49 protein-coding genes, 3 tRNA genes and 4 pseudogenes (1 of these 56 only partly in view) are annotated in these 56,880 nt (G+C 69.3%); 31 read left to right on the forward strand and 25 right to left on the reverse strand.

The window, feature by feature from the left end; genetic code table 11:
- Positions 1 to 134: 134 nt before the first annotated feature.
- Positions 135 to 676: pseudogene (locus G3I71_RS26305) on the reverse strand (transposase family protein); the annotation flags it as partial.
- 159 nt (positions 677 to 835) lie between these two features.
- Positions 836 to 1,774 (reverse strand): alpha/beta fold hydrolase, encoded by a 939-nt coding sequence (locus G3I71_RS26310; RefSeq protein ID WP_239149363.1) that lies wholly within the window; start codon positions 1,772 to 1,774, stop codon positions 836 to 838.
- 84 nt (positions 1,775 to 1,858) lie between these two features.
- On the opposite strand from G3I71_RS26310, the gene G3I71_RS26315 reads away from it, so the two are divergent.
- A complete protein-coding gene (locus G3I71_RS26315) occupies positions 1,859 to 2,470 on the forward strand; it encodes a TetR/AcrR family transcriptional regulator (protein WP_203731451.1) in 612 nt (203 codons plus the stop codon).
- A gap of 48 nt (positions 2,471 to 2,518) precedes the next feature.
- On the opposite strand, the gene G3I71_RS26320 is transcribed toward G3I71_RS26315, so the two are convergent.
- Positions 2,519 to 3,028, reverse strand: coding sequence for a CGNR zinc finger domain-containing protein (locus G3I71_RS26320; RefSeq protein WP_164317972.1), 510 nt, complete (start codon positions 3,026 to 3,028; stop codon positions 2,519 to 2,521).
- Positions 3,029 to 3,138: 110 nt separating this feature from the next.
- On the opposite strand from G3I71_RS26320, the gene G3I71_RS26325 reads away from it, so the two are divergent.
- The 4 genes from G3I71_RS26325 (at position 3,139) to G3I71_RS26340 (ending at position 5,603) form a co-directional block, all read left to right on the forward strand.
- Positions 3,139 to 4,017 (forward strand): alpha/beta fold hydrolase, encoded by an 879-nt coding sequence (locus tag G3I71_RS26325; protein ID WP_164317974.1) that lies wholly within the window; start codon positions 3,139 to 3,141, stop codon positions 4,015 to 4,017.
- Between the two features lie 188 nt (positions 4,018 to 4,205).
- Entirely contained in the window at positions 4,206 to 4,526 is a 321-nt protein-coding gene (locus G3I71_RS26330) for a hypothetical protein (RefSeq protein WP_164317976.1), read from the forward strand.
- A 39-nt stretch (positions 4,527 to 4,565) separates the two neighbouring features.
- Positions 4,566 to 4,913 carry an ankyrin repeat domain-containing protein gene (locus G3I71_RS26335; protein WP_343243081.1) on the forward strand — a complete coding sequence of 116 codons (348 nt, stop codon included), beginning with the start codon at positions 4,566 to 4,568 and terminating at the stop codon, positions 4,911 to 4,913.
- A gap of 174 nt (positions 4,914 to 5,087) precedes the next feature.
- On the forward strand, positions 5,088 to 5,603 hold the full coding sequence (locus tag G3I71_RS26340) for a hypothetical protein (RefSeq protein ID WP_239149364.1): 516 nt from the start codon (positions 5,088 to 5,090) through the stop codon (positions 5,601 to 5,603).
- Here the strand turns inward: G3I71_RS26340 and G3I71_RS26345 are convergent.
- Complete coding sequence (locus G3I71_RS26345; RefSeq protein WP_164317980.1) at positions 5,600 to 5,788, reverse strand: DUF397 domain-containing protein; 189 nt, start codon at positions 5,786 to 5,788, stop codon at positions 5,600 to 5,602. The genes G3I71_RS26340 and G3I71_RS26345 overlap by 4 nt on opposite strands.
- A 3-nt stretch (positions 5,789 to 5,791) precedes the next feature.
- Positions 5,792 to 6,685, reverse strand: coding sequence for a helix-turn-helix transcriptional regulator (locus tag G3I71_RS26350; protein WP_164317982.1), 894 nt, complete (start codon positions 6,683 to 6,685; stop codon positions 5,792 to 5,794).
- Positions 6,686 to 6,876: 191 nt separating this feature from the next.
- Here G3I71_RS26350 and G3I71_RS26355 point away from each other — a divergent pair, with 191 nt between their 5' ends.
- From G3I71_RS26355 to G3I71_RS26365, 3 genes are all read left to right on the forward strand, one after another.
- On the forward strand, positions 6,877 to 7,398 hold the full coding sequence (locus G3I71_RS26355) for an ATP-binding protein (protein WP_239149365.1): 522 nt from the start codon (positions 6,877 to 6,879) through the stop codon (positions 7,396 to 7,398).
- Positions 7,395 to 7,721: an antibiotic biosynthesis monooxygenase gene (locus G3I71_RS26360; RefSeq protein WP_164317984.1), complete on the forward strand. Its 327-nt coding sequence runs from the start codon at positions 7,395 to 7,397 to the stop codon at positions 7,719 to 7,721. Before G3I71_RS26355 ends, G3I71_RS26360 begins: the two co-directional genes overlap by 4 nt.
- Positions 7,722 to 7,969: 248 nt before the next feature.
- The gene (locus G3I71_RS26365) at positions 7,970 to 8,578 is read left to right on the forward strand and encodes an NAD(P)-dependent oxidoreductase (RefSeq protein ID WP_164317986.1); all 609 of its coding nucleotides are present in this window, start codon (positions 7,970 to 7,972) and stop codon (positions 8,576 to 8,578) included.
- A gap of 16 nt (positions 8,579 to 8,594) precedes the next feature.
- Here G3I71_RS26365 and G3I71_RS26370 read toward each other — a convergent pair whose 3' ends face one another.
- Positions 8,595 to 9,494, reverse strand: coding sequence for a LysR family transcriptional regulator (locus G3I71_RS26370; protein ID WP_164317988.1), 900 nt, complete (start codon positions 9,492 to 9,494; stop codon positions 8,595 to 8,597).
- A 55-nt stretch (positions 9,495 to 9,549) separates the two neighbouring features.
- On the opposite strand from G3I71_RS26370, the gene G3I71_RS26375 reads away from it, so the two are divergent.
- Both G3I71_RS26375 and G3I71_RS26380 read left to right on the forward strand, forming a co-directional pair.
- Positions 9,550 to 10,329, forward strand: a complete 780-nt coding sequence (locus G3I71_RS26375; RefSeq protein ID WP_164317990.1) for an inositol monophosphatase — start codon at positions 9,550 to 9,552, stop codon at positions 10,327 to 10,329.
- Positions 10,330 to 10,498: 169 nt separating this feature from the next.
- Complete coding sequence (locus G3I71_RS26380; RefSeq protein WP_239149366.1) at positions 10,499 to 11,026, forward strand: hypothetical protein; 528 nt, start codon at positions 10,499 to 10,501, stop codon at positions 11,024 to 11,026.
- A gap of 224 nt (positions 11,027 to 11,250) precedes the next feature.
- Here the strand turns inward: G3I71_RS26380 and G3I71_RS26385 are convergent, their stop codons facing one another.
- Both G3I71_RS26385 and G3I71_RS26390 read right to left on the reverse strand, forming a co-directional pair.
- Entirely contained in the window at positions 11,251 to 12,054 is an 804-nt protein-coding gene (locus G3I71_RS26385; RefSeq protein ID WP_164317992.1) for an SAM-dependent methyltransferase, read from the reverse strand.
- A gap of 165 nt (positions 12,055 to 12,219) precedes the next feature.
- A pseudogene (locus tag G3I71_RS26390) lies at positions 12,220 to 13,843 on the reverse strand (M4 family metallopeptidase).
- Between the two features lie 229 nt (positions 13,844 to 14,072).
- Here G3I71_RS26390 and G3I71_RS26395 point away from each other — a divergent pair.
- The 8 genes from G3I71_RS26395 (at position 14,073) to G3I71_RS26430 (ending at position 22,166) form a co-directional block, all read left to right on the forward strand.
- The gene (locus G3I71_RS26395; protein WP_164317994.1) at positions 14,073 to 14,486 is read left to right on the forward strand and encodes a gamma-glutamylcyclotransferase family protein; all 414 of its coding nucleotides are present in this window, start codon (positions 14,073 to 14,075) and stop codon (positions 14,484 to 14,486) included.
- Positions 14,487 to 14,691: 205 nt separating this feature from the next.
- Positions 14,692 to 15,618, forward strand: coding sequence for an SCO3242 family prenyltransferase (locus tag G3I71_RS26400; RefSeq protein ID WP_164317996.1), 927 nt, complete (start codon positions 14,692 to 14,694; stop codon positions 15,616 to 15,618).
- 94 nt (positions 15,619 to 15,712) lie between these two features.
- On the forward strand, positions 15,713 to 16,561 hold the full coding sequence (locus tag G3I71_RS26405) for a sugar phosphate isomerase/epimerase (protein WP_164317998.1): 849 nt from the start codon (positions 15,713 to 15,715) through the stop codon (positions 16,559 to 16,561).
- 147 nt (positions 16,562 to 16,708) lie between these two features.
- A complete protein-coding gene (locus G3I71_RS26410) occupies positions 16,709 to 17,344 on the forward strand; it encodes an EboA domain-containing protein (RefSeq protein WP_164318000.1) in 636 nt (211 codons plus the stop codon).
- Between the two features lie 2 nt (positions 17,345 to 17,346).
- Positions 17,347 to 18,213, forward strand: a complete 867-nt coding sequence (locus G3I71_RS26415) for a TatD family hydrolase (protein ID WP_164318002.1) — start codon at positions 17,347 to 17,349, stop codon at positions 18,211 to 18,213.
- Between the two features lie 7 nt (positions 18,214 to 18,220).
- On the forward strand, positions 18,221 to 19,387 hold the full coding sequence (gene eboE / locus G3I71_RS26420) for a metabolite traffic protein EboE (protein WP_164318004.1): 1,167 nt from the start codon (positions 18,221 to 18,223) through the stop codon (positions 19,385 to 19,387).
- Positions 19,388 to 19,407: 20 nt separating this feature from the next.
- A complete protein-coding gene (locus G3I71_RS26425) occupies positions 19,408 to 20,820 on the forward strand; it encodes an alkaline phosphatase family protein (protein WP_164318006.1) in 1,413 nt (470 codons plus the stop codon).
- Positions 20,821 to 20,975: 155 nt separating this feature from the next.
- Positions 20,976 to 22,166, forward strand: coding sequence for a cytochrome P450 (locus G3I71_RS26430; RefSeq protein WP_164318008.1), 1,191 nt, complete (start codon positions 20,976 to 20,978; stop codon positions 22,164 to 22,166).
- A 27-nt stretch (positions 22,167 to 22,193) separates the two neighbouring features.
- Here the strand turns inward: G3I71_RS26430 and G3I71_RS26435 are convergent, their stop codons facing one another.
- Positions 22,194 to 24,344: a molybdopterin oxidoreductase family protein gene (locus G3I71_RS26435; protein WP_164318009.1), complete on the reverse strand. Its 2,151-nt coding sequence runs from the start codon at positions 24,342 to 24,344 to the stop codon at positions 22,194 to 22,196.
- Between the two features lie 99 nt (positions 24,345 to 24,443).
- Positions 24,444 to 25,058 (reverse strand): vancomycin high temperature exclusion protein, encoded by a 615-nt coding sequence (locus tag G3I71_RS26440; RefSeq protein ID WP_164318220.1) that lies wholly within the window; start codon positions 25,056 to 25,058, stop codon positions 24,444 to 24,446.
- Positions 25,059 to 25,414: 356 nt separating this feature from the next.
- On the opposite strand from G3I71_RS26440, the gene G3I71_RS26445 reads away from it, so the two are divergent.
- From G3I71_RS26445 to dnaG, 4 genes are all read left to right on the forward strand, one after another.
- Entirely contained in the window at positions 25,415 to 26,323 is a 909-nt protein-coding gene (locus tag G3I71_RS26445) for a sirohydrochlorin chelatase (protein ID WP_164318011.1), read from the forward strand.
- Positions 26,324 to 26,471: 148 nt separating this feature from the next.
- Positions 26,472 to 27,866, forward strand: a complete 1,395-nt coding sequence (locus tag G3I71_RS26450; protein ID WP_164318013.1) for a deoxyguanosinetriphosphate triphosphohydrolase — start codon at positions 26,472 to 26,474, stop codon at positions 27,864 to 27,866.
- A gap of 207 nt (positions 27,867 to 28,073) precedes the next feature.
- On the forward strand, positions 28,074 to 29,339 hold the full coding sequence (locus G3I71_RS26455) for an FAD-dependent oxidoreductase (RefSeq protein WP_164318015.1): 1,266 nt from the start codon (positions 28,074 to 28,076) through the stop codon (positions 29,337 to 29,339).
- A 58-nt stretch (positions 29,340 to 29,397) separates the two neighbouring features.
- A complete protein-coding gene (gene dnaG / locus G3I71_RS26460) occupies positions 29,398 to 31,311 on the forward strand; it encodes a DNA primase (protein WP_164318017.1) in 1,914 nt (637 codons plus the stop codon).
- A gap of 25 nt (positions 31,312 to 31,336) precedes the next feature.
- Here the strand turns inward: dnaG and G3I71_RS26465 are convergent, their stop codons facing one another.
- Together G3I71_RS26465 and G3I71_RS26470 are read right to left on the reverse strand one after the other, a co-directional pair.
- Complete coding sequence (locus tag G3I71_RS26465; protein ID WP_164318019.1) at positions 31,337 to 32,323, reverse strand: nucleotidyl transferase AbiEii/AbiGii toxin family protein; 987 nt, start codon at positions 32,321 to 32,323, stop codon at positions 31,337 to 31,339.
- Entirely contained in the window at positions 32,320 to 32,952 is a 633-nt protein-coding gene (locus G3I71_RS26470) for a hypothetical protein (protein ID WP_164318021.1), read from the reverse strand. The genes G3I71_RS26465 and G3I71_RS26470 overlap by 4 nt, the downstream gene beginning before the upstream one ends.
- A 165-nt stretch (positions 32,953 to 33,117) precedes the next feature.
- Here G3I71_RS26470 and G3I71_RS26475 point away from each other — a divergent pair, with 165 nt between their 5' ends.
- Positions 33,118 to 34,515 (forward strand): RNA polymerase sigma factor, encoded by a 1,398-nt coding sequence (locus G3I71_RS26475; protein WP_164318023.1) that lies wholly within the window; start codon positions 33,118 to 33,120, stop codon positions 34,513 to 34,515.
- A 76-nt stretch (positions 34,516 to 34,591) separates the two neighbouring features.
- On the opposite strand, the gene G3I71_RS26480 is transcribed toward G3I71_RS26475, so the two are convergent.
- The 4 genes from G3I71_RS26480 to G3I71_RS26495 all read right to left on the reverse strand — a co-directional run bounded on the left by G3I71_RS26480 (position 34,592) and on the right by G3I71_RS26495 (position 40,315).
- Positions 34,592 to 36,526 carry an ABC transporter ATP-binding protein gene (locus tag G3I71_RS26480; protein WP_164318024.1) on the reverse strand — a complete coding sequence of 645 codons (1,935 nt, stop codon included), beginning with the start codon at positions 36,524 to 36,526 and terminating at the stop codon, positions 34,592 to 34,594.
- Positions 36,526 to 38,259 carry an ABC transporter ATP-binding protein gene (locus tag G3I71_RS26485; protein WP_164318026.1) on the reverse strand — a complete coding sequence of 578 codons (1,734 nt, stop codon included), beginning with the start codon at positions 38,257 to 38,259 and terminating at the stop codon, positions 36,526 to 36,528. Before G3I71_RS26485 ends, G3I71_RS26480 begins: the two co-directional genes overlap by 1 nt.
- 160 nt (positions 38,260 to 38,419) lie before the next feature.
- A complete protein-coding gene (locus G3I71_RS26490) occupies positions 38,420 to 39,880 on the reverse strand; it encodes an FGGY family carbohydrate kinase (protein WP_164318028.1) in 1,461 nt (486 codons plus the stop codon).
- A 129-nt stretch (positions 39,881 to 40,009) separates the two neighbouring features.
- Positions 40,010 to 40,315 (reverse strand): YtxH domain-containing protein, encoded by a 306-nt coding sequence (locus G3I71_RS26495; RefSeq protein WP_164318029.1) that lies wholly within the window; start codon positions 40,313 to 40,315, stop codon positions 40,010 to 40,012.
- 232 nt (positions 40,316 to 40,547) lie between these two features.
- Here G3I71_RS26495 and G3I71_RS26500 point away from each other — a divergent pair.
- The 3 genes from G3I71_RS26500 (at position 40,548) to G3I71_RS26510 (ending at position 40,940) form a co-directional block, all read left to right on the forward strand.
- Positions 40,548 to 40,620, forward strand: a tRNA-Asn gene (locus G3I71_RS26500).
- A gap of 6 nt (positions 40,621 to 40,626) precedes the next feature.
- Positions 40,627 to 40,699 (forward strand) — tRNA-Asn (locus G3I71_RS26505).
- Positions 40,700 to 40,866: 167 nt separating this feature from the next.
- A tRNA-Ile gene (locus G3I71_RS26510) sits at positions 40,867 to 40,940 on the forward strand.
- Between the two features lie 365 nt (positions 40,941 to 41,305).
- On the opposite strand, the gene G3I71_RS26515 is transcribed toward G3I71_RS26510, so the two are convergent.
- The gene (locus tag G3I71_RS26515) at positions 41,306 to 42,097 is read right to left on the reverse strand and encodes a hypothetical protein (RefSeq protein ID WP_164318031.1); all 792 of its coding nucleotides are present in this window, start codon (positions 42,095 to 42,097) and stop codon (positions 41,306 to 41,308) included.
- Positions 42,098 to 42,806: 709 nt separating this feature from the next.
- On the opposite strand from G3I71_RS26515, the gene G3I71_RS26520 reads away from it, so the two are divergent.
- A complete protein-coding gene (locus G3I71_RS26520; RefSeq protein ID WP_164318033.1) occupies positions 42,807 to 43,226 on the forward strand; it encodes a hypothetical protein in 420 nt (139 codons plus the stop codon).
- Between the two features lie 346 nt (positions 43,227 to 43,572).
- On the opposite strand, the pseudogene G3I71_RS26525 reads toward G3I71_RS26520, so the two are convergent.
- A pseudogene (locus tag G3I71_RS26525) lies at positions 43,573 to 43,698 on the reverse strand (transcriptional regulator); the annotation flags it as partial.
- Here G3I71_RS26525 and G3I71_RS26530 point away from each other — a divergent pair.
- Positions 43,688 to 43,966: pseudogene (locus G3I71_RS26530) on the forward strand (XdhC family protein); the annotation flags it as partial. The pseudogenes G3I71_RS26525 and G3I71_RS26530 sit on opposite strands and share 11 nt — an antisense overlap.
- Positions 43,967 to 44,149: 183 nt before the next feature.
- Here G3I71_RS26530 and G3I71_RS26535 read toward each other — a convergent pair.
- The 3 genes from G3I71_RS26535 to G3I71_RS26545 form a co-directional block, all read right to left on the reverse strand.
- Positions 44,150 to 46,096 carry an alpha-L-fucosidase gene (locus G3I71_RS26535; protein ID WP_164318035.1) on the reverse strand — a complete coding sequence of 649 codons (1,947 nt, stop codon included), beginning with the start codon at positions 46,094 to 46,096 and terminating at the stop codon, positions 44,150 to 44,152.
- Between the two features lie 528 nt (positions 46,097 to 46,624).
- Positions 46,625 to 47,194, reverse strand: a complete 570-nt coding sequence (locus G3I71_RS26540; RefSeq protein ID WP_343243082.1) for a TIM-barrel domain-containing protein — start codon at positions 47,192 to 47,194, stop codon at positions 46,625 to 46,627.
- Positions 47,131 to 47,970, reverse strand: coding sequence for a LysR family transcriptional regulator (locus G3I71_RS26545; RefSeq protein WP_164318039.1), 840 nt, complete (start codon positions 47,968 to 47,970; stop codon positions 47,131 to 47,133). Before G3I71_RS26545 ends, G3I71_RS26540 begins: the two co-directional genes overlap by 64 nt.
- 93 nt (positions 47,971 to 48,063) lie before the next feature.
- Here G3I71_RS26545 and G3I71_RS26550 point away from each other — a divergent pair, with 93 nt between their 5' ends.
- Entirely contained in the window at positions 48,064 to 48,807 is a 744-nt protein-coding gene (locus tag G3I71_RS26550) for an SDR family oxidoreductase (RefSeq protein ID WP_164318041.1), read from the forward strand.
- A 434-nt stretch (positions 48,808 to 49,241) separates the two neighbouring features.
- Here the strand turns inward: G3I71_RS26550 and G3I71_RS26555 are convergent, their stop codons facing one another.
- Entirely contained in the window at positions 49,242 to 49,682 is a 441-nt protein-coding gene (locus tag G3I71_RS26555; RefSeq protein ID WP_164318043.1) for a Tat pathway signal protein, read from the reverse strand.
- Between the two features lie 409 nt (positions 49,683 to 50,091).
- Between G3I71_RS26555 and G3I71_RS26560 the strand changes: the two genes are divergently transcribed.
- Positions 50,092 to 53,691 (forward strand): BTAD domain-containing putative transcriptional regulator, encoded by a 3,600-nt coding sequence (locus tag G3I71_RS26560; RefSeq protein WP_343243083.1) that lies wholly within the window; start codon positions 50,092 to 50,094, stop codon positions 53,689 to 53,691.
- 283 nt (positions 53,692 to 53,974) lie between these two features.
- Here G3I71_RS26560 and G3I71_RS26565 read toward each other — a convergent pair whose 3' ends face one another.
- Both G3I71_RS26565 and G3I71_RS26570 read right to left on the reverse strand, forming a co-directional pair.
- Complete coding sequence (locus G3I71_RS26565) at positions 53,975 to 54,472, reverse strand: peptidylprolyl isomerase (protein WP_164318048.1); 498 nt, start codon at positions 54,470 to 54,472, stop codon at positions 53,975 to 53,977.
- A gap of 239 nt (positions 54,473 to 54,711) precedes the next feature.
- Complete coding sequence (locus tag G3I71_RS26570) at positions 54,712 to 54,876, reverse strand: hypothetical protein (RefSeq protein WP_164318050.1); 165 nt, start codon at positions 54,874 to 54,876, stop codon at positions 54,712 to 54,714.
- 890 nt (positions 54,877 to 55,766) lie between these two features.
- Between G3I71_RS26570 and G3I71_RS26575 the strand changes: the two genes are divergently transcribed.
- Positions 55,767 to 56,108: a MerR family transcriptional regulator gene (locus tag G3I71_RS26575; RefSeq protein ID WP_164318052.1), complete on the forward strand. Its 342-nt coding sequence runs from the start codon at positions 55,767 to 55,769 to the stop codon at positions 56,106 to 56,108.
- 171 nt (positions 56,109 to 56,279) lie between these two features.
- Here the strand turns inward: G3I71_RS26575 and G3I71_RS26580 are convergent, their stop codons facing one another.
- Positions 56,280 to 56,880: the 3' portion of an SDR family oxidoreductase gene (locus G3I71_RS26580; RefSeq protein WP_164318054.1), read on the reverse strand. The gene runs 200 nt beyond the window's last position; only the last 601 of its 801 coding nucleotides appear in the window; the start codon falls outside the window, past its right edge — the gene reads right to left on this strand; the stop codon is at positions 56,280 to 56,282.

Here is a 56,880-nt window from a genome sequence, read left to right on the forward strand (position 1 = left end):
CCCGCCAGAGAGGCGAAGAAGTCATCGAACCAGCCCGCCCACACCTGCACCGCCCGCTCCGTACTCACGGACAGGTCAACGCATCACACGGCTACCAGACACGGACACGAGTCACGGCTGTAGTACCAGCAGTTGATGCCGGCCTCGGCGAGAGCGTCGATGATGCCGTGTTCACGTGCGGCCCTGACGTCATGGACGGCACCGGCCAGGGCTGGTGAAGCCCACAGGAGACGGCCCTTCGGGTCGGCTATGACCTGCACGTTCATGCCGTGTTTCTTGTGTTTGCCCGAGTAGAAGGGCCGGTCGGCGGCGCTCTCCCCCAGCCTTCGGCCGGGAGGTGTCCCCAGTCGATCGGCAGAAGTGTCCCGTCCAGGATCAGGTACGCCTTGATCGACGCGGCCCGTACTGCCTCGGCGAGCGCGGGGGCGAGGGCGGTCAGGAGCTCGACGGCCTCGGTGACGTAGCGGTAGACGGTGGTGGTGCCGATCCCGAAACCGGCCGCCAGCTGGGCATAGGGCTGGCCGTTGCGGAGGTGGGCGAGGGTGAGCAGTGCCTGGCGGCCCGCGCTCAGGTGACGCCATCGGGTGCCGAGAGCCCGCTGGCGTTCCCGCAGGCGGGTGGCAAGGAAGCGGAGGGCAGAGCTGGACACGTCGACGCCGGACAGAAAGACAAGCATGCGAAGCCCCTGGTGGAGACGATTCTCTTGGTCGAAAACCCATCTACCAGGGGCTTCACCCGTCTGTCAGGCCAACTGCCCAGCCGACGCACGAGGTTGGAAAAGGCTCAGTGACTCCAGCGCCGGCGAGGTGCCGTAGACCTGCACCTGGGCGCTCGGTCAGCCGTGCGGCACGCCTGCTGTCGGTTTGCCACCTAGGAAGTCCTCCAGGATCTCGGTAAACCGCGCCGGCTGCTCCTCGGCCACGTAATGGCCGCAGTCGTCGAGGACCACCCCGGTGACATCGTCGGCCGCCAGGCGCATCGTCTCGGCGACCATCGCGCCGCTGTACCGCGCGCCGCCGATGGCGAGCACCGGCAGCGTCAGCCGGGTCTTCTTGCGCTGCTCGTTCTGCGCGATCGTCTCGTCCAGCGCCCGGTAGTACGCGAAGCTCGCCCGCAGCCCGCGAGGATCCGCGACGATCGCATCGACGTAGACGTCGACGGCGTACGCGGGGATCGCGTCCGGGGTGGCTGCCTTCTTGGCGAACTGGTAGCCGAAGGAGAGCTGCTCCCGCCCCCGGACCAGCTCCTCGTTGAGGTCGGTGAGCCGGTTGAAGCCGAAGTGCCAGAGCCGCTGGTTGACCGCGGCCGGGCTGAAGACCGACGGAGTCGGCGTGAGACCGGGGATGATCGCGTCGACGACGGCGAGCCGGCCCACCCGCTCGGGGTGATCGGCAGCGAGGGCGTATCCGGTCCACATGCCGATGTCGTGGCCGACCACGTCGAACCGGTCGTGCCCGAGCGCGGCCATCAGGGCGACCAGATCGGCGGCCAGCGTACCGGCGTCGTAACCGTCGTCGGGCTTGTCGGAGAGCCCGGCCCCGCGCGAGTCGACGGCGACGACGGTGTGCTCGCGGGCGAGCGCGGGCATCACGTCCCGCCAGGCGTACCAGGTCTGGGGCCACCCGCCGACCAGCAGCAGCGGCGGGCCGTCCCCGCCGGTGACCGCGTGCAGCCGCAGCCCGTTCAGCTCCACGAGCCGGCTGGTGAAGACGTCGGTGAACCCGTCGGGCAGCCGCAGCGAACTCAAGCTTGTCGTGCCGTCGGCCGTACTCATCTTGGAACGATCGGTGCAACTTGTCATGCTGGCGACCCTACACATCTTGAAACGATCGGTGCAAGATGTGTAGGCTGACGAACTATGGCGGGCCGCAAGCAATTCGACGTGGACGAGGCGCTACGACGCGCGATGCACGTGTTCTGGCGCTGGGGCTACTCGGAGGCCTCGATCGACCGCCTGACCGAGGGCACGGGCCTGGGCCGGAGCTCGCTCTACGGCACCTTCGGCGACAAGAGTGCCCTCTTCCGGAAAAGCCTCCAACGGTACGCGCAGACCTACCACCCGCTGTACGACCAGGCATTGTCCGGCCCCCACCCGAGCCCGAGCGCCGTTGTGGCCGCATACCTGCAGGTCACCCTGAACCGCATCGCCGACCCGACGGTCCCGGACGGCTGCCTGCTCGCGGTGTCGGCAACGCAGTTCCCGGCCCTCGACGCGGAGGGCCGGGTGATGGTCCGCGCCATGATCGACGGTTTGCGGGCGATGCTGGAGCAGGCGTTGCTGGCGGCGGGGGCCGATGATCAGGAGGCGGCAGAGCTGGCGTTGTGCACGCTGGCAACGAACAAATCCCTGGCGGTGCTGAGCCGCGCCGGCTTCTCGAACGAAGACCTGGCAACCGTCGCCGCAGCCGCCGCCCGTATCCCCGGGAGATCACATCCAATCCCCGGGAGCCCGGCACGTCCGTTCGCCTGACATCTCCGGGCGCGTACCAGCCTGTGTGAGCGCCGACTCATCGGCGCTCTACTCGGGCCGTGAGGTCTCCTCCCGGGTCCGGGCCTGGTGCCGGCGGGCTTTGAGCCGGTTCCCGCAGGTCTTCATCGAGCACCACCGTGCGGTGTTGGCGCGGCTGCGATCCAGAAGGAAGAGGCGGCAGTCAGGGTTCTCGCACGGCCGCAGTCGGCTGGGCATGCGCTCTTTGACGTCCGCCCACGCGAGCACGAGTTCGACGGCGAGCCTGCGCTCCGGTGGCACCTCCAAGTGCCACTCGATGCCCGACGCGCTGGGCTGCGGGACTTTGCGAACGCCCGCGAGGATTCGGCTCAGACGGGGTTCCGCCGCCGTGCCCGCCTCCACCGCCTGGAGCGCGTCCCGGGCGGTGCGCAGCCACCCGCGCTCCTCGTCGCCGCCGAGACCCCCGTGCTCCCGCGCCCACCTGTCCACCTCGTGGTCGTCACGCCACAGGTCCTGACGTCGGCCATCCGCTACAGGGGTGCTGTTGAGCGCCTGCATCAGGGCTTGGTCGTTCAGCACGAACCTCACCTCCCATCTAACTCCATCAAGTCGTTTGACAGGTTACTCCAGAGGCGGTCTACTGAACGACGACGAGATGTAACCATCAAAAGAGGTTGAAGGGGTTAGTTATGGTTGAGGTCCGCCACCAATACGCGACTGTGCGGGGACACCGCGTCTTCTACCGCGAGGCAGGATCCCGCGAGGCTCCCACGCTCGTGCTCCTGCACGGATTCCCCTCCAGCTCGCGCATGTTCCGTCACCTCATTCCGGCGCTGGCCGATCGATTCCACGTCATCGCCCCCGACCACCTGGGCTTCGGCAACTCCGACGTCCCGCCCGTGGACGCGTTCACCTACACCTTCGACTCCCTGACCGACGTCACCGAAGCCCTCCTGGCCCAGCTCGATGTCACCCGCTACGCCGTGTACGTCCAGGACTACGGCGCACCCATCGGCTGGCGGCTGGCCCTGCGCACGCCGGACGCGGTCACCGCGGTGATCACGCAGAACGGCAACGCCTACGAGGACGGCTTCGTACCGGATTTCTGGAAGCACGTATGGGCGTACTGCGAGAATCCGGGCCCCCAGACCGAACCTGCCGCCCGCGCTGCCCTCTCCCTCGACGCCATCCGCTGGCAGTACCTGAACGGCGTGGACCGGCCCGAGCTGGTCGACCCCGACACCTGGGCCGCTGACCACCGTGAGGTCAACCGGCTGGGCCTCGACCTCGTGCAGCTCGCGCTGTTCCGCGACTACGCCAGCAATCCACCGCTCTACCCTCAGGTGCACGCCTACTTCCGGGAAACCCAGGTTCCTCTCCTCGCGGTCTGGGGCGCAGGCGACGAGATCTTCGGCCCGGACGGAGCACGCGCCTTCGCAAGGGACCTGCCGGACGCGGAGATCCACCTGGTTCCCGGAGGCGGACACTTCCTGCTCGAAAGCCACCTGGACACTGTGGCCGGGTACATTCGCGGGTTCCTGACGACCGTCACCGAATCGCTGGCGTGAAGCCCGTGAAGAGTTCCCGGGGCGGGTGATGGGCTCTTGACGGCCACGGCCACGGCCACGGCCACGGCCACGGCCACGGCCACGGCCCAATCTGGGCTGTCCGCCCGCGTTGTAGATCCCAGGGGCGCCGCCATAAGGTCACCTGCATGTCTTTGCGTCTTCGTATGCGTCAAGCACTTCCAGAAGCGATGCGCGCCCGTGACAAGGTCGCGGTGAGCGCTCTGCGGGCAACACTCGGTGCACTGGACAACGCGGAGGCGGTGCCCGTGGGCGAAGCCGAACTCCGCGGGGTGGCCCTTGAGTTGTCGCCGGTCGGCGCCGGCACCACCGAAGCGGCGCGGCGCGAGCTGAGCGAGCGCGACGCGGAGGATGTCGTACGCGCGGAGGTCGCCGAACGGCTGGACGTCGCGGCGCAGTTGACCGCACCCGCGCACGCCGACCGGGCCGCACAACTCCGCGCGGAGGCCGCTGTCCTGCTTCGCTTCCTCGACGGTCCCGGCACCGCGTAGAAGACAGCGTGTCTCATTCGGGCGGGCATGAAGTGGGGTGTGGCGTCAGTGGAATTGAAGTCATGGACGCCGTCGCATCAGGCGGTTGAGTCCAGCGACCACGAAGAGCTGGCCGCGCTTCTTGACACCGGCGCCGACCCGAACGAAGCCTGCTTCGGACTGACGCTGCTAGCGCACGCCATCGAACTCGAAGGGGATTCGGCGCGACAGTCCGGAGGCCGACTGGATGCGGCGCTCACTGCGATTGTCCTTGCCTACGGTGCTGATCCGACGTTGGTCTCGCGCAACGGGCAGTCGCCGATGGAAATCGCGAAGGAATACGACCACGCGTCGGCACAGCGCCTGTTGAGGGTTTTCCTGGGGCGAGGCGCTGCGGGTGAGGCGTGAGCGGCTTGCTCACCGGCGGTCGTCCGTCTTCGGCACGCAGGACACTCAGGCCCTCTGGCTACAGGGCCACAACGAGCCCACAACGGGTCGGCGGCGGAGCCACAGCTCGACGCGGATCGTCCCTACCATCCGGTGCACAGGGGTACGAATAGCGACCCCGGGTCAGGGGGCGCTGTGCAGCCGACAGTTTCGTGGCCATTGGTCCAGCGCGCCGTCGGCGCTTTCGCGGCCTGTGCCGCCCTGGCCGCAACTTCGGGGTGCACGGTCCCCATTGACGCCGTCACCGGCATCTCGGTGACCGAGGACGGTCATCTGGTCGGCGTCATGATGGTCTGCGGACATCACATCGACGGCGCGACTCTGTACGTGGCCGGCGCTGACGCCGACAAGGATGTGACGGTCGGTTCATGGACCGCCGCCCGGTCGCTCAAGTCCGGTCTCGCGACTTGGACCCTTGATGCGCCCGCCGCCGACTGGACTGCGACCACATCTCTCAAATCGCTCACCCCGAAGGCCACTTACAAGCTCTACGGCTGGACCGAGGGCAACTCGTGGTCGGCGAGCAGCGTCTCCTTCACCCTGACCGACCGTGACCGGCTCACGCCGGGAATGGTCCGCTACGAGGGCGCCGAATCCACGGTCACCGTCCCGGCGGCGGAGTTCAAGACCAGGGCTTGTGAAGACGGTTAACGCAGACGGTCGTCTGTGACGGCGGTTCGGAACGTCTCCCAGGTGCTGGGGTGGACGTGGAGGGGCTGACTTGTCGGGGTCTTTGAGTCGCGTATCGCGATGGTAGTGGGGATGTTGGTGGCTATCTCGACGCACTCGTCCTTGTCGTCGCTGTAGCTGGACTTGCGGAACTGGAAATCGGGCACGGCTCAGAGATCCTTGCTGAGGTTGTGGATGAACGAGAGGGATTCTCGTTCATCCAGGGAGCGGGAGGCGATCAACTCGAACAACTCGTCGTACGCCGCCGCTCCTTCCCCGCCTTCGACCCACGTCTGTTTGAACGCGGCTTCGGAGTAGACGACGTCCATGGCTCCGGGCTCGGCGAACGAGATGATGTTGAACGAACCGTTCAGCCCCTGGTGCGTGCCGTTGCTGAAGGGAAACACCCGGAGGGTGATGCTCGGCAGGTCGGCGATCTTCGTCAGGTGTTCGAGTTGCCCGCGCGCCGTCTCAACGTCCCCGGGAAGGTTCCTCAACACGGATTCGTAGAGCACCGTACGTAGGGCGAGTGGCGGATCGTCGGTGAGCCGCTCCTGCCGCGCGAGTCGCGCCGAGATGAACTCCTCGTCGGGGTCTCGGCGGTGGGCCACTGTCGCAGTGTCGGCGGGGGAACTCCTCAACGCCCGTACGTATGCGGGAGTTTGCAGCAGGCCGGGGATGAAGGCAGGCTGCCATGCCCTGATGGCCGTTGCCGCGTTCTCCAGCGCGACGTACTCCTGCATCGTGCCGAGCATCGCGTAGTCGTCCCACCAGCCGCTTGCCTTGCGTCGCTCGCGGTCGATCCTCGCCAGCTCCAGCAGCCCTCCAACGGTCCCCGGGTCGTGTACGCCGTACAGCTCACACAGGGCCCGGATGTCCGGGTCGCGCACAGGTACCCAGCCGCCCTCCAGCTTCGCGACCTTCGCCGTCGAAGCGGAGAGCGCCTTCGCGGCCTGCGGCTGGGTGAGGCCGGCGGCCGTACGAAGCTTGAGGAGTTCGGCTCCAAGTCTGCGTCCCAGAACGCTGGTTGTGCTGTTCCCCTGCCGCGCCTGACTTGCTGTCACCTGCTGCTCCTTCGGTGCTGTGCGCGGTCAGTCTGCTGCGTGTGGGGGCGGGGTGGCAAACACGATCGGTGGATATCTTCCGGGTAGAGGTTGAATGGAGTGATGCCATCCAGCTACCTTCCGTTGTGAGCCGATCGCAGAGCGGCACCAGTTGGTGTGGTGCAGCTCGCCCCTGCCCGGAGGTGACCGACATGGCTGAAGCCGCCGTCCTTGAGTACGACCGCCTCGACTGCACCCCTTTCCCGAAGAGCGTCACCCTCGCCCGCCATCGCGCCCACCGTCTCCTCGCCGACTGGGGTCACCCCGAACTCGCCTCCGACACCGCCCTGTTGGTCTCCGAGCTCGGCGGCAACGCCGTACTGCACGGGTGTCTCCGGGACCGTCTCTTCCGAGTCGAGCTCGCACTCACGGAGCACGCCGTGCGTGTCAGCGTCTCCGACCCCCGGGGCGAGTTACTGCCGCGTGCGCGCGAAGCTGCCCCCGATGAGATGTTCGGGCGGGGACTGCTGATCGTCGACGCCGTCTCCGCCCGCTGGGGCGTGACCGAGCTGACCGTCGGCAAGCTCGTCTGGTGTGAGCTGGACGTCTTACGCGGCGCGGATCAGGCGACGAACCAGCAGGATTCGCACCCTCTGCCTGCCGCCACCCCTGTATCCGCGACCGCCCCCGCGCGTAACCGTGAGCGCCGCCCTGCGGCAGGATGGGCCTCATGAGCATCGTAAAGATCAACGTACTCACCGTTCCTGAAGAGCAGCGCGAGGTGCTGGAGAAGCGGTTCGCGTCGCGGGCCGGTGCTGTCGAGGGGTCGGACGGGTTCGAGTGGTTCGAGCTGCTGCGACCGGTCGAGGGCACCGACAGTTACCTGGTGTACACGCGGTGGCGCAGCGAAGAGGACTTCCAGGCCTGGATGTCGGGCCCGGCGCAGGCGGCGCACCGCCCCGCGTCCACCGGCGGGGAGCAGCCCAAGCCGGCCTCCTCCGCGTCGACGCTCTGGTCCTTCGAAGTGGTCCAGCAGGCAGCCCCCAAGCAGGGCTGAGCCCGCCGTTACGGCAATGACAGGGCCCACGCGTGGCTCCGCGCTCAGGTGCGCGACTCTTTCGCCGCCTTTCTCGGGCGTCGGTCCACGACTGGCGCCCGACGCGGCCGAAGCGATGTGGCCGACGTCGGAACAGCGGCGCGGTGGCGGACGCGCATGGCGACCGCTCAATCGATTGCGTTTGGGTAACTCATCAAGTCAGTTACTTGCACTTGATGTTAAGTGATGGACTCCCTAGCGTTCTCGGCATGAACCTCACCGTCCTCGCGGCCTCCGGCCGGACCGGAATCGCTCTCACCCGACAGGCGCTGCGACGTGGCCACACCGTGACCGCCATCGCGCGTGATCCCGAGCGGATCGCCCTGCCCGACTCCCCGAACCTGCGGAAGGTGGCGGGCGACGTGAACGACGCGGCCGGTATCGCCGCCGTCGTGGACGGGGATTCCGTGGTCCTGTCCGCGCTCGGCACGGACCGGGCCGGGATTCTCCTGACCGGCGCCCGGGCCGTGGTCGCCGCCGGTCCACGGCGCGTCATCTGGCTCGGCGCCTACGGCACGGGCAAGTCGGCCGAAGTGGCGGGGGAGGGGGTGGGCGTGCTCGCCAAGGTGCTGGGCGACCGGCTCGCGGACAAGGTCGAAGCCGACGACACCGTTCTCGCGGCCGGGGGCACGGTCTTCCATGCCGGGATGCTCGCTGACGGGCCGGAAAGCCCCCGTCGGCGCACGGTCGGCCTGGAGGCCGCGCCTCCCTTCGATCTCGGTGCGAAGGTCAGCCGGGAAACCGTCGCCGCGGCGATGCTCGACGAAGCCGAGGCGCCTGGCTTTCCCGGTGCCGTGGCCCTGCCGTTGGCGGAGTAGGGGAGCAGGGGAGTGGTCAGCTCGCGGTGATCTCCTCGAACGACGCCCGGACCTGCTCGCGGAGCCAGGCGTGGGCGGGGTCGGAATCGTAGCGCTGGTGCCAGTTGCAGTTGATCGTCGCCGCCGGGGACTCGATCGGCAGTGGCAGGGCGAGGAGCCCGAACGCCTTGATGAGCGGGCGGCCGAGGATCGCCGTGCAGGTGACCAGTGCGTCGCCGCGGGCGGCGATCTGCAGGGCGGTGGACACCGTTGCCACCGCCGCGACCACCCGGCGCCGCAGGCCTTCGGCGGCCAGCATCTCGTCGATCGGCGCGGTGAGGCGGCCACGCCGGGAGATCACCACATGCGGCTGCGCCGCGTAGGACGCCAGGTCGAGTCCGGCGGCACAGGGGTGGCCCGCGCGCATCGCCACGACGAGCCGGTCGTCGCCGAGCGGCTCGGACCGGAACTCGGGGAGTCGGGGCCGCCCGCCGCCGAGTTCCAGATCGACGCGGCCGTGTCGCAGGTCGTCGGTGTCGACGGAGTTCTCCGCCAGCACCTGCAGCTGCACCCCGGAAGCCCGCTGCTGGATCCTCTCGACCAGTACCGGTACCAGTGACGCGGCTGCCGCGTCGTGACACCGGATCGTGAAGGTGCGATCCAGCTCGGCCAGGTCCAGCTCGCGGGTCGGCGTGAGCACTTCGTGCGCTTGCCTGACCAGCCGGTGCACGTCCTCCCGTACCGACAGCGCGTACGGGGTGGGAGTCATCGAGTGGCCGGTGCGCACCAGGATGTCGTCCCCGGTGACGGTACGAAGCCGGCCGAGGGTGCGGCTGACCGCGGGCGAGGACAGGTGCAGCCGCTCGGCCGCGCCCATCACGCTGCCTTCTTCGAGCAGGGCGTTGAGCACGGTCAGCAGATTCAAGTCCAATTGCATAAAAGTAAATCTTAACAAGACATAGATTCACTTCACTCAACTCCAGGGGTATCCCATGAGTCAGGAACTGCTTGCCGCCACCGTCGCCGCCGTCCGCCGTGCCGGCGCCCGGATGATGACGCGCTATTCCACCGAGTCCCGTCAGTCCGGGCTCTCCGAACTGCTCGCGAACCTCCAGGCCAATGACGCGGCCGTTGTCGACACGTTGCGCCCGGCGTTGACCGATGCCCTGCCGAGCGCGGGCTGGCTCAACGACGAGCACGGATCGGGACCGCTGGCCACGGGCGAGTGGTGGCTCATCGACCCGGTCGGTGGCAACGTCAACGCCGTGCACGGCATGCCCGACTGGAACATCGGCGTGAGCCTCGTCCGTGACGGCCGCCCGGTGCTGGCGGTGGTCTACTTCCCGGCCCTGGACGAGATGTTCACCGCCACCGAGGACGGCGGGGCGTTCCTCAACGGTGTACGGCTGCGGGTCTCGGTCAAGACGTCGCTGGACGGCGCACTGGCCGGGACCGGTCAGGCCAAGCCGGGTCATGACCCCGAGCTCGCGCAGCGGATGGGCTCCGCCTTCACCGCGATGATGAACTCCGCCCTCTACGTGCGGGTCTCCGTACCGGTGACCCAACATCTCGCCCAGGTCGCCGCCGGCCGGATGGACCTGCACTGGCAGTTCGACAACGTCCGGTCCCATGCGGCAGGCGTGCTCCTCGTCCAGGAGGCCGGCGGCGTCGTCACCGACATCGAGGGCAAACCGTGGGAACTGGCCGGCCAGAGCTATCTCGCCGCCGCGCCGGGTGTGCACGCCGCCGCGCTGGAAGTACTCAACGCCTGAGGGAAGTCCGGATCCGTCTTCCGTGGTGGCCCATCGGACGGCCTCGGGTCCTCGGCCACTTCCACAGGTTCCCCGCGGTTGATCGACCGATCGACCGCCGCACCTGACCCGTACTCCACGTACTCCACGTACTCCACGTACTCCACGCACTCCGCAGACAAGGACGACCATGAGTACCCTCACCACACCCCCAACCACCCCGTCGGCACGGGGGAACCGAGTCCGCTGGCGCATCTCGGCTCGGCTGCGCAAGAGCGTCCTGGTCACGCATGTCGTGTCGGCGGGAGCCTGGATCGGCATAGATGTGATCTCCACCGTTCTGGTGGCGATCGGCTGGGTACGCGCGGGCGACGACCGCACCGCCGTATACCGGGCGCTGGCGGACTTCTTCGTCGTCCCCCTGCTGCTGTCGGCTCTCGTGGCGGGGGCGGTCTGCCTTGTCACCGGTGTCCTGCTGGGACTGGCGACCAAGTGGGGACTCGTTCGCTACCGGTGGGTCGCGGTGAAGCTGGTCCTCAACGTCGTCGCCTGTGTGATGCTGCTGGCGTTCCTGGGCCCGATCACCGAACTCGCCTCGGGCGAACAACCGTTGCGGGACATCTGGTTCGTCGCGTTCCTCGGCGCCACCGCCATGGTGTTCCTGAGTTTCGCGATGGTGCTCTCGGTCTTCAAGCCGTGGGGCCGAGTCCGCAAGTAGTTCTCGCCGGGTCGGCACTCGGCGGGGGCGCAGAAGAGGAAGACCCGAGAGCTACTCGCGGAGCGAAGTTCCGCACCTCGTGGGCACCTGCCCACCGGCCACCGCCGAATACGCTGCGGCGCGCCCCTCGCCCGTGTCCTGACCATCACCGGACTCCGCGATCGCACCACCAATACCGAACCCCGGCTCGGTGCCGGCTCGGTGCTAGAGGGCGATCGATCTGGTCAAGGCTTCCGCCCCAGCCCCCCATGCTGCCCGACAGCCGGCGCCGCCACCCCCGACGCGCTTGTCTCCGGCCGCCACAACGGCACCGAGACCACCCCGGGCGCCACCAGTTCGAGCCCCTCGAAGTACGCCTCGATCTGGTCCACCGGCCGCAGGAAATACGGCACCGCGCCCGTCTCGTTGTAGGCGTCCTGCGCCTGCTCGTAGTCGGGGTCCGTGCCCCGCGAGCCCTCGTTCAGGGAGAGGTAGCTGCCCGACGGGAGGCCCGCCATCAGGTCGCGGACGATTCCGCGTGCCGTGTCGTGGTCCGCCACGTGGCCCAGGATGCCGCTCAGGATCAGGGCTGTCGGGCGGGAGAGGTCGAGTGTCCTGGCCGCCGCCTCCAGGATGCGGTCGGTGTCGTACAACTCCGCGTCCACGTAGTCCGTCGCGCCCTCGGAAGTCGACGTGAGGAGCGCTCGGGCGTGGGTCAGGACCAGCGGGTCGTGGTCCACGTACACGATGCGCGCGTCGGGAGCGACCGACTGGGCCACCTCGTGCGTGTTGTCCACCGTCGGCAGGCCCGTGCCGACGTCCAGGAACTGGCGGATGCCCGCCTCCCCGGCCAGGTGGCGGATCGTACGGCCCAGGAACGCGCGGCTGCTGCGCGCGATCGTGACGATGCCGGGGAAGACCGCGGTGTACGCGTCGCCGGCCGCCTCGTCGACGGGGTAGTTGTCCTTGCCGCCCAGCCAGTAGTTCCAGATGCGGGCGGAGTGCGGAACCGAGGTATCGATTCTCTGGTCGGGCGCAGATTCGGTCATGCTGGCATCGTCTCCTCGGCCGCAGCGGACGCGTTGGTGCAGGCTTCAACTGAAAGCCCAAGGCCAACCATACGTATTCCGCTTGCCCGAGGCAGCATGCGACCTGGTGGCCACCCCGGCGAACTTCCCGGGATGGCCACCAGCGGCACGTTTCCGATCTCCGGATCAGCCCACCGACACCGCGCTCCAGGCGGCGCCGACCGCCGCGTACTCCGTGCTGCTCGTGCCGTACAGATCACGCGCCGCGTTCAGCGTGGCGGTGCGCGCACCCGCGTAGTTCGTCGACGACGTCATGTACGTGGTCAGCGCCTTGTACCAGATCGCGCCCAGCTTGGCCCGGCCGATGCCCGCGACCGTCGAGCTGTTGCACGTAGGGGAGTTGTAGCTGACGCCGTTCAGCGTCTTGGCGCCGCTGCCCTCCGAGAGGAGGTAGGCGAAGTGGTTCGCCACACCCGACGAGTAGTGGACGTCCAGGTTCCCGACGCCCGAACTCCAGCAGTTGGCCGAGTTCCCGTCCTTCGACGGCTGGTCCATGTAGCGAAGCGCCGACCGGCCGAAGCCCGACTTGACGATCTTCTCGCCGATCAAGTAGTCGCCGAGATCAGTGGAGTTGGCCGCGTTGAACTCCACCAATGTGCCGAAGATGTCCGAGGTCGCCTCGTTGAGGCCGCCCGGCTCGCCCGAGTACGTCAGGTTGGCCGTCGACGACGTCACGCCGTGCGTCATCTCGTGGCCGGCCACGTCCAGCGAGACCAGCGGACCGAACGTCGTCCCGTCGCCGTCGCCGTACGTCATGCAGAAGCAACTGTTGTCCCAGAAGGCGTTGTTGTAGCTGTTGCCGTAGTGCACGCGGTTGTACGAGCCGACCCCGTTGCCCTTGATGCCGCTGCGCCCGAACGTGTCCTTGTAGTAGTCCCACGTCTCGTCGGTGCCGTACTGCGCGTCAACCGCCGCCGAGGCACGGTCCGTTGTCGCACCCGTGCCCCAGTGGTTGTCCGCGTCCGTGAAGAGCGTCGCGGGGGGCGCGGACGATGCAGATGCCGAAGATGCACAGGTCGGTGCCGTTGGCGGCGTCGCCCGTGTACGTGTTGCCGCGGGTCGGGTCCTTCAGCTGGTACGTCGATCCGGAGACCGTCGTCTCCAGCGGGACCGTGCCGCCGTACAGGGAACTGCCGTCGCCCGTAGCCGTCTCGATACTGTCCCAGGCGTCGATCTGGGTGCCCGTGCGCGCGTCGGTCACCACGGTCCGGGCGACCGGGTTGCCGGCCGGGTCCAGCGCCACCGCGTTCGTCCGCCAGGCGAGCTTCGGGGCGCCGTGCAGGGCGTCAACCACCAGCTGGGGCTTGGAGGTTGTCTTCTTCAGTGCCTCGCCCCGGTTCGCCGCGCGCAGCGCCGAGGCCGCCAGGTCGGCCGCCTCCGGGGCCGATACCGACGGGCTGATCGTGGCCAGGGATATCGGGCGGGTCGTGGCGCGGCTCGCGCTCCGATAGGTGCCACCTGGCGTCAGATGGACCACGAAGTCGCCCCCGAGCACCGGGAGTTGCCGGTACGTGCGGTCGTAACGGACGTGCTGGCTGCCGTCCTTGTCGACGACGACGTCCCGAACTTTGGTGCCCTGTACGGAGGTCAGGCCGAGGTGAGCGGCCTGGTCCACGAGTGCCGTGACCGCGTTCCTGATCGCGGTGTCGCGGGTCGGTCTGTCGGCCGCGCCTGCGCTGGGGGAGAGTGCGGCGGCCAGCAGGACGACGGTGGTGGCGGCCGTACCGGCCGCGGCGAGACGGGAAGTCATCGGTCTCCTTGGGGATGAAGACGGTGGGGATCGCTCAGATTTAAGGGTTCATGACATGTCATGTCCAGAGCGAGTGTGCTTTCACCTCGACTTATGGCGAGAATCGTTTCCCCATCCCCGCGAACCCGTCCCCGCGAACCCGTCCTCGCGAACCCGTCCCCGCCCTCGGGAACCCTGCCTCGGGAACCCCGCCTCATGGACCCCACCCTCACGAATGCGAGACCGACACGTGAGACTCCCGTTCTTCGTATACGGCACCCTCCGCCCCGGCGAGCCCAACCATGACCGCTTCCTGCGCGGCCGTACCCGGTCGGAGGGGCCGGGGCGGTTCGTGGGCGCGGTGCTGTACGACGGGCCCGGCTACCCGTACGCCGTGGCGGAACCCGGCGGAGTCGTCCACGGAGAACTGGTCGCGGCGCTGCCGGATGCGTACGACGAACTGCTGGCCGAACTCGACGAGTTGGAGGAGTGCGTACCGGGTGACCTGCGCAGCCTCTACGAGCGGGTGGCGCGGCAGGTGACTCTCGACGCCGACGGGAGCGCCGTGCGCGCCTGGGTGTACGTCGCCGGCCCGATCGTCGCCGCACGGTTGCGGGCGCACGGAAGGCTCATCAAGGGCGGGGACTGGCGGGCGCGTTGCTGAAGGAGGTGGGTCAGTCGCGCGAAGAAAATGTCAACAAGATCCAGTTGTCGCGTTCCTCACAAAAAGGAACATGGGTCAAGAGTGTTAGCTTTCAAACATCTTCAGTAATGATTGATCCATGAGTGACCGGAAACCATTTCCCCCCGACGGTTCCCGACAACCCCCCCACCACGCCAATTTTCAACCACCCCCACTTTCCGACCTGGTGAGCCTTGTCAGAGCCCCGGCCGCGCTGAGCGTCCCCGGCGACATCCTGGCGGGCGCGACCGCGGCGCGCCGCCGCCTCGGCCCCCGGACGGTTGGCGCGATGGCGTCCTCCGTCTGTCTCTACTGGGCCGGCATGGCCCTCAACGACTACGCCGACGCAGCCGTCGACTCGGTCGAGCGGCCCGCCCGTCCGGTGCCCTCCGGCCGGGTACCGCGCCGGACCGCGCTGGCCGTCGCCACCGGTCTGACCGGCGCCGGACTCGGTCTCGCCGCCGTGTCGGGCGGCCGACGCGGGCTCGCCGTCGCCCTGCCGCTGACGGCGCTGATATGGGCGTACGACCTGAAGTTGAAGTCGACTCCGGCCGGTCCGGCGGCGATGGCGGGCGCGCGTGCGCTCGACGTGCTGGCCGGCGCGGTCGCCGGTGGCGGCAACCCCCCGTGGCACGCCCGTGGGGGTGGTACGGCCGGCGCGCTCGCTCGCGGCGCCGTCCCCGCGCTCCTCACCGGGGTGCACACCTACACGATCACCGCCCTCAGCCGCCACGAGATCTCCGGCGCACCGGCGCGACTGCCGGCCACGACGCTCGCCGTGTCGTCGGCCACGGCGCTGTCGACGGTGCTGCCTTCTCTGCTCCCGGCCGTTCTCCCGCCCCGACGCACCCTGCCCCGCGAGGAGATCGCCCGAACAGCCGTCGCCTCCGCCGGAGTTATCGCCTACCTGGGGACGTACGGCTGGGCGCAGTTGAGGGCCGTACGCGATCCACGCGCGAGTTCCGTACGGCGTGCGGTGGGGGCGGGCATCCTTGCCATGGTCCCCCTGCAGGCGGCGCTCACGGCGCGCGCCGGAGCACCCGTCGCCGGCGCGCTCCTGGGTGCCCTGCACCCGGTGGCGCAGCGCCTGGCAAGGCGGGTGTCCCCGACATGAGCAATGCCGTGAGCCATGCCACGAGCTGTGCCTTGAACTGTGTCCTGAACGGTGTCTTGGGCCCGGTCATGAGCCATGTGACGAAGGGCGGGCCATGGGCCTGAGATTCGGCTACGGCACCAACGGGTTCACCCACCACCGCCTCTCCGACGTCCTCGGCATCCTCGCCGACCTGGGCTACGACGGCGTGGCCCTCACCCTCGACCACAACCACCTCGACCCGTACGCCGAAGACCTGGACGGCCAAGTCGACCGTGTTCGCCAGCAGTTGGCGCGACTTGGGCTGACCGTCACGGTCGAGACCGGGGCGCCCTACTTCCTCGACCCCTGGGGCAAGCACCAGCCGACCCTGATGTCCGGCCGACCGGAACGCCGCGTCGACCTGCTGCGGCGTGCCGTACGCATCGCCGCCGAACTCGGCTCGCCCAGCGTCCAGTTGTGCAGCGGACCGGCCCCGGACGGCATCCCGGAGCCGGAGGCGTGGCGGCGGCTGGCCGCGGGCGTCGGTGCGGCGCTGGAGACGGCGGAGGCGTACGGGGTCGCGCTGGCCTTCGAACCCGAGCCGCACATGTTCGTCGACACGGTCGCGAAATGTCTGAGACTGCGCGAACTGGTCGGCGGACACGAGCTGTTCGGCGTCACCCTGGACATCGGACACGCCCACTGCGTGGAGGAGCCGACGCTGCTCGACTGCGTCGACCTGGCCGCGCCGCACCTGCTGAACGTCCAGATCGAGGACATGGTCCGCGGGGTCCACCGGCATCTGGAGTTCGGCGCCGGTGAGATCGACTTCCCGCCGGTGCTGGCGGCGTTGACCGACCTCGGCCATCGCGGCCTGGTGTCCGTCGAGATCCAGGGCGGCGCTCTGGACGCCCCCGACATCGCCCGCAGCTCGCTGGAGTTCCTGCGCCGAGCCGAGGCCCGCAGCCTGCTCGCCTCCTGAGCCTGCCGCCCCACCACTTGTTCACGAGAATCTCGCGATCCCTGTTCCGGCCTCCTGCAGCCCTCTCCGGCCTCCTCCGGGCTCCTCCGGCCCCCTGCCTTCCTCTCCAACTCTCCAACTCTCCAACTCCCTTTCTGGAACCGTGCCATGCCGCTTTCCGATGCATCCGTCCTGCCCCTCGCCGCCGAAGCCCGCGCCTGGCTCGACACCGCCCTGACCGAAGTCGCCGCATCCCCTGCCGCCATCCGGACCCGCTTCCCCGCCGTCCGCCGCCACTGCGGACGCGCCCCGCTGCCCGACGGCCGGACCGTCGACGAAGCCGCCCGCGCTCTGCTCCTGGCCGCGCTGCCCCTGCGCGACCAGGCCCTCACCGACGAGGTGGTGGCACTGCACCGCTACGGCGACCCCGCCGAACAGCGGGCCGTCCTACGGGCGTTGCCACAGCTCGACCGGGAGGGGACCGGCCGGTTCCTGGACCTCGTACGGCAGACCCTGCGCGGCAACGACAACACGCTGATCGAGGCCGCTCTCGGCCCGTACGCGGCGGCCCACCTCCCGGCGGACGAGTACCGCCAGGCCGTCCTGAAGTGCGTCTTCTGCGAGATCCCACTCGCCCGCATCGCCGGACTGGACGACCGAGCCGACGCCGAACTCGCCCGCATGCTCAGCGACTTCGCCCGCGAACGGACGGCGGCCGGACGCCCCGTACCCGCGGACATCGCCCCCCTCGTGCGCCCCTTCACCACTTCCGCCCTCACCTCCATCACCGACGAAACCGTGTGATCATGCGCATCTTCGACCCCCACATCCACATGTCCTCCCGCACCACCGACGACTACGAGGCGATGTACGCGGCCGGGGTCCGGGCCGTCGTCGAGCCCGCCTTCTGGCTCGGCCAGCCCCGCACCTCGCCCGACACCTTCTACGACTACTTCGACTCGCTGCTCGGCTGGGAGCCGTACCGGGCGGCCCAGTTCGGCATCCAGCACTTCTGCACGATCGCCCTCAACCCGAAGGAGGCGAACGACCCTCGCTGCCTCCCCGTCCTCGACGAACTGCCCCGCTACCTCGCCAAGGACCGGGTTGTCGCCGTCGGTGAGATCGGCTACGACTCGATGACCAAGGAGGAGGACGAGGTCCTCGCCCGTCAGCTCCAACTCGCCGTCGAACACGGACTGCCCGCCCTCGTCCACACCCCGCACCGCGACAAGGCGGCCGGGACCAGGCGCACCCTGGACGTCGTACGGGAGTCGGGCATCGCCCCCGAACTCGTCGTCCTGGACCACCTCAACGAGCTGACGGTCGGCATGGTCCTCGACAGCGGCTGCTGGGCCGGGTTCTCCGTCTACCCGAAGACGAAGATGAGCGAGGACCGGATGGTCCGCATCCTCCAGGAGCACGGCCTGGACCGAGTTCTCATCAACTCGGCGGCGGACTGGGGCAGTTCGGACCCCCTGAAGACCCGCAAGACCGGCGACGCCATGCTCGCCGACGGCTTCACGGACGACGACGTCGACCGCGTCCTGTGGCGCAACCCCGTCGCTTTCTACGGCCAGAGCGGACGCCTCGACCTGGACGACACGGACGGTGAGCCGAAGCCCGACGAGACCTCGTCGTTCGAGGGCAACTCCATCCGGCGCGGGGGAGAGTGAGCGGCCCGTGCGCTTCCTCCACCCCGACGGCACCCCCGTCCACCTCGCGTACTGCAGCAACGTCCACCAGGCCGAGGACCTCGCCGGGGTCATCGCCCAGCTCGGCGCCCACGCCGAACCCGTACGGGAGCGGCTCGGCGTCGGCCGGCTCGGGATCGGCCTCTGGCTGGCCCGCACCGCCGTCACCGAACTCGCCGCTGACGAAGGGGCGTTGACGACCCTCAAGCGCGAACTCGCGGCACGCGGCCTGGAGACGGTCACCCTCAACGCCTTCCCGTACGAGGGGTTCCACCGCGAGGTCGTCAAGAAGGACGTCTACCTCCCCGACTGGGCCGACCCGGCCCGACTCGCCTACACCCTCGACTGCGCCCGCGTCCTCGCCGCCCTCCTCCCCGACGACGCCCGACGCGGCAGCGTCTCCACCCTCCCGCTGGGCTGGCGCACCCCGTGGCCGACAGAGCGCGCGGACACGGCCCGCCGCGCGCTGGACCAACTGGCGTCAGGATTGGCAGAGTTGGAATCGGACACCGGCCGCCGTATCCGGGTCGGCTTCGAACCGGAACCGGGGTGCGTCGTGGAGACCACCACCCAGGCGGTACGGGAGTTCGCCGACGTGGACCGCGACTACCTCGGCGTCTGCCTGGACGCCTGCCATCTCGCCGTCCAGTTCGAGGAGCCCGGCGAAGCCCTCGGGCGGCTCGCCGACGCCGGTCTGCCGGTCGTCAAACTCCAGGCGTCCTGCGCGGTCGAGGCCCCCGACCCGACCGACCCGCGCGCCCGTGCGGCCCTGCGCGAACTGGCTGAACGACGGTTCCTCCACCAGACCCGAACGGTCAGTGACGGCACGGTGGTCGGCGTCGACGACCTGCCGGACGCCCTGGACGGCGGCGGGCTTCCGGCGGTCGGCGCGGACAGCCCCTGGCGGACACACTTCCACGCCCCGCTGCACGCCGAACCCGAACCACCCCTCCGTACCACCGCCGGCCAACTCACCACCGTCCTCAACGGACTTCTCGGCGGCCCGAGCGCCGTCTGCGACCACATCGAGGTCGAGACCTACACCTGGTCCGTCCTGCCCCGCCCGCCCGCCGACCTCGCCGCCGGCATCGCCGCCGAACTCGCCTGGGCCCGCGACCGGTTGACCGGTCTGGGCCTCAAGGAGGACCACTCATGACCGGCCGTAAGGAACCCCTCATGACCGAAACCCCGAACGCCAACCGACTCGTCGTCCTGGACATCGTCGGTCTCACCCCCGCCCTCCTGCGTCACATGCCCGCCGTCGCCGCCCTCGCCGACCGCGGCTTCCAGGCCACCCTCGGCACCACGCTCCCCGCCGTCACCTGCACCGCCCAGTCGACCTTCCTCACCGGCGAACTCCCCTCCACACACGGCGCGGTGTCCAACGGCTGGTACTTCCGCGACCTCGGTGAAGTACTCCTCTGGCGGCAGCACAACGCCCTCGTCGGCGGCGAGAAGATCTGGGACGCGGCCCGAAAACGGCTCCCCGGCTACACGGTCGCCAACATCTGCTGGTGGTACGCCATGGGCGCCGACGTCGACTGGACGGTGACCCCGCGCCCGATCTACTACTCCGACGGCCGCAAGGAACCCGACTGCTACACCTGGCCGCCCTCCCTGCACGACGAACTCACCGAACGGCTGGGCCCCTTCCCCCTGTTCACCTACTGGGGCCCGAACGCCGGCATGCCCTCCACCCAGTGGATCCTGGGCGCCGCCCGCCAGGTCTTCGACGAACACGACCCCGACCTGACCCTGGTCTACATCCCGGAGATGGACTACGAACCGCAGCGCTCCGGCCCGCAGTCCGACGCGTCGATCCGCGCAGCCCGCCGACTCGACGACGCCCTGCGCCCGTTGATCGACCACTTCCTCGCCGCCGGCGCCACGGTGGTGGCGCTGAGCGAGTACGGCATCACCCCGGTCTCCCGCCCCGTGGACATCAACCGGACCCTGCGCCGGGCCGGACTCCTGGAGGTGTACACCCAGGACGGCATGGAGTACCTCGACCCCTGGACCTCCCGTGCCTTCGCCGTCGCCGACCACCAGGTGGCGCACGTCTATGTCCGGGACCCGGCCGACGTACGCGAGGTCGCCAAGATCCTCGGTGAACTCGACGGTGTGGAACAGGTGTTGGGCGAGATGGGCAAGGCGGCCCAGGGCCTGGACCATGAGCGTTCGGGAGAGCTGGTCGCGGTGGCGGACGCCGACGCGTGGTTCACGTACTACTACTGGCTCGACGACGACCGCGCCCCCGACTTCGCCCGCCAGGTCGAGATCCACCGCAAGCCCGGCTACGACCCCGCCGAACTGCTGTGGGACGACACCAACCCGTCGGTGAAACTGCATGCGGCCGGTCAACTCGCCCGCAAGAAGCTGGGGTTCCGCTACCGCATGCAGACGGTCCCGTTGGACCCCTCGGGCGTCCGCGGCAGCCACGGCCGCCTCCCGAGCGACCCCGACCACGGCCCCGTACTGCTGTGCTCGGAACCGGAGCACGGCAGCGAGACCATCGCCGCCACCGACGTCAAGGGCCTGCTCCTGAAACTCGCCGGCCTGCCCGCAACCCCGCCCACCGACCGCGCCTAGGCACCCGATCGCTCGCCCAGGTACACCGCCTGCGTCTGGGCACCGGCCTCGCTCAGGCGCACCGCCTGCGCCTGGGTACCGACCGTGCCGCAGGCGTTGGCCGAGCCTTGGCACCGACCATGCCCCCGCCCCCCCACCACGCGGAGACACCGACCATGTCCGAGACCACGTTCCCCCCACTGCCCATGCGGCGCACCGCCCTGCTCGACCCGCCCGCCGAGTTCACCCTGCTGCGCGAGCGGGGCCGGATCAGCCGTATCGCGCTCTGGGGCGGCAACACCCCCTGGCTGGTCACCCGGCACGAGGACGCCCGTGCCGTCCTGGCGGACGCCCGCTTCAGCGCCGAGAACCACCGGGAGGGGTTCCCCGGCCTCCAGCCGACCCCGCCGCCACCCACACCCGGCCAGCTGTTCGCCATGGACGCGCCCGACCACACCCGGCTTCGCCGGATGCTGATCCCCGACTTCACCTTCCGCCGCGCCGAAGAACTGCGCCCGTCCATCCAGCAGTTGACCGACCGGCTCATCGACGACCTGGTGGCCAAGGGGCCCGATGTCGATCTGGTGGAGCACTTCACCCTGCCACTGCCGTTGCTCGTCATCTGTGAACTCCTCGGAGTGCCGTACGCGGACCGGGAGTTCATCCATCGCCAAGCCGCCGCGTTCGCCACCGTGACCGACGGGCCCGAGGCGATGCGGGCCGGCTGGGGCGCGCTGTTCGGATACCTGATGGAACTGCTCGCCGCCAAGACCGCCGACCCCGGCGACGACCTGCTGAGCAGGCTCGCGGCCGAACGCGTGGCCACCGGCGAGGCAACCCCCGCCGAAGCCGCCGGACTTGCCGTGATGCTGCTCATCGCGGGGCACGAGACGACGGCGAGCATGCTGTCGCTGGGCGTGGTGACCCTGCTGTCCCACCCCGCCCAGCTGGCCGCGCTGCAGGCCGATCCGGAGCTGGTGCCAGGAGCGGTCGAGGAACTCCTGCGCTATCTCACGGTCGTTCACGTCGGGATGCGGCGCATCGCCACGCAGGACGTGGAGATCGGTGGCGTCACCGTACGGGCCGGGGAAGGCGTCGTCGTCGCGCTCCAGGCCGCCAACCGGGACCCCGGCGCGTTCACGGACCCGGACACCTTCGACATCACCCGGGAGACCCAGCATCACCTGACGTTCAGCCACGGCCTGCACAACTGCCTCGGCCAGTCCCTCGCCCGCGCCGAACTCCAGATCGCCCTGCCCACCCTGTTCCGCCGCCTGCCCGGCCTACGGCTGACGGCCCCGGCCGAGGTGGACGCCCACGAGGGCCGCGCGGTCCACGGCGTACGCACCCTCCCGGTCACCTGGTAGTACTGCGCACCCCAACTCACCTGCCTCTCAAGGACGTACGGTCTCCAGCCGTACCGCGCACGCCTTGAACTCCGGCATCCGTGAGGTCGGGTCGAGCGCCGGATTGGTCAGCGTGTTGGCCCGGCCCTCGCCCGGCCAGTGGAACGGCATGAAGACGGTGTCGGGGCGGATCGAGGTGGTGATCCGCGCCGGCGCCACCGCCCGCCCGCGCCGTGACACGACGGCGATGGCATCCCCCTCCCCGGCTCCCAGCCGCGCGGCCAGCCGGGGATGCAGCTCCACGAACGGCCCGGGCGCGGCGGCGTTGAGCTCGTCGACCCGCCGCGTCTGGGCCCCGGACTGGTACTGGGCCACGACCCGCCCGGTGGTCAGCAGTACCGGGTACTCGGCGTCCGGCTCCTCGGCGATCGGCCGGTACGTCACCGGCGCGAACCGGGCCCGCCCGTCCTCGGTCCCGAACCGGTCGAGGAAGAGACGGGGCGAACCGGGATGCGGCGCTGCCTGCGACTGGTCGTCGTGCTCGTGCCGTTGATCGTGCTGCTGCTCGTGCCGCTGTTCGTCCGGCTGGTCGTCCTGCGCCGGGCAGGGCCAGAAGACGCCGTTCTCCTCGGCGAGCCGCCGGTAGGTGATCCCCGAGTAGTCGGCGATCCCGCCCGCGCTGGCCCGCCGCAACTCCTCGAAGACCTCTTCGGGGTCGACCGGGAACCCCTTCTCCACCCCTGCGCGTGCCGCGAGTTGATGCAGAACGTACAGATCGCTGCGGACCCCGTCCGGGGGAGCGACGGCCTGCCTGCGCAGAAGCACCCGCCCCTCCAGATTGGTGGTCGTACCGGTCTCCTCCGCCCACTGGGTCACGGGCAGGACGACATCGGCGAGCGCGGCGGTCTCGGACAGCACGACATCCGCGACGACCAGGAAGTCCAGTGATTCCAGGCGCTGTTGGATGTGCGCGGCCCGGGGTGCGGAGACCACCGGATTGGACCCCATCAGCAGCAGGGAGCGGATGTCGGAGCCGAGCGCGTCGAGGAGTTCGTACGCGCTCAGCCCGGGCCCCGGCAACGAGTCCGGATCGACACCCCACACGCCGGCCACGTGGCGCCGGGCCTCCGGGTCGGTCAGCTTGCGGTAGCCGGGCAACTGGTCCGCCTTCTGGCCGTGTTCACGCCCGCCCTGCCCGTTGCCCTGCCCGGTCAGACATCCGTATCCGGAGTACGGCCGCCCCGAACGCCCGGTCGCCAGACACAGGTTGATCCACGCGCTCACCGTGTCCGTCCCCTTGGACTGCTGCTCGGGTCCACGCGCGGTGAGCACCATCGCGTTGGCCGGCTCGCAGAACATCCGCACGGCCTCCCGGAGCTGGGGCACGGGCACCCCGGTGATCCGCTCCACGTACTCCGGCCAGTGGGCCATCGCCGCCGCCCGCGTCTCCTCCCAGCCGCTCGTCCGTTCCTCGATGTACGCCTCGTCGGTGCGGCCCTGGGACACGACCAGGTGCAACAGGCCCAGGGCGAGGGCGAGATCGGTGCCGGGACGCGGCGCGAGATGCAGATCGGCCTGCTCGGCGGTACGGGTCCGACGCGGATCGATGACGATCAACGTCCCCCCGTTCTCCTTGAGTTCGGTGAGATAACGGAGGGCAGGCGGCATGGTCTCGGCGAGATTGGAGCCGACGAGGATGACACAGCCGGTCTTGGGGATGTCCTCCATCGGGAAGGGCAGCCCCCGGTCGATCCCGAAGGCCTTGTTACCGGCAGCGGCGGCGGACGACATGCAGAATCGCCCGTTGTAGTCGATCTGCGAGGTCCCGAGAACGATCCGTGCGAACTTGCCCAGCGCGTAGGCCTTCTCGTTCGTCAGCCCACCCCCGCCGAAGACACCGCACGCGTCCGGGCCATGTTCCGTACGCGTGCGGGTCAGTCCTTCGGCGACCCGGTCCAGCGCCTCCTCCCAGGAGGCGGGGACGAGGATCCCGTCACGCCGGACGAGCGGCTCGGTCAGCCGCAGCGCCGGTGAAAGCAGGGCCGGTGCGGTGCGTCCCTTGCTACACAGGGCGCCTCGGTTGACCGGGAAGTCGACGCGCTCGGTGACCGTGACGCCCCCGCCTGCTGCCGGCGTGAGGTTCATCCCGCACTGCAGGGCGCAGTACGGGCAGTGCGTGGGCGTCACGGAGGTCTCCATACCGCCCAGCGTGCGGCGCCGGTGTTACACCCCGGAACGCCCCCCGTTACACACCAGGCACGGGGACCTCCCGGGGGACCGGTGCCGCCGGTGAGGTTCTCACTCCCCGTTCACCCGCAACGCCCGCTGAACCCCCACTTCCACCGGCCCCAGGAACCGCGGATCAGGCTTGAACACCGCGTCCAACGCCGCCTTCCCCGCCGCGAAGATCTCCCGCGCCCCGCCGTAGTACCACGTCACGTCATGCCTGGCCTCGACCCCGACCCCGTACGACTCCACCCCCGCCGCCTCGCACAACGCGACAGCACGACGAATATGGAACCCCTGACTGATCAGCACCGCCCGGTCGACCCCGAATATCCTCTTCGCCCGGACGCAGGAGTCCCATGTGTCGAACCCGGCGTAGTCACTCACGATCCGCGCGTCCGGCACCCCGTGCCGCGTCAGATACGCCCGCATCGCATCCGGCTCGTCATAGTCCTCGCGGCTGTTGTCCCCGGTGACGAGCACCACCTTCACCTGCCCCGCCCGGTACAGCTTCGCCGCCGCGTCCAACCGGTGCGCGAGGTACGGAGACGGCTCACCACCCCACAACCCGGCACCGAAGACGACGGCGACATCGGTACGCGGCACGTCCGGGACATCGCGCAGTCGGTCGCCGGTGGCGACGAACATCCAGGTGGCCGGCAACAAGGCCAGCACGCACAGCGACATCACGACCTGCACGGCCCGCCGCTGCCCGGCCCGCGTACGAGGCAGACGCACACGCGAACGCAAAGACACCAGAGACGCCAAAGACGCCAAAGACGCCAAAGACGCCCACGATCCACGCGCCTTCGGACTGCTCATCGGACGAGTCCCTCCCAGGTGGCCTTCGGCGGCCTTCGACCAAGGAAGACGCCCCCGACGCGGCCCCGGTTCACCGCCCCCGACGTGACCAGCTTCACTCGGCTTCAGGAAACCGCAGGTCAGGCAAACTCACACACCCCTTGCCTTCACCGTGAACCCCCGGAAAAGACCCGTGACCGAGCCGCAACGGCGTGGCAACCTCGTACCGTCACGATCGGTACATGACGCCGTCGCCCCGTTCTTACGACGAGTCCGCGCAGCACCCGCAGAGCCCCCGGCCGCCCGGAGGCGCCCACCTCGACAGTACGGCGCACATCATGGACCGGATCACCAGCCAGCTCGGCAGCCAGCTCAGCCTCATCTCGCTCGACGGCAGCCGTCGCCCCGCCCCGCCCGCACTCGTCCTCGTGGGCCACGGCAGCCGCGACCCACGCGCCCTGAGCACCGTCGGCGCGCTCGCCGAACGCGTCCGCGAACTGCGCCCCGATGTGCCCGTGCACCTGGGACACATCGAGCTGAACGCGCCCCTGCTCCCGGACACGCTCGCGGGACTCGGCACAGCCGAGGCCGTCCTCGTACCGCTGCTGCTCAGCCGCGGCTACCACGTCAAGCAGGACATCCCGGAGATGGCCGCGGCGGCGTCGGCACGCACGCGCGTGGCCGCCCCGCTCGGCCCGCACCCCCTGCTCGTCGAGACCCTGTACGCCCGCCTCGTCGAGGCCGGCTGGCGCACCCGGATGACCGACGAGCAGCGCCGGACGAGCGCGGTGGTCCTCGCCGCCGCGGGTTCCCGCGACCCCGACTCGGACGTCGACACCCGCCGCACCGCCCAGCTCCTCGCCGAGCGCCTGGGCGTCCCCGTCGTACCGGCGTACGCCACCACCGCCGCGCCGACCGTCCCCGCAGCCGTACGCGCCCTGACCGCCCGAGGCCGCCACCGGGTCGCCGTGGCCTCGTACTTCACCGCACCCGGCCGCTTCGCCACGGAGTGCGCCGAGGCCGCCCCGTGGATCGCCGCGGCCCCCCTGGGTGCCCACCCGTCGATGGCCCACCTGATCCTCCACCGCTACGACGAGACCGTCGCGGCCCCCGCAACATCCCTGACCCGAGAACTGGCGCCGGCCATGTAGGGGCGCGGGGCTGTATCGATTTGCGGCTCCGCCGCGTGGGCGCGACCAGCCACAACGCGCCCGCACCCGCCGACGAAACAGCCCCCGGCAGACGCGCAGGCGAAACACACACGCCCAAATTGTCAGTACCTGCCCTTACTGTCGAACCATGGAAGGCACACGCACCAACACGACCCCCGCCCCCCAGCCCCCCGAAAGCGACACCACCCCCAGCGACAACACCCTGACCGTCTACGCCCCGACGGCAGTCGCCCGCTGGGCCGCCGAACCCGACAAGCGCCCAGGCCGCACCGCCTTCCAACGCGACCGTGCCCGCGTGCTGCACTCCTCCGCGCTACGACGGCTGGCAGGCAAAACCCAGGTGGTCACGCCGGGCACCCGCAGCCGGGTCTGGGACGCCAGCCCCCGCACCCGCCTCACGCACTCCCTGGAATGCGCCCAGGTCGGCCGCGAACTGGGCGCCGCCCTCGGCTGCGACCCCGACCTCGTCGAGGCGGCCTGCCTCTCGCACGACCTGGGTCACCCGCCCTTCGGGCACAACGGCGAACAGGCGCTCAACGAGTTCGCGGCGGACTGCGGCGGCTTCGAAGGCAACGCCCAGTCCCTCCGGCTCCTCACCCGGATCGAACCGAAGCGCTTCGTACGCAGCGAACGCCTCGATTCCACGCGCGGATCGGGAGTCTCCGGCGGATCCGGCACCACCGGCGACCTCGTCAGCGTGGGCCTCAACCTCACGCGGGCCACCCTCGACGCCGCCACCAAGTACCCCTGGCCGCGCGGCGCGCATCCCACCGACCCGGCCTCCCCGAAGTTCGGCGTCTACGACGACGACAGACCGGTCTTCGACTGGGTCCGCCAGGGCGCCCCCGGGACCCGGACGACCTTCGAGGCCCAGGTCATGGACTGGGCGGACGACGTGGCGTACTCGGTGCACGACGTCGAGGACGGTCTGCACGCCGGTCACATCGACCCCAACTGCCTGCACGCCGAGCCCGAGCGCCAGGAGATCTTCCGGGTCGCCACCGGCCGCTACGTGGGCGCGGACACCGACCCCGCCGAGCTCGCCGAGGCCCTCGACCGACTCCTCGACCAGGAGTGGTGGCCGCACGGCTACGACGGTACGGCCGTCGCCCAGGCCCGGCTGAAGGACGCCACCAGCCAGCTCATCGGCCGCTTCTGCCTTGCCGCGGAGGGCGCCACGCGCGCGGCGTACGGCAACGGCCGGCTCACGCGGTACGCGGCGGAACTGGTCGTCCCGCGCGAGGCCCGGCTGGAGTGCGCGGTCCTGAAGGCGGTCGCCGACCGGTACGTGATGCAACGCGCCGAACAGGAACTGATCCGCGCCGACCAGCGCGTCGTCGTCGCCGAACTCGCCGAGGCGCTCACCGCCCGCGCCCCGGACGGCCTTGACCCCCAGTTCCGCGCGCTGTTCGACGAGGCGGCGGACGACCGTGCGCGCAAGCGGGTCATCGTCGACCAGATCGCGTCCCTCACCGACGCGTCGGCGCGTTCGCTGCACGGGCACCTGAAGGGCGGCATATGACCCGTATATGGCCCCTATCTGACCTCTGTGCGGTCCCATATGAACCGCATATGGCACAGATGTGACCCTGGGTGGCCTGATCGGGCCACACCCTCTTCCCCCATCACACTCCGTGCGGGACGCTCCCCAGGGGGCACCCGTACACAAGGCACGAGCAACACGCGGCACGAGCAGCACGTGGCACCCGTTCTTACGAGGAGGCATGAAGTGGTCGACGCGGATCAGACATTCGTCATCGTCGGAGGCGGACTGGCCGGCGCCAAGGCGGCCGAGACGCTCCGGACGGAGGGCTTCACCGGCCGCGTGATACTGATCTGCGACGAACGCGACCACCCGTACGAGCGGCCCCCGCTCTCCAAGGGCTACCTCCTCGGTAAAGAGGAACGCGACAGCGTCTTCGTCCACGAGCCGGCCTGGTACGCGCGCAACGACATCGAACTCCACCTCGGCCAGACCGTCGACGCCATCGACCGTACGGCGAAGACGGTCCGGTTCGGCGACGACGGCACCCTCGTCCACTACGACAAACTGCTCATCGCCACCGGCGCCGAGCCGCGCCGCCTGGACATCCCCGGGACGGGCCTGGCCGGTGTCCACCACCTGCGCCGCCTCGCGCACGCCGAGCGCCTCAAGGGCGTCCTTGCCGCCCTGGGCCGGGACAACGGCCACCTCGTGATCGCCGGCGCCGGCTGGATCGGCCTGGAGGTCGCGGCGGCGGCACGGGAGTACGGCGCCGAGGTGACCGTCGTCGAGCCGTCGTCGACCCCGCTGCAGTCGGTCCTCGGCCCCGAGCTGGGCAACCTCTTCGCCGAGCTGCACCGCGAGCACGGCGTCCGCTTCCACTTCGGCGCCCGCCTGACGGAGATCGTCGGCCAGGACGGCATGGTCCTCGCGGCCCGTACGGACGACGGCGAGGAGCACCCGGCCCACGACGTCCTGGCGGCCATCGGAGCCGCACCGCGCACGGCACTGGCGGAGGCGGCCGGCCTGACCCTCGCCGACCGCGCGTACGGCGGCGGCATCGCGGTCGACGAACGCCTGCGCACCTCCGACCCCGACATCTACGCGGCCGGTGACGTGGCCGCCTTCCACCACGCCCTGTTCGACACCAGGCTGCGCGTCGAACACTGGGCCAACGCCCTCAACGGCGGCCCGGCGGCGGCCCGCGCGATGCTGGGCCGCGAATCGACGTACGACCGCGTGCCGTATTTCTTCTCCGACCAGTACGACATGGGCATGGAGTACTCGGGCTGGGCGCCCCCGGGCTCGTACGACCAGGTGGTGATCCGGGGAGACGCGGCCAAGCGCGAGTTCATCGCCTTCTGGGTGAAGGAGAACCGGGTGCTGGCCGGGATGAACGTGAACGTGTGGGACGTCACAGAGCCCATCCAGCAGCTCATCCGCTCCCGGTCCCAGGTGGACACGGAGGCACTGGCCGACCCGCGCGTACCACTGGACAGCCTCGTCCCGTAGCCGCGATACCGCCCGCGACTGTCACGGCACTGTCGGCCCGCCCCCGTAGACTCACTGCGTGGCCGGAAGGATCAACGAAGAGGACGTGAAGGCGGTTCGGGACGCGGTCCCGATCGACGCCGTCGTGTCCGAGTACCTCCAGCTGCGCAACGCGGGCGGCGGCAACCTGAAGGGCCTGTGCCCCTTCCACGACGAGAAGTCACCGTCCTTCCAGGTCAGCCCGAGCAAGGGACTCTTCCACTGCTTCGGCTGCCAGGAGGGCGGCGACACCATCACGTTCGTGATGAAGGTCGACCACCTCTCCTTCTCCGAGGTGGTCGAGCGTCTGGCCGCCCAGGCCGGCATCACCCTGCGGTACGAGGAGGGCGGCTACAACCCCGCGGGCCAGCGCGGCGAGCGCATCCGCCTGGTGGAGGCCCACAAGATCGCCGCGCAGTGGTACGTGGAGCAGCTGGCCACCAGCTCCGAGGCGGACGCGGGCCGCAAGTTCCTCGCGGAACGGGGCTTCGACCAGTCGGCCGCCGAACACTTCTCCGTCGGCTACAGCCCCCAGGGCTGGGACCACCTCACCCGCTACCTCCGCGGCAAGGGCTTCTCGGACAAGGAACTCCTCCTGTCCGGCATCGCCCAGGAAGGCCGCCGCGGCCCCATCGACCGCTTCCGGGGCCGCCTGATGTGGCCGATCCGCGACATCGGCGGCGAGGTCGTCGGCTTCGGCGCGCGGAAGCTGTACGAAGAGGACAACGGCCCCAAGTACCTCAACACCCCCGACACGGCGATCTACCGGAAATCCCAGGTCCTGTACGGCATCGACCTCGCCAAGAAGGACATCGCGAAGGCGAGCCGCGCGGTCGTCGTCGAGGGTTACACGGACGTCATGGCCTGCCACCTGGCCGGTGTGACGACGGCGATCGCGACCTGTGGCACGGCCTTCGGCACCGACCACATCAAGATCCTCCGCCGACTGCTGATGGACAACGGCTCGGCCCGCGTGATCTTCACCTTCGACGGCGACGCGGCCGGCCAGAAGGCCGCGCTGCGCGCCTTCGAGGACGACCAGAAGTTCGCCGCCGAGACCTACATCGCCATCGCGCCCGACGGCATGGACCCCTGCGACCTGCGCCTCGCCAAGGGCGACCAGGCCGTCGCCGACCTCGCCGAACCCCGCACTCCGCTCTTCGAGTTCGCCCTGCGCCAGATCGCCGTCCGCTACGACCTGGAGACCCCGGTGGGCCGCGCGGCGGCGCTGGACGAGGCCGCCCCGATCGTGGCCCGCATCAAGAACAGCGGCGCACAGCACGAGGTCGCGGTCCAGCTCGCCGGCATGCTCGGCATCCTGGACACCCAGTTCGTCGTCAAGAGGGTGTCCCAGCTGGCCCGTTGGGCCCGGGACCGCGGCGGCAAGGGCCCGGCCCCCACCGGCCAGCAGCGCCAGTCCCAGCCGTACGAGACGACCTCGTCCCGGTCCGGCGGCCCCTCCGGCCCCGCCCTGAACCTCCGCAACCCGGTCTACGCCACCGAACGCGAACTCCTCAAACTCGCCCTCCAGCGCCCCGACCTGGTCTCCCCGGCCTTCGACGCCTACGGCCTGGACGAGTTCACCGCCACCCCCTACGCGGCCGTACGCCAGGCGATCATGGAAGTGGGCGGTGTGGAGTACGGCGCCCAGGACCCCCAGGAGTACCTGGTCCGTGTCCGCGAGGTGGCCCCGGACAACACGGTCCGCGCCATGGTGACGGAGCTGGCGGTCGAGGCGATCATGCGCAAGACGGTCGACGACGTGTACGCGAGCGACCAGTTGGTCATGGTCCGCCGCAGAGCGGTGGAACGCCGGATCCAGGAGGTCCAGGTCACCCACACCCGCCTGGCCACCCACGGCGACCCGGCCGAACTGGCCGCCGTACAGAACGAGTTGTGGGTACTCCAGCAGTACGACCAGGCACTGCGGGAGCGGGGCGCGGCAGCGCTCTGAGCAGGTCTCCGAGCAGGCCTCGGAGTCACCGCCCCTCGAACGTCGGCGTCACCGCCCGCACCAACCGGTCCACGAACTCCCGCTCCCTCCCCGCGAGTTGCGGGTACTCCACGACGAAGTGATCCCACTCGACGTATCCCACCGCCTCCACCACATCGGCGAGCAGGATGTGCTCCCGTCCGTGGTGCGGCCACTCGCCGGAGAGCCGGAACACCTCGTTCAGCAGCTCGTGGGGGAGCGGATACCGCTCGGCCAGGAGCACGGCGTCGTACAGGTCCTTGCCCTGCGCGTACATGTCGTTGATCAGCCACATCAGCTTCCAGGCCAGCGACAGCGCGGGCGTCGCCGCCCCGACCGACACGCCGCCCGGCAGCTCCACCGGTACCGGCGGCTCGGCGAGCCGCTCGTTGAAGACGAAGTCGAGCTGCACATGGCCTCCGGGCAGCTCCGGCGCGGACCAGGGCAGCACCATACGGCGGCCCGGCACCCGGTCATAGGTCCAGATGTCCTCGACCACCGCCTCGCGCGCGGAGAACCCCACCTCGTCGTCTCCCCGGGCCTCGGCCGCCGCCGCGATCCCGGCGAGCATCCGACCCGCACGTGCGTCACTGATCGAAAAGGTGTCCGGTACGACGACGAAGTCCAGGTCACCGGGCTCACGGGCGGCCTCACCGAACCACGCCGCCATCAGCACGCTCCCGCGCAGCACCAGCGACTCGGCCCACTCGGACCCGGCGATCGCGTCGAGCACCAGCTCCAGAGCCCGGCGCCGCGCGACCCGCCAGGCCTCACCCCGGGCCGGATCGGCGAAGCCCGGGTCGGCCGCCCGGAAGGCGTTGGGGTGCTGCTTCAGCGCCGGCTCGAAGACCAGCCGCTGGTCCACGTCCTTGCCCGGCACGGTACGCAGGGTGAGGGGCAGCCCCTGGTTCTCCCGGGTCCTGTCGTCCAGGGCGACCTTGGGCGCGTCGACGCCTGCCCGCAGCGGTTTCCGCCATGATCTCTGGTTGCTCATCCGCACACCTCCGGCGCCGCCATGACCGCGCCTCCGCTCTCCTCGATCCATCCGTCGTCGACGGACAGATCACTGTCGTACAGCACGAACTCCCGCTCCGTATCAATCACTTCGTGCCCCCGCAGTTCCGCCAGCAGCCGGTCGAGCGCCCGTCCCGCCCCCGCCGTGTCCACGCCCCGGCACCGCTGCGTCACGAACCGCTCGGTCCACCGGCCGCTTCGCGCCACCCGACGGGCGTTCCACGACAGATGCGCGCCGTACGGGACGACCCGCGCGGCCAGGGCGTCGAGATCCGCGTCCACGGGCAGCCGCAGCTTCACGTGGTGCTCGAAGTACCGTTCGTCCGCGCGTGGTTCACGCGGTACCTCGGGCGCCCACGGCGACGACTCGATCTTGACGCGCACCGGTTCGAACCCCGCCGCCCGCAGCAGCGCCCCGACTTCCCGCGCGCGGGCCGATTCGTCGGCGTACGACGGGGAACCCGTGAGTGTGAGCATCGGCTGGGCCGGCATTCGGCCACGGGCGAGGACGATGTGCGTCAGCTTGAGACCGGTCGCCGTCGCCCAGCGGTCCAGCCGTTCCGCCTCGGCGGAGGTTTCGCAGCGGACGGTGATATGCGTTTCGTACACGTGAGTTGAGTGAAGAGAACCGGACACGCGCCGATCGTGCCAGGTCGGACCACGAACGGGCACTCGAGTTTTCCGTGACGGTAACCATGTGGTCACGGACCGAACCCAGAAAGTCGTCGCACGCCCCTCGTGGCGGTGATGTGTCGTACTCCACACTGGGTTCCGGTGCCTGAGTCCTCGGAGCGCGGCCGACCCGTCCCCAACGGGTCCGACACCCCCGCGATTCCGGTCAACGCGTACGGGACGGACAGCGGTGAGGCCGCCCACTCCGCCCCCCGAGTACCGCTGCCGTACGCCTCAGCAGCGATCATCCTGGAGGTCGCCCCCGTGCAGACCCAGACCCTCGCCCAGACCGACAGCAGTACCGCCGCGACGAAGCCCGGCGCCGAGACCGGCACCGCGGACGTCACTGACGTCGCCGAGGTCATCGCGGCCGTGCCGCCGCAGAGCCGTGCCGCGCACCACCCCGAGGCGGCCGAGCCCGACAGCCCGCCCGAACTGGACGAACCCCCGGCGGACGCGGTGGAGACGGCGGAACCGATCGAGCCGATCGATCTCAGCGAGCCTATTGAGCCTATTGAGCCCATCGAGCCGGCCGAACGGCTCCGCGCCCGCGCCCCGGCCCGAGGCCCCGCCCGCGCCGACACCAGCGGGCCCTCCTCCGACCTGTTCCGCCAGTATCTGCGCGAGATCGGCCGCATCCCGCTGCTCACCGCGGTCGAGGAGGTCGAACTCGCCCGCCGGGTCGAGGCCGGCCTGTTCGCCGAGGAGAAACTGCGGCTCGCCCGCGATCTGGACAGCCAGTTGACCCTCGACCTGGACAAGCTGGTCGTCATGGGCCGCATGGCCAAGCGCCGCCTGATCGAGGCGAACCTGCGCCTGGTGGTGTCGGTGGCGAAACGCTACGTGGGCCGCGGCCTGACCATGCTCGACCTCGTCCAGGAGGGAAACCTGGGCCTGATCCGTGCCGTCGAGAAGTTCGACTACGCGCGCGGCTACAAGTTCTCGACGTACGCGACCTGGTGGATCCGCCAGGCCATGTCCCGCGCCCTCGCCGACCAGGCCCGGACGATCCGCGTGCCCGTACACGTGGTCGAGCTGATCAACCGGGTCGTCCGCGTCCAGCGCCGGATGCTCCAGGAACGCGGCTACGAGCCGACCCCCGAGGAGGTCGCCGCCCAGCTGGACCTCCTGCCCGAGCGCGTCAGCGAGGTGCTGCGCCTGGCCCAGGAACCGGTGTCGCTGCACGCCCCGGTGGGCGAGGAGGACGACGTGGCGCTCGGTGACCTCATCGAGGACGGGGACGCCGCGTCGCCGGTCGAGTCGGCCGCGTTCCTGCTGCTGCGGGAACACCTGGAGGCGGTCCTGTCGACGCTGGGGGAGCGGGAGCGGAAGGTCGTCCAGCTGCGTTACGGCCTGGCGGACGGGCGCCCGCGCACGCTGGAGGAGATCGGTCGCATCTTCGGCGTCACCCGGGAGCGCATCCGCCAGATCGAGTCCAAGACCCTGAACAAACTGAGGGACCACGCCTTCGCGGACCAACTACGCGGCTACTTGGACTGAACTCCCCACATACCCAAAATCCCCAAGGGGGCTGAAATTCAGCCCCCTTGGGGATCTCTGCTATCCCGCTGTCCCGCTAATCCACCTCGGCCACCGCCTCCGCGAACTGCGCCTTGTACAACCGCGCATAGGCCCCGTCCGCCTCCAACAGCTCCCCGTGTGCGCCCTGTTCGACGATCGCCCCGTTCTCCATCACCAGGATCGTGTCCGCGTCCCGGATCGTCGACAGCCGGTGCGCGATCACGAACGACGTCCGCCCGTGCGCCAGTTTGGCCATCGCCTTCTGGATGAGAACCTCCGTCCGTGTGTCCACGGAACTCGTCGCCTCGTCGAGCACCAGGATCACCGGATCGGACAGGAACGCCCGAGCGATCGTGATGAGCTGCTTCTCACCGGCGCTCACCCCCGTCCCCTCGTCGTCGATCACGGTGTCGTACCCGTCCGGCAACGTACGGATGAAACGGTCCGCGTGCGCGGCCCGCGCCGCCTCCTCGATCTCCCCGCGCGTCACCTCGCGCTCACGCGCGGCCCCGTACGCGATGTTCTCCGCGATGCTCCCGCCGAACAGCCAGGTGTCCTGGAGCACCATCCCTATCCCGGCCCGGAGTTCGTCCCGGGACATCGACGCGATGTCCACCCCGTCCAGGGTGATGCGGCCCCCGGAAACCTCGTAGAACCGCATCAGCAGATTCACCAGGGTCGTCTTCCCCGCACCCGTGGGCCCGACGATCGCGACCGTGTGCCCGGGCTCCACCGCCAGCGACAGATCCTCGATCAGCGGCTTCTCCGGCTCGTACCGGAACGACACGTGCTCCAGTGAGACCAGCCCGCGCAACTCGTCGGGCCGCTGCGCCGGCACCGGATCGGCCTGCTGCTCGTCCGCGTCCAGCAGTTCGAAGATCCGCTCGGCCGAGGCCACACCGGACTGCACCAGGTTCGCCATCGACGCGACCTGCGTCAGCGGCATCGAGAACTGGCGCGAGTACTGGATGAAAGCCTGCACGTCACCGATCGACAGCGCGCCCGAAGCGACCCGCAGCCCACCGACCACGGCCACCAGCACGTAGTTGATGTTCGACACGAACATCATCAGCGGCTGCATGATGCCGCTGTTGAACTGGGCCTTGAACCCGGCCTCGTACAGCGCGTCGTTCTGCTCGGCGAACTGCTGCGCCGACTCCTCCTGCCGCCCGAACACCTTCACGAGGGTGTGCCCGGTGTACATCTCCTCGATGTGCGCGTTCAGCTTGCCGGTGGTCCGCCACTGCTGCACGAAGTGCGGCTGCGACCGCTTGCCGACGCGCGTGGCGATGAAGAACGACAGCGGTACGGTCACCAGCGCCACCAGCGCCAGCAGCCAGGACACCCAGAACATCATCGCCAGCACGCCGATGATCGTCAGCAACGAGTTGATGAGCTGGCCCATCGACTGCTGGAGCGTCTGCCCGATGTTGTCGATGTCGTTCGTCGCGCGGGACAGCACCTCACCGCGCTGGCGCTTGTCGAAGTACGACAGCGGCAGCCGCGACAGCTTCGCCTGCAGGTCCTCGCGCATCCGGTACACGGTCCGGTTGACCGACCGGTTCACCAGCCGCGTGGCGACCAGCATCAGCAGCCCGGCGAACACGAACACCACCAGGGCGAGCCCCAGCACCTCACCGACCGCGTCGAAGTCGATGCCCTTGCCCGGCGTGAAGTCGGTACCGGAGAGCATGTCGGCCATGCCGTTGCGCCCCTGCTTGCGCATGGCGGCGAGGACCTCGGCCTTCGTAGCGCCGCTCTCGAACTGCCGTCCGATGATGCCGGAGAAGACCAGGTCGGTCGCCCGCCCCAGGATCTTCGGGCCCACCACCGACAGGCCCACGCTCACGAACACCGCGCACAGCATCACGTACATCGTGGCCCGTTCGGGCCTGAACTGGGAGAGGAGCCGTTTGCCGGACTCCTTGAAGTCCAGCGAGTGCTGGTCGGGGCCGCCCCCGGCCATCATGCGCCCCATGGGCCCGGCCATCAGGCAGCCTCCGCTTCCGTGAGCTGGGAGAGCACGATCTCCCGATAGGTCTGGTTGTCCGCCATCAGCTCGTGGTGGCTGCCGGTGCCGACGACCCGCCCCTCGTCGAGGACGATGATCCGGTCGGCCTCCCTGATCGTGGACACCCGCTGGGCGACGATCACGACGGTCGCCTCGGCCGTCTCGCGCGCGAGCGCCTTCCGCAGCGCCGCGTCCGTGGCGTAGTCGAGCGCGGAGAAGGAGTCGTCGAAGAGGTAGATCTCGGGCCGCTGCACCAGCGTCCGCGCGATCGCGAGCCGCTGCCGCTGACCACCCGACACATTCGTCCCGCCCTGCGCGATCGGCGCGTCGAGCCCGCCCTCCAACCGCTCGACGAACCCCTTGCCCTGCGCCACCTCCAGCGCCCGCCACAACTCCTCGTCCGTGGCGTCCGGATTGCCGTAGCGAAGATTGCTCGCCACGGTCCCAGCGAACAGATACGGCTTCTGCGGCACCAGCCCCACCGTCCTGGCCAGCAGCTTCGGCTCCACGGTGGCCACGTCCACGCCGTCGACGAGCACCTCTCCGTCGGTCGCGTCGAACAGTCGCGGTACGAGCCCCAGCAGCGTCGACTTCCCACTGCCCGTCGACCCGATCACCGCGGTCACCTCACCGGGCCGCGCCACCAGGTCGACGGCCCTGAGCACCGGCTCCTCGGCGCCCGGATAGCGGAACCCGGCCCCCCGGATCTCCAGATGCCCGTGCCGCCGCAGCTCCACCACGGGAGCGGTCGGCGGTACGACGCTCGACGACGTACCGAGGACCTCCTCGATGCGCTCGGCGCACACCTCCGCGCGCGGCACCATCATGAACATGAAGGTGGCCATCATCACGGACATCACGATCTGCATCAGATAGGCGAGGAACGCGGTCAGCGCACCGATCTCCATCTCGCCGCTGTCGATGCGATGAGCACCGAACCACACGACGGCGATCGACGACACGTTGACGACGGTCATCACGATCGGGAACATCAGCGCGAGCAGTCGCCCGGTGCCCAGCGACACCTCGGTCAGGCTGTGGTTCGCCTTCCCGAACCGGTCCTTCTCGTACTCGTCCCGCACGAAGGCGCGGATGACCCGGTTGCCGGTGATCTGCTCGCGCAGCACCCGGTTGACGGTGTCGAGCCGTACCTGCATGGTCCGGAACAGCGGTCGCAGCCGCCGCACGATCAACGTCACGCAGATGCCCAGCACCGGCACGACGGCGATCAGCACGCCCGACAACGGCACATCCAGGCCCAGCGCGAGCACGATGCCGCCCACGCACATGATCGGTGCCGACGCCATCAGCGTGAACGTCATCAGCGCGAGCATCTGCACCTGCTGGACGTCATTGGTCGTACGGGTGATCAGCGAGGGCGCGCCGAACTGCCCGACCTCGCGCGCCGAGAACGACTGCACACGGTCGAAGACGGCGGCCCGTACGTCCCGGCCGAGCGCCGACGCCGTACGGGCGCCGTAGTACACGGCACCGACGTTGCAGAAGACCTGCACCAGCGAGATGCCGATCATCACGGCGCCGGAGACCAGGATGTATCCGGTGTCGCCCTTCACCACGCCCTTGTCGATGATGTCCGCGTTGAGCGTGGGCAGATAGAGGGTGGCGCAGGTCTGCAGGAGCTGGAGCAGCACGAGCAGGCCGATGGGTTTCTTGTAGGGCTTCAGATAAGTGCGCAGGAGTTGTATGAGCACGCTGAATCTCTCGGAGTCGGCGGTCTGTCCGTGACGGACGATGGGGAGTGCCCCACGCACCCATCGTCTGACACTCCACCCGTGTTACTTCAACCGATTAATCCAACAGCGGACCAAGAACCGCCGACGCGACGGCCGACCCGAGCTCCTCAACTACGCATCAGCTACGAAATGCCCCGGGATGCGTCTGCTCCCGCACGGACACGTACTGCTGCCGCACCGCCTGTCCCACCGCCAGCTCCTCACCGGGGTCCAGCACCTGCGCGGCGGCACCCTGCCAGGCCGGCGGGGTACGCGGGTCGAGCGTGCCCTGCGACACCCCGAGCGCCCAGGCGGCCTGCCGCGCCGCGCCGATGGCCGCGTAGTCCGCGGGCTGCGGCACGACGACCTGCGCCCCGAACAGCGGCGGCGCCGCTGCCTGCACGGCGGGCAGCTCGGCGGCGGACCCGAGCAGGAATACGCGCTGTACTTCGACTCCACGTCCCCGCAGCACATCCAGGGCATCCGCGAGCCCGCACAGCATCCCCTCGAAGGCGGCCCGCGCCAGATGCTCGGCCTTCATGGACTCCCGCCGCAGCCCGGCGAGCGTCCCGGCGGTGTGCGGCAGATTGGGCGTCCGCTCGCCCTCCAGATAGGGCAGCATGACCAGCCCGTGCGCGCCGGGAGTCGACTTCATCGCGAGGTCGGACAGACTCTCCAGATCATTCAGCCCGAGCAACTCGGCCGTCCCCCGCAAGGTCCGTACGGCGTTCAGCGTCGTGACGACGGGCAGATGCAGCCCGGTAGCGTCGGCCAGCGAGGTGATCATCCCGGTCGAGTCGAAGAGCGCCTCGGGGTGTACGGCCATCACGGAGCCGGAAGCCCCGAGCGACACCACGACGTCCCCGAGCCCCAGCCCGAGCCCGAAGGCGGCGGCCATGGTCTCCCCGGTCCCGGCGGAGATCAGCAGCCCCTCGGGCGTCGTACCGGCGGCATCGGACGGGCCGAGCACCTCGGGCAGCATCGCCTGACGCCCGAGCGCGAGTTCGACGAGATCACCCCGATAGGCCCCCATGGCGGCTGACCAGTACCCCGTCGCCGATGCCCCGCCCCGGTCGGTGGTCCGCCGTACGGGCCGCCCGAGCAACTGCCACACCAGCCAGTCGTGCGCCTGCATCAGCACGGCGGTCCGCTGCGCCGCCTCCGGCTCGTTCCGCGCCAGCCACCGCAGCTTGGTCACCGGCTGCCCGGCCTGCGGCACACACCCCACGGCCTGCGCCCACGCCTCACGCCCGCCGAGCGCGTCGATCAGATCGGCCGCGGCGACCTGTGCCCGCTTGTCCCCGCCGACCATCGCCGGTCGTACGGTGTTGCCCTGTGCGTCGACCGGCACGAGCGCGTTCTGCTGAGCGGACACCCCGATGGCCTGCACGCCCTCGAGCAGCCCGCCGCCGGCCGCCTCACCGAGGGAGAGCAGCCAGGCCTGCGGATCGACATCGGAGGGCCGCCCGGCGCCCCCGCCCTCGGCGCCTTCCATCGGATGCGGCGCATAGCCCTGCCGCAGCACGGACCCCGTGTCCGCGTCGCAGACGACGATACGAGTAAAATCGGGCGAACTGTCCAACCCGGCGACTATCCCCATGGCGAAAATTCTGCCGTACGCGGAGAGGTGAACGCGCCGGGTCGACATTCCGTCAGGGGTGACCTGTGCGTTGTCGGTGACCAGGGGCGTGCGGGTGCCGCAGATGTGTCCATGCCGACACCTTTACGCTCAGGTGTTACTGGTGCCCCAGTCGTCCTCGCCACCTCCCGTGGCTTTGCGCTCACGCAGGGAGCGCACCCGGCCGGCCACGGAGTCCGGCACCCGGTCCCCGACCTTCTCGCTCACGGTGTGGAACGCCTTGCCGGCGAACTCCCTCCCCTGCAGCGCTGCCGACTCGGCGGTGTTGCGGACGGCGGGGTTCTGCGAGATCCGGCGGGCGGACTTCTTCAACTGCTCGTAACGCTCGCGCCCGGCCCGTGTGCCCAGCACGTAACCCAGGGCCAGTCCGGCGACGAACGTGAGCCGGTAGCGCATGACGGCCACCTTTCCTTGACGAGTGTCGAGTGGTGAGTCGTTGGTGAGTGATCGGTGACGGATGGTGAGTGCGGCGACGGGCGGACGACGGCCGATGAACGAGGGGCGCCGCGCGCGAGCCACGCGGAACCGATTGGCGGAGCACCCCCCTGCTTGCGCTAATGTATGTGTCGCAGCGACCGCACGCCCCCTGGCGAATACCCAGGGAGTCACGATCGATGCAACGAGGCAATCCCCTGTAGCTCAATTGGCAGAGCAGCCGACTGTTAATCGGCAGGTTACTGGTTCAAGTCCAGTCGGGGGAGCTTCGATCTTCCGTAGCTCAATTGGCAGAGCAGCCGGCTGTTAACCGGCAGGTTACTGGTTCGAGTCCAGTCGGGAGAGCGCTTGAACGAGGACCCCGTTGGGGTCCTTTTTCATGCCCGGGGGAACCGCTCGAGTCGCGTCGAGGTCCTCATGGTCATGCGAAGTCGACCATCCGAAGCAGGAGATCGTATGAGCGGCTATGCTGCGGCAGACGGCGCGCACAAATGTGCGCGACGCGCCGTAATGGGGCGGTAGCTCAGCCGGTTAGAGCAGCGGACTCATAATCCGTCGGCCGTGGGTTCGAGTCCCACCCGCCCCACCTGCGCAGGCTCTGACCTGCGGAAACGTTTGTTTTTGGGTGAGCGTCGGCGGGATCGGGTTTCGCGGCCTCGTAGCGGGCCAGCGCCTCCGCGACGGCCTTCGTGCGGACCCTGCCGTCGAGCGCCACGGCTCCCGCCACGAGGGCCGCATGGCCCAGGACGCAACCGGCCCACGCGAACCAGACGATCATCCCGACAGTCCCGAGCGCATGACCGGAGAGCGGCAAGAGACAGGCGCCACGCCTCGTTTGCGGCTCGGGCGGAAGGAGACGCGGTCCAGGGCGTCGGCCACTGGAACTGCGGCGGACGGCCTGTACCGGAAGGCGGCCAGGCTCGCCTTCCGGTACGACCGCGAAGGCCCGGCTCAGGCTCGGTTCCAGATGTGCGAAACCCGTACGTCATGCAGCGTGCGCAGTCGCCGCAGTTCCCACCGGGCGAGCAGCACCAGGCTTACCGGGCCCGTGAGTTGGGCCAGTAGGCGCACCGCGAGGGGGACCCGGTCGTACGCGGGGTCCACGGCGGCGAGCGGCAGGGTCATGGGCAGGAGCGGCAGGAGTGGCACAAGCGTCGGCAGAGTTTCATTGACGTCGGCGGTGCGGCATCCGTTGGAGAGGAGCAGAAGTCCTCCGGATCCGCCGAAGAGCAGGAGCCACAGTGCACAGGCGGCTCTCAGGGGTGAGGCCGGTGGCCACTGGGCGCCAGTGGTCTGGAACAGCACAAGGGCGGCCTCGACCAGTACGAAGGCAAGGAAGGAGCCGCGCCACCGGGACGCCGCCGCCCGTCTGCGTCCCTTGGGTGCCATGGAGACAGCTGCGAGGGCCAACAAGAAGAGCAGTTCGAGGATGACGAGGCCGAGGAAGAAATTCTCGTACAACTGTCCGGGTATCTCGCGCGGGGGAACGAGGTGGAGGGTCAGCCAGACGCAGACGGTCAGCGTGAGTGCCAGTAACGTGCGCCAGAACCGGACTCGCTCGATCAGGGGGTCGATGACCCGGCCTGGACGGGTCGGTGTGCACACCCGGTGGGCGGCGATCACCGGAACGAGCCAGCCGAGCCACCACAGCACCCCGCGCCCTGCCTGCGGGACCGGCCCGAACAGAGTCGCCGGTGCCGCCGCCGTCGGTGCGACGCTCGGCCGCCCCGGGTCCTGAGACATCACATCGCCCTCGCTGTCGCACCGCCGGAATCCACGATCATGGCGGTGACAAGGCCGCGGTTACAAGGCCTGCGTGTCGGCGGAACCGGTGGGTCCGACCCGGGGCGATGTCACGACCAACCAGCGAGACACCCGACAGGCGGTCCTGCGGCAGGCCCAGCAGTTCCGCGGCCGCGTAGTCGGAGAGATGCCACTCGCAGTGAGGGGAGAAGTCGTGGCCGACCGGCGCGCCGAGGATGATCCGGTGTACCTGGGGCTGGCAGCTGGCCCGCTCGGACGGTTCCTGCTCCCGTGTGGCGGCGAGCGGCAGCCTCAGTGTCCGGCAACACCTACGGTGACAGAACGGTGGCTGTGGCTCCAGCAGCCGGGGTCCCGGGGTGCCTTCAAGAAGACACTGAGCGGAACACCCGAGTCGAGCGACGGGACAATCCCGAGGTCGCGCCGACGGGCCCGAGCCGCGGCTCTGCACAGGGCCGCGGGCAGGGGGGTGCGGTGGCACCACCGCACCCCGTCGCCTCCGATAGGGAAACGATCCCCCCACCCGCCCACCAAGGCCACATTCGCCCTACCCCTACCCCTACCTCCACCCCCACACCGAATCCATCCCCGACTTGCCCCTCCCCAGAACCAATTGCGGTGGCAGGCAGATGAGTTGACGGCACAATGGTCGGGTGCGGCACGTTGACGGCACACTTGCCGGGAGGCTCCGATGAGCTGGTCGATGTTCGTTTTCCGTGATCACTGGGCAGACGCCCATGACCGGCAGCAAGTGGCGTTCATGGCCTTCAGCACGTTGTACGCCGAGGCCGTCCCCGCCTACCGGGAGACCGAGTGGCTGCGGCACTGGCAGTCTTCCTGGCCGGAGGTCGCCGACACCCAGCCGAACGGGCTCAGTGACCTGGACGCCGATGGGTATCTAACCGATGACGAACGCGTCGCATGGTTCCGGGAGTTCCTTCGCGACTACCGGTTGTGGGTGGCATCCGCCGCGGACACGATCCGCCTGCTCACCAGGTACGAGCCGGACAACCTCGTCGCCTTCGCGATGACGATGGAGGCAGTGATCGCCGGGGACGCCGGCCATCCGAACGTCCGGAGCACGACCCACCTCACGCGCGACACCTCATGAGACCTCCCGACCCGCGCTTGACGTCCATCCTCGGCGACCCCGGTCGACCAACCGTCATGACCAACCGCCATGACGAACCGGCATGACGAACAAGCACCGTGCACATGAGCACGCCGTCGGGAGGCAGGACAAACCACACCTCGCGGCAGCCGTCACAAGCAGCGACCTTGCAGAAGCGCCGAGCCGACAGCGGTGGCAGTGCAGATACCGGCACGGCGGGTGCGTGTAGCGCGACGTCGGCTGCCGTCTGGCCTGTGGAGGAACATCGCTTTGCTGGCCATCGGGTACCGGACCCGGAGGAATCTGGGCGTGACGTGCAGTCAACTCACCCACGGCCAATGGAAGTTCAGCGACCTCTGCCTGCCGACGACGTGTCCGTTCCCGCCCGGGTCGCGTCCGTGCCCCAGTTGGCCAGCAGTTGCAGCGCCTCGGCGGACGGGGAGTTCGGTTCGGCGTGATACGTCACCATGTTCGTCGAGTCGAGCGTCCCGCCGCCCCGCATGCTCGTCTTCGGCGCCATCGACTTCGCCGCGGCACTGGTGCGCATGGGTAAATTCCTCGGCTACCACGTGACGGTGTGCGACGCCCGACCCGTCTTCGCCACCCGAGCACGCTTCCCCGAGGCCGACGACATCGTCGTCGACCGGCCGCACCGCTACCTGCGCCGCACCGACACCGACGACCGCACGGTGATGTGCGTGCTCACCCACGACGCCAAGTTCGACGTACCCCTGTTGGAAGGCCCATGGCGGAAATATCGGCACCGCGAACTTCAGGTCACGATCTCCCGGACGAGCTCCCCGTGCCGGTGCGGCCTCAGCACCGGCACGCGGAGCGCCGTCATGTCCGGGTCGGCCTGTCGCGCCGACGGGCCGGTCGACCGCCGAGGGTACGGGTGGCGGGCCCTGTGACGGAGGACAGGTTCAGGAGGGGATGAGCTGCCACTGCTGCCGGGTCAGTGACGCGTACGGCTGCTGCTCGATGTTGGCCCCGTCGGTGGTGCTGCCCTCGTCGACGCCGAGGGAGAGCCCGCTGTAGCGGTTGACGAGGAAGTAGTACCCGTCACCGGTGGGTGTGACGGCCCAGTGTTGTTGGGGAGCGATGGCGTCCTGCCAGATGTCGACGTTGCCGCCGTCCGCGCGGGAGAGACCCGCGACCTCCAGGAGCTTGCCGCTGCCCGCACCCTTGATCTTGTAGTAGCCGTCGCCGGTGCTGGTGAGGGTCCACTTCTGGTTCGCCTGGTTGAGCCAGGGCCACTGCAGGACGTTGGTGCCGTCGGCTGTGCCCGCGCTCGCCACGTCGGCGACCTTGCCGCTGTGCCGGGCGACCAGCCGGTAGACGGTCCCGTCTCCGGGCAGCGTGGTGGAAACCGGCGCGGGCTCGGCCGTCCGGCCGCCGATTCTGACGCCGCTGATGTTGGCGTATTCGCCGGTGGCCGCGTTGACCTGGATCCGTACGAAGCCCACGTTCCGGGCGGGCCACTCGACCAGCTTGGTTGTGCGGTCGCCGGCCCAGGTGCCGGTGGCGACCTGGGTGAAGGTGACGCCGTTGGTACTGGTGTAGATGGTGTACGAGGTGATGTCGCCGTCGGTGGAGTCGGTGCGGTTCCACTGCTTGGGCAGGTATTCGAGGGTGGAGACGTTGCTCCACACCCCGCCCAGGTCGATGGTGATCGACTGCGGCAGCGGCAGACTCCAGGTCGACCAGCAGGTCTCGTAGCGGACGTCGCTGAGTCCGTCGATGGCGTTGAGGGGTCCCTCGCCGGTGTGGAAGGCGGTGGCGTACGCGTTGACCGGTGTGACGGGGTGCTCGGCGCGCAGCAGTTGGGTGGGCAGCGACGGCCTGGAGGCGTTCGGGCTCCATGCGGCGCCGACCTCGGCGAGCCGGTTGACGATGTTGGTGTCCAGCAGGCCGTTGCGGTTGGGCGGGCAGTTGAGGATGAACGAGGTGTACTTCGGTTCCAGGTCGGCCAGGTGCGACAGGATCGCGGCCTTGCTCATCAGGCTCTCGGTCGGGGTGGAGGGGTGCCAGAACCAGCCGTTGCTGATGGTCTGCCCCTGCATTCCGGCGTAGGTGTTGCCCGCCGGTGCTGTGATGCCCAGCGGCTCCTCGAAGAAGATCGCGTCGCTGAGGAAGGGCTCCGCCAGTCCGCCGATGTCGATCATTACGCAGTCCGGCTGCAGCTTCTTCACCAGGGAACGGATCCTCTGGTAGGAGACGGACTGCTGTCCCATCTGCCATGCGTAACCGTCGGTCATGAACATATCGACGGTGCCGTAGTTGGTGAGCAGTTCGGTGATCTGACCGAGGATGAAGGTCATGTCGCCGGGCTGGATGGCATCGGTGATTTCGAGCCCGGTCACACTGTGCCGGCTCTCCCATGCCTCGACGCCGAAGGTTCGGTCCCAGATCGAGTAGTAGAACCCGACCCTCAGCCCTCTCGCCCGGAAGGCGTCGCAGTACGCCTGCACGACGTCCTGTTTGTAGCCGCTGTTCGCCACGTTCTGGGAGCCGTGGGCGCTCGGCCACAGGGCGAAGCCGTCATGGTGCTTGGTGGTCAGGATGCCGTAGCTCATCTTCGCGGCGACCGCCGCGTCGGCCCACTGTGCGCAGTTGACACTCGGGGGAGCGAAGAGGGTCGGGCTCTGCTTGGGTTCCGCCCACTCCTGGTCGGTGAACGTGCCCAGGCTGAAGTGGTTGAACATGCCGAACCGTCTGTCGACCAGCTTGCTCAGGTTTGTCTGCGCGTTCGCGGCGGACGCCTGCGACAGCAGGCCGGAGAAGCCGGGCACGAGCGGCAGGGCGGTCGCGGCGGTCGCCGCACCCGCCGCGCCGAGAAACGTACGGCGAGTCAATCGTGATGAGGACATGGCCCACTCCTGTGGATGGATGGATGGATAAATGGATAAATGGATGGATGGATGGCATGGGGGGACGGATTGTCGAAAGGACTCCGAAACGGTGCTCCCCGGGAACCTGCGAGCAGGGCTGGCGTCACGCGGGACGGCTCCGCCCAAGGTCGGCGACCGGGCTGTCGTGGGAGCGCGGGCCGCGAGCTTTTCGGCCGGGCGTGGGCCGTAACGGAGTGGTCTTGGTGCGGGATCCGGACGGTGAGCGGCGTGAGGGCACTCAGGAAGACGGCCGACGCGAACACTGCGGCGTGCCGGGCCTCAGGAGCTCCGTCATGGATAGGGCCCCGGCGGACTTGCGGAGCCTGCCGTCGGCGGACCGCCATGCCGATGAGCGCCCCCTTGGCGGGTGATCGGCTCCGGCAAGGTCTTCTCCCGATTGTTCGCAGGACAGAACACGGCGTTGGCAGCGCACGGTGTTGTGGCTCGGCATCCGAGCTGACCCGGAGTGACATCGGATGTATTAACGGGCATCAATCGAGGGTCTGTCTAGAGGTTCGACAGGAAACCGTGATTGAGCTGGTAGATGTACTCGGGCGCTAGGGGCAAGTTGCCCAAACGCGATATGTGATCAGTCGATAGATCGGGTGAATAAGGAGGTTGAGTGGCGTGTGAGCGGAACATCGGCATGAACGCGGCGAACTGCAGCCGTCGGACGTAGAGCTCGCGGTGGCCGACGTCGTCGCAGTCGGCGGGGAAGTCGCCGCGCCAGAACCGCTGTTCCTTACGGTCGACGAAGAACCCGCCGATGCCGCAGCGCCGGCGGAGGTTGCCGGTCGTGCGGAAGTCGAGCCCGTCGGCGATCTGGGCACGCGGCGTGGCCCGGGTCGCGGTCACGTCTCCCGACCGGGTGACCGCTCCGCGGCGTTGCCGGCCCGGGCTGCCGGAGCGGGGCAGCGCGACGGGGCGCCGGTGCGGGTCGGCCCCGCGTCGGCCCTCGTGCGGGCCGGGGGTGTGCAACAGGGCGCAGCCGCGAGCAGCTGCGGAGCAGCCGGTCAAAGACGTGTGGCTACGCGGATCAGGTCGGCGGTTGCGCGAAGTCGGCTCTGCGACGGCCACGCGATCACCGTTGTCACGGGTGGTGCGTCGAGGACCGGCACGGCGGTGAGATCCCGGCGCAGGTCGGTGCCGGCGGACTCGGGCATGATCGCGGTGGTACGGCCGAGCGCGATCAGCTGGAAGAGCTGTGTCAGGTTCCGTACCTCTGCGCCCGGTCCCTCCGGGTAGCTGCCGCCAGGGCCGGGCCAGCGCGCCATCGGGAGTTCCGGCAGTGTGGCGACCTCGGCCATCCGAATCCGGGAGCGGCCGGCGAGTGAGTGAGAGGTGGGCAGGATCGCCACCTGTCCCTCGGTGCGCAGAGTTTCGGTGTCGAGTCCGACCGCCGAATCGAACGGCAGATGCAGCAGAGCCACCTCGGCTTGCCCGCTCTGCAGCAGTTTCTGCTGCTGGTGCGCCTCACAGAGCAACAGGTCGACGGTGGCCGCGCCGGGCTCCGCGCGATAGGCATCGAGCAGTTTGGCCAGCAACTCGTCGGCGGTGCCGGATTTGACGGCGAGGACGAGGCGGGGGCGCCGTTGCGCGGCCTGCTGGGTACGCCGCTCGGCTGCGGCTACCGCGCTGAGGATCGCACGGCCCTCGGACAGCAGTACGGCGCCGGCCTCGGTGAGCGTGACCTTGCGGCTGGTGCGCTCCAACAGGGTGACCCCCAGCTGTCGTTCGAGCCGGGCGATCGCTCGGGACAGGGGCGGCTGGGCCATCTCCAGACGCTGGGCGGCCCTGCCGAAGTGCAGTTCCTCGGCGAGGGCGACGAAGTACCGCAACTCGCGTATCTCCATGCCTGCACAGTAACCGCGGCGGACGGTCGATCCATGTCGCCCGGGTATCGCTGCCTTACCGAGACGGTGTTGGTCCCCGGTCACGACGGAGCCATGCTCGCTGTCATGAGCGAGAAGGCGATCGCGCTGGTCACCGGCGCGAACAAGGGAATCGGGTACGAGATCGCGGCCATGCTGGGCGCGTTGGGATGGAGTGTCGGTGTCGGTGTCGGCGCTCGGGACGAGCGGCGCAGGACGGACGCCGTGGCGAAACTGCGCGCGGCAGGTGCCGACGCGTTCGGCGTGCCCCTGGACGTGACCGACGACGAGAGCGTGAGCGCCGCGGCGCGGCTGATCGAGGAGCGAGCGGGGCGCCTCGACGTGCTGGTCAACAACGCCGGTGTGGCGGGCGGTTGGCCGGAGGCGCCGACGACCGTCGACCTGGAGACCGTGCGGCGGCTGGTGGAGACCAACGTCATCGGCGTCATCCGGGTCACCAACGCGATGCTGCCGTTGCTGCGCCGTTCGGCGCACCCGCGGATCGTCAACCAGTCCAGTCATGTCGGCTCGCTGGCCCTGCAGACCACGCCCGGTGTCGACCTCGGAGGGATCAGCGGGGCCTACGCGCCGACGAAGACCTTCCTCAACGCCGTCACCGTCCAGTACGCCAAGGAGCTGAGCGGCACCAGCATCCTGATCAACAACGCCTGCCCCGGTTACGTGGCCACCGACCTCAACGGGTTCAGCGGTACTCAGACCCCTGAGCAGGGAGCGGCGACAGCCGTCCGGTTGGCGACTCTTCCCGACGACGGCCCCACTGGTCAGATGTTCGACGACAGCGGAGTCGTGCCATGGTGAAGTTCTGACGCGCTCCCGCTCGACGGGGATACGGCTCGATGAGCCCCGCCACTGCCGTGCAGGTGGCAAAGATGACCAGTGGCGGCCCTCGCGATCGGCCGTCCGAACCCCCGCCGGTGCAGGTCCGGGGGAGTGGTGACCCGGGACTCCGAGGACTGTGACGGGAAGAGGCGGCCGAGTGGCCCGGTGCGCCCGTCCTCCATGAGGAGGAGAACGGGCGCCACGAGGGGGGCGAGTGTGCTGCCCGGATCCGGTGACAGAGACTGGGCTGCTGCCGCCGGCACACAGGCCCCCTCCTCCTGTGCCGTGGCGTCCACGCCGTCTCCGTACACCAGGGGCTCGGCCCCTCGGCGCACTTCAGCCGCGCCCTCCCCGCCCCCTACGGGGTGTCCCCGGCGAATGCCGGGGCTCGCCCGGACCGGCTCCTGGGGACGCTAGAACAGCGACACGCAGGAACTGCCGTCACCGACGAAGCAGACGTACAGCTTCACGTCGCGGAGGCTGTACCCGTTGCTGCTCGCGTAGCCGGGGGTGCCGTTGGCGCCGTTGCTGTCCGAACCGAGCTTGGTGTAGCCGTGGTAGTTCCACGCTCCGTTCTCCCACTTCTGGTACGTGGTGTAGAGCCCCGCGCCCTTGCCGTCCGCACAGTTGTCCCAGATCGTGAAGTCCCAGTTGGTGTCGTAGAGCGCGTAGCCGCCGGCCGTCCCGACCTGCCAGTAGTTGAAGGTGCCGTAGGTGGAGGCGCAGCCGTCGTAGGTGCTCTGGGCATAGCTCGCGGCCTGAGCCTGGCCGGAGAAGGCCATGACCAGGCCTGCGGCGGCGGCCGCGACCGCGAGCTTCTTCTGAACGCTCTTGAGCGTGATGCCATTGATCATGGCGGTCCTCCTGTATGTCGATGATGTGACGGGGAACGGGCCCACTGGGTGGACGACAGGACAGAGGTCCACGGCTGTTCTGCTCGCGCCCCTGGCGGGGCGAGGTTGCTGTGCGTTCGGTGCGTTCGGTGCGACAGCCTGTGTTCTGCCGCTGCTCGCGTGCGTATCCGGGGTAATAGCTGCGGAGGCGCCACTCCACGCCCGGGTCGCCGGCTGCCCGCTCGTCGGGTGCGGCCGTTTCGCTGTGCGGCCGAACACCTGCCGAGCTGGGCTTCCGGGTTCTTCGTCGTGCTGTTTCCTGTCCCGGACCAAGATGCTCGGGCGACCGTCGGCGAACCTTGAGCAAACGTTGAATTGGCTGGTCGAAGCTGTTGTGCCAGGGTGGGGATCTGAGACTCGGGGGGCGTCTGTGACGGTTGAGTTCGGTGTGCTCGGCAGCGTCGAGGCGCGGGTGGACGGCCGAATCGTCGATCTGGGCCATGCCCGGCAGCGTTGTGTGATCGCGGTGCTGCTGGTGGACGCCAACCAGGTGGTTTCGGTGGACCAGCTCGTCGAGCGCGTCTGGGCCGACCGTCCTCCGCAGCGGGCCCGGAACACGGTCTACGGCTATGTCTCCCGCCTGCGGCAGACCCTGGCCGTCGCCCAGGGGGCGGATATCGTCCGGCGTTCCGGTGGGTACGTCCTCGACGTCGACGTGGCGGCAGTGGATCTGCACGGATTCCGTGACGTTGCCGCACGGGCCCGCGTGGCCGCGCGGAACGAGCAGGACGAGCAGGCCGCAACTCTGTTCGGGCAGGCACTCGGCCTCTGGCGGGGAGACGCCTTCGCGGGTCTGGACACCCCCTGGATCAACGCCCTCCGCGACGCGGTCGAGCAGGAACGGGTCGCGGTCCAACTGGACCACACCGACGTCCGGCTCCGCTGCGGTCACCACAGCGGACTGCTGTCCGAGCTGTCCGCCCGGGTCGAGACACACCCACTGGACGAACGGCTGGTCGGCCAGTTCATCCTCACCCTGTACCGCTGCGGTCGCCCGGCCGACGCCCTCAACCACTACCAGCAGATCCGGCTGCTGCTGGCCGAAGAACTCGGCTGTGACCCCGGGCTCCCACTCCGGCTACTGCACCAGCAGATCCTCACCGCCGACCCCGCACTGCAGGTCCCCGCCGCAGTCTCTGCCGCCGTCCCCGCCGCCGGGCGTGCTCCGGGATCCGCACCCGCTCTCGTGCCGGGCCCGTTACCCACGCCCCCGCCGGTGGGTACCCCACGGGACGGCGCCGACCTGCCCGACCCGCCGAGACCGCGGCGCCCCCGGACGGGCGGCCACCTCGTCGGGCGGGCATCGGAACTGGCGGTTCTCGACGGTGCGATCGAGGATGCCCTGGCCGGTGCACCAGGGGTGGTCGAGGTGGTCGGGGAACCGGGCATCGGAAAGACACGGCTGCTCGGCGAACTGGGCGAGCGGGCGAGACGGCGCGGTTTCGTGACCCTGGCCGGCCGCAGCGTGGAGTTCGACCGGACTCCGTACGGTGCGTTCGTGGACGCCTTGGACGACCACCTCGGCCGTGTGGACTTCCTCCGGCTCCGGCACGACGGATCACCGCCCGGCGCGTTCGCGCTGCTGAGTACGGTCTTCCCCGCACTCTGCGACCGGTTCCCGACCGGGCCGGAGCCGGTGGCGGTCGAACGGTACTGGTTCCACCGGGCGGTGCGGACGTTGCTGGAGGCGCTGAGTGCCGACGGCGGGCTCGTGCTCAGCCTGGACGACCTGCAGTGGACGGACGACGGTACAGCCGAGCTGATCGACCATCTGGTACGGCACCCGCCGAGGACACCGCTGCTCCTCGCCCTCTCCTACCGTCCCCGGCAGGCTCCGCCGCGACTGGCCGCGGCACTGGCCCGGGCCGGAACGGAGGGAAGGGCGGCCAGGGTCGAGCTGGGTCCGCTGTCCCCGGCCGAGGGGGCGGAGCTGTGCGGGGCCAGGCCGGATCACTGGCGCTTCCGGCAGCTGTACGAGGCCAGTGGCGGCAACCCGTTCTACCTGGAGGCGCTGGCCCGAAGCGCCGGGAACGAAAGCCCGCCGGTGGTCCCCGCCGACGCGATGCCTGTCGCCGACGATCTGCCGCAATCGGTGCGTGCCGCGCTGCTGGAGGAACTGGGAGGCCTGTCAGCCACCGCGAGGGCCTGTACGCAGGCGGCTGCGGTGCTCGGTGACTCCTTCGAGGCCGAGATGGTCGCAGTCGTGGCCCAGACCGGTGAGGCACAGGCCCTTGCCGCCCTGGACGAGGTCGCGGAGCGGGACCTGGTACGCCAGATCGGCTCCACGCGCCGATTCCGGTTCCGTCATCCGCTGGTGCGGGCAGCGGTGTACCAGGGGGCGGGCGCCGGCTGGAGGATCGAGGCGCACACCCGGGCCGCGCACGGACTGGCGCTGCACGGCGCACCGTTGACCGCCCAGGCGTCGCACGTTCAGCGTTCGGCGCGGGTGGGAGACGAACATGCCGTTGACGTACTGGTACGGGCCGCCCGTCAGGTGATGACGATCGCACCGGCCGCTGCCGCGCACTGGACGCAGGAAGCCCTGCGGTTGCTCGGTGAGCAGAGTCGGCTGCGGCCCGAACTGTGGCTCCAGCAGGCCGATGCGCTGGGCATGGCCGGACGACTGCTGGAAAGCCGCGACGTCCTGCGCACGACCGCTTCTCTCCTGCCTGCGGGGGCACGGGCTCAGCGGGCTCGGCTGACCGTCTCCCGAGCCACGATGGAGTGGAAGCTCGGCCGTTACGAGAAGGCGACGTCGCTGCTCCTGCGGGAACTGGCGGACCACGACGACCTGCCGGAATCCGAGACCGCCGCTCTGCGGATGGGGGTCGCGGCGGTGGCACTTCGCACAGCCGACTTCCCCACAGCCATCGGTTGGGGCGAACGCGCGCTGCACTCGGCAGAAACCATCGGCGACCCATTGCGGATCACCGGTGTCCGGAGCCTGCTGGCACTGGCACACACCTTGGCCGGCAACTCCGTCCGGTCGACCGACTACCTGGACCTGGTACTGGAAGTGGTCGACGAAGCCGATGACCAGCAACTGGTCGACCAGATCGACACCCTTGTCACGATCGGCTGGACGGAAATGTTCCTGGGCCACTACGACGCCGCGCTCCGGCACCTCGGTCAGGGCCTGGACATTTCCCGGCGTACCGGCCAAAGCCTCATGCTTGCCGATTTCTTCGCCGCCTCCGCATACGTACTGATGTGGCTCGGGCATCTGGACGAGGCGGCGAAGTACGCCGACGACGCACTGGAGGCGGCATCACTCGTCGGCAGCAACGAGCCACGCTCGCTGGCCGAGGCGGTGAACGCGGCGGTCTCGATGTGGCGAGGGGACTTCGCCGGAGCACTGAAGATCTGTGAGGAGTCGCTTGCCCAGGCCGGCCCCGAACCGACCCAGCACCGGTCGGCGATCCTAGGGATGCTCGGCAGTGCGCTGCTTTTCACCGGTGATCCGGCGGGCTGCGTCCGCAGGGTGATCGAAGCGGGTGGCGGCCCCGAGATGTCGGCGTTCGAAGCACCCGTGCGCCCGGTGTGGTTGCGGCTGCTGACGGCTGCGGAACTGGCCCGGGGCGATGTGGCGGCTGCCGAGATGTGGGCGGGCCGCGCAGCATCCGCCGTGAGCCCCGACAGACCGCCCGGACAGCTCGGCTTCGCTTTGCTGGCCCGCGCCGAGGTACACCTCGCAAGGGAAGACGCGGCGGCGGCAGAGACTGCGTGCGAGGCCGCTGCCGCGTTCTGTGCAGCTCGAATGCCACTCTACGAAGCCACAGCCCGGCTGACGGCCGGCAACGCCCTGGCCGGCATCGACCGCCGGTCCGAAGGGCTCGCGCAGCTGGAACGAGCCAGAGCACTGTTCGCCGGCTGCGGGGCAACGGCCCTGTCCGAACTGGCCGGTCAGGAACACGACCGCATCGCCGCCCGAACACCGCCTCCGGCGATCGGCATCACACCTGGGATCTGAGACTCCCGAACGGCACAGGCTCCCCTGGAGCGAGCCCCCCAAGGGCTGGGGAACGCCCTGGTGGTGGCCGATCACCTGCCTGCCTGCCTGCTCGTACGGACGAGGCGCTCGACGCGGCGGCCCAGGCACGTTCACGGGCGCATGCACGTGGCCGGGATCGGCGCGGCCGACGTCGAAGGAGCCGGAGGGAGCGTCCGCGCCCTGGAAAAGCCCGTGGCCGGCTGCCGCAGACCGAAGGCTGCGGCAGACACGGGCGGCCCGATGGACCTCAGCAGGAGGAGTGTTACTCGCCCACGACGCCCGAGGCGGCGATGACGATCTTCGCGCGGGTGGTACCGGAGCCGGAGCCCAGGGACTCGATCTTCGTGACCAGGTCCTGGCCCTCGACGACCTCGCCGAAGACGACGTGCTTGTTGTCGAGCCACGGGGTGAGGACGGTGGTGATGAAGAACTGCGAGCCGTTGGTGTTCCGGCCGGCGTTCGCCATGGAGAGCAGGAACGGCTTGTCGTGCTTGAGCTTGAAGTTCTCGTCGGCGAACTTCTCGCCGAAGATGCTCTTGCCGCCCGTGCCGTCGCCACGGGTGAAGTCGCCACCCTGGAGCATGAAGTCCGGGATGACCCGGTGGAAACCGGAGCCCTCGTACCCGAAGCCGTGCTGGCCGGTGGCAAGCTCACGGAAGTTCTGCGTCGTCTTGGGAACGACCTCGTCGTACAGCTTGAAGACGATGCGGCCCGCTGAGTCGCCGTCGATGGTGATGTCGAAGAATACGTTGGTAGACACAAGGCCATCCTGCCACGCCCCGGATGTGCTGCCGGGGGGAGCCCACTCGCGGGCCGCGCCGGCGATCGCAGAGCAGGCCAAGGATCTTCTCGGCGAGGGCGAGCTCGTCTTCGGCCGGTAACTCGCGAGGCTGTGCGGGATTCGGAAAGTCGTCGCCGTCCGACGTTGCCGACCGGGCAGTTGGACGACGGTGACGCGCGCGGTGCCGACGAGTCGTCGGGGGCGGACTCAGCCCATGGCTACGCGGCCCGGTCGGTCAGCAGGGTGCGGGCCAGGCGGGTCTGTATCGCGGCCGGCCCGCGGACCATGGGGACCGCGGTGGCCAGCATGAACACCCCTACCCCTATGACGGTGTTGAAGCCGATGTCGGCCGCCCGCGAGGAGTTGTCGAACATCAGCTCCACCAGTCCCTGGTCGTCGGACCCCTGGGGCAGGGACCACGACCAGGTGCTGTAGAGCAGCTCGCCGACACCGCCGAGTGTCCACGTCAGTGCGGCCTCGGGGACATCGTTCAGCAGAGCACCTCCGACGTCGGCATGCGCGAAAATCTATGTCGACCGGAGTAGACATTCGGTGGTTGGCCTGGTTATGGTTTCTCTCGTAGCCCAGAGAGACAGCAGGGCCTGGCAGACACGAACTGCCGGGCGGCAGTACCCGTAGTTGCAGTGCGCAGGGCGGTGCGGTGGTGGAGTTTCGAAGCCAGGGTTGTTGCAGGACGGCGACGGGACTGACCGTCGGACCGGGTGGCCCGCAGTGATCAGGGGCCGCCGTGAGCAGTACCGCAGGAGAAGTACCCGTAGGTGCGGTTCACAACATGCAGCAGTGAGGTCGGTGAGTGGTACCTCGGTGAAGGCGTCGGCTGCGGGCGCGCGCACCGGGAGGTTCGGCAGTGGGGTTCCAAGCCGGAGCAGATGCAGGACGGGCGACGGGGCTGGCTGCCGAAAGCAGTACGCGGTATCAGCAGTTCGCATCATCAGCGGTTCGTATCACCAGCAGTACGCAGTACCCGCTCAACAGGTCGTAAGTGACTGATCCCAGAGGGAAGAACGGAGGGGCCGAGCGCCATCAGGATCGCCCGGGCGGACGTCTTGAACCCGGGTACCGCAGGACATCGACAGTGAGGTGGTCTCCGGTCGAGCAACCGCGATCCCAGCAGCCCCGACAGCATTCCGGTCGGGTGTGCGGAAACAGAGGGCCGGCGCAGTACCAGGGCCGGCAGATGGTGTAGCAGTTCCTTCGGGGCCCTGGTGCCAATGGCACCAGGGCCCCTCCACGTACTCCACAGAGAGGTGAGATGACAACGGACGACACCTACAACCGACTCGACGACGACGACTACCCCGCCTACACCACGGGCCGGGCCGCCGAACTGCTCGGCACCACCCAGAGCTTCCTGCGCGCCATCGGCGAAGCCCGACTCATCACCCCACTGCGCTCCACCGGCGGACACCGCCGCTACTCCCGCTACCAACTGCGCATCGCCGCCCGAGCCCGGGAACTCGTCGACCACGGGACCCCCATCGAAGCCGCCTGCCGCATCATCATCCTCGAAGACCAGCTCCAAGAAGCCCAACGCATCAACACCGAACACCGCCCCAGCACAGTCGAGTCAGCGAACCCGAAGGCCGCGGCCTGAGACGGCCGGACCTGCAACTCCCCTCCAGGCGGCCGACGTCGCCATCCACCATGTCGTGTACGCGACCCGTCCTCGCCTTGTGGATGAACTTGTACGCCGACAAGAGCACCCGGGCCACGTCGATGGCCCGCTCGGGACCGGGGGAGGGTGGTGTGGTGCTCGCGTCGCCGGTCAGGAGGAGAGCAGCGGCCTCATCTTGTTGGCGATCAGTACGGTGGTCCGCTGTGGCATCAGCCGTGAGAGCCGGTCGAGCAGCAGGGCGTCCCGGCCGATGCGGACCCGGTAGCTGCCCTTCTCGACCGCTTCGACGATCTGCTTGCCGGCGGACGCGGCGCTGGTCTGCTTCCCCTTCATCTTCCCGGCGGCACCGGGCATGCTGACCCCCGAGTTGCCGAGGATGTCGGTGGCGATGCCGCCGGGGAACACCACGGTCACGGCGACCGGGGTACCGCGCAGCTCCGCGTACAGCCCCTCGGTCAGCAGTTTGATCGCGGCCTTGCTCGCGCCGTACAGGCTCTGCCCCGGTATGGGTACTAGCGCTCCCATGCTGGCGACGTTCACCAGGCTGGCCCTGGGGCGTTCGAGGAGCACGGGCAGGAACGCCTTGGTCAGGTTGACGACGCCCCAGAAGTTGACCGCCATCACCCGCTCGATCTCGTCCAGGCTCAGGTCCTGTACATGTGCGAAGCGTTGCACGATGCCTGCGACGTTGAGCACGCCGTCGACCTGCCCGTGCGCTGCGGCGACCTCGCCGGGCAGCTTCTCGACCGCC

Origin of the sequence: Streptomyces sp. SID12501 (genome assembly GCF_010550245.1) — a bacterium.
GTDB lineage: Bacteria > Actinomycetota > Actinomycetes > Streptomycetales > Streptomycetaceae > Streptomyces.

Coding starts and splice junctions, on each gene's coding strand:
- G3I71_RS26310 (WP_239149363.1), bottom strand. CDS start 1,774: ATGAGTACGGCCGACGGCACGACAAGCTTGAGTTCGCTGCGGCTGCCC.
- G3I71_RS26315 (WP_203731451.1), top strand. CDS start 1,859: ATGGCGGGCCGCAAGCAATTCGACGTGGACGAGGCGCTACGACGCGCG.
- G3I71_RS26325 (WP_164317974.1), top strand. CDS start 3,139: ATGGTTGAGGTCCGCCACCAATACGCGACTGTGCGGGGACACCGCGTC.
- G3I71_RS26330 (WP_164317976.1), top strand. CDS start 4,206: ATGCGCGCCCGTGACAAGGTCGCGGTGAGCGCTCTGCGGGCAACACTC.
- G3I71_RS26355 (WP_239149365.1), top strand. CDS start 6,877: ATGGCTGAAGCCGCCGTCCTTGAGTACGACCGCCTCGACTGCACCCCT.
- G3I71_RS26360 (WP_164317984.1), top strand. CDS start 7,395: ATGAGCATCGTAAAGATCAACGTACTCACCGTTCCTGAAGAGCAGCGC.
- G3I71_RS26365 (WP_164317986.1), top strand. CDS start 7,970: ATGAACCTCACCGTCCTCGCGGCCTCCGGCCGGACCGGAATCGCTCTC.
- G3I71_RS26370 (WP_164317988.1), bottom strand. CDS start 9,494: ATGCAATTGGACTTGAATCTGCTGACCGTGCTCAACGCCCTGCTCGAA.
- G3I71_RS26375 (WP_164317990.1), top strand. CDS start 9,550: ATGAGTCAGGAACTGCTTGCCGCCACCGTCGCCGCCGTCCGCCGTGCC.
- G3I71_RS26380 (WP_239149366.1), top strand. CDS start 10,499: ATGAGTACCCTCACCACACCCCCAACCACCCCGTCGGCACGGGGGAAC.
- G3I71_RS26385 (WP_164317992.1), bottom strand. CDS start 12,054: ATGACCGAATCTGCGCCCGACCAGAGAATCGATACCTCGGTTCCGCAC.
- G3I71_RS26405 (WP_164317998.1), top strand. CDS start 15,713: ATGGGCCTGAGATTCGGCTACGGCACCAACGGGTTCACCCACCACCGC.
- G3I71_RS26410 (WP_164318000.1), top strand. CDS start 16,709: ATGCCGCTTTCCGATGCATCCGTCCTGCCCCTCGCCGCCGAAGCCCGC.
- G3I71_RS26415 (WP_164318002.1), top strand. CDS start 17,347: ATGCGCATCTTCGACCCCCACATCCACATGTCCTCCCGCACCACCGAC.
- G3I71_RS26425 (WP_164318006.1), top strand. CDS start 19,408: ATGACCGAAACCCCGAACGCCAACCGACTCGTCGTCCTGGACATCGTC.
- G3I71_RS26430 (WP_164318008.1), top strand. CDS start 20,976: ATGTCCGAGACCACGTTCCCCCCACTGCCCATGCGGCGCACCGCCCTG.
- G3I71_RS26435 (WP_164318009.1), bottom strand. CDS start 24,344: ATGGAGACCTCCGTGACGCCCACGCACTGCCCGTACTGCGCCCTGCAG.
- G3I71_RS26440 (WP_164318220.1), bottom strand. CDS start 25,058: ATGTCGCTGTGCGTGCTGGCCTTGTTGCCGGCCACCTGGATGTTCGTC.
- G3I71_RS26445 (WP_164318011.1), top strand. CDS start 25,415: ATGACGCCGTCGCCCCGTTCTTACGACGAGTCCGCGCAGCACCCGCAG.
- G3I71_RS26450 (WP_164318013.1), top strand. CDS start 26,472: ATGGAAGGCACACGCACCAACACGACCCCCGCCCCCCAGCCCCCCGAA.
- G3I71_RS26465 (WP_164318019.1), bottom strand. CDS start 32,323: ATGAGCAACCAGAGATCATGGCGGAAACCGCTGCGGGCAGGCGTCGAC.
- G3I71_RS26480 (WP_164318024.1), bottom strand. CDS start 36,526: ATGGCCGGGCCCATGGGGCGCATGATGGCCGGGGGCGGCCCCGACCAG.
- G3I71_RS26490 (WP_164318028.1), bottom strand. CDS start 39,880: ATGGGGATAGTCGCCGGGTTGGACAGTTCGCCCGATTTTACTCGTATC.
- G3I71_RS26495 (WP_164318029.1), bottom strand. CDS start 40,315: ATGCGCTACCGGCTCACGTTCGTCGCCGGACTGGCCCTGGGTTACGTG.
- G3I71_RS26515 (WP_164318031.1), bottom strand. CDS start 42,097: ATGTCTCAGGACCCGGGGCGGCCGAGCGTCGCACCGACGGCGGCGGCA.
- G3I71_RS26520 (WP_164318033.1), top strand. CDS start 42,807: ATGAGCTGGTCGATGTTCGTTTTCCGTGATCACTGGGCAGACGCCCAT.
- G3I71_RS26535 (WP_164318035.1), bottom strand. CDS start 46,096: ATGTCCTCATCACGATTGACTCGCCGTACGTTTCTCGGCGCGGCGGGT.
- G3I71_RS26545 (WP_164318039.1), bottom strand. CDS start 47,970: ATGGAGATACGCGAGTTGCGGTACTTCGTCGCCCTCGCCGAGGAACTG.
- G3I71_RS26550 (WP_164318041.1), top strand. CDS start 48,064: ATGCTCGCTGTCATGAGCGAGAAGGCGATCGCGCTGGTCACCGGCGCG.
- G3I71_RS26555 (WP_164318043.1), bottom strand. CDS start 49,682: ATGATCAATGGCATCACGCTCAAGAGCGTTCAGAAGAAGCTCGCGGTC.
- G3I71_RS26575 (WP_164318052.1), top strand. CDS start 55,767: ATGACAACGGACGACACCTACAACCGACTCGACGACGACGACTACCCC.